Genomic DNA, 43,032 nt, shown 5'->3' on the forward strand with positions numbered 1-43,032 from the left:
ACAGAGTCAATCACTTAATTTTCTCTGTTCTTCTCGGCTACTCAGTGAAGTTGCTCACAGCGCCGTGTCGATGGATGCGCATTATAGGGAGCTGCGTCAGAATGGCAAGGGTTTATCTTAAAGTTTTTTCTGACTGCTTGATGTTTGAACATAAAGATTACTTCTAACGCGTTTTTATCGCTTTTGGTAGCTCTGCCAAGCTGTTTAGCACCCAATCAGCGATTGCCTCGCCTTCTGCCGTAACAGGCTTGCCGGTGCGAACTAACACTTTAGTTCCGATATTTGCCGCTAATGCGGCCTGCATATCTTCAATTTTGTCACCAACCATATAAGAAGAAGCCAGATCGATGTTCAATTCACTTTGTGCTTGCAGTAACATGCCCGGTAATGGCTTGCGGCATTCACATGTTTCACGGAACTCCGCTACACTCGCGTCTGGGTGGTGAGGACAGAAGTAGACGCCATCCAAATCAACACCGCGATCAGCCAGCGACCAGTCCATCCATTCGGTTAGACTTAAAAACTGATCTTCAGTAAACATGCCACGGGCAATACCCGATTGGTTGGTCACCAGTACTAGTGCAAAACCCATTTCTTTCAATTCACGACACGCATCTATAACGCCGTCTATAAATTGAAAATTATCGATTTCGTGGACATAACCGTGGTCGACATTAATTGTACCATCACGATCTAAAAATATTGCGGGAACGGGCTGAGTCACTTATTTGCTCCTGAGGGCTGTAAACCCCATTAGTATCGCATGTTTTATTACCGATTGAGAATGGAAGAGAATCAGTGCTGCTGGTTGACTTGGCCGTCTAGACGCCTTAACATCCAACCTATACTTTGGTTCTGCTGAAGTTTACTTTTTATCTAGCCACGGAAATAACGATAAAATAAGAATAATATGATTAAACTTTCTCACATCAGCAAACTGTTCCAGCAAGGAACACGCACCATAACCGCGCTTTCCGACGTGAGTTTGCACGTCCCTGCCGGGCAAATTTATGGCGTCATCGGTGCCTCTGGTGCCGGTAAAAGCACACTGATTCGGTGCGCCAATATGTTAGAACGCCCTACCAGCGGTCAGGTTCTGGTGGACGGGCAAGATCTGACAACCTTATCTGAACGCGAACTGACGCGTGCTCGTCGTCAGATTGGCATGATTTTCCAGCATTTCAATTTGCTCTCCTCCCGCACAGTGTATGGCAATATCGCGCTGCCACTTGAGCTGGACAATATGTCTCGTGCAGATATAAAGAAGAGAGTGACTGAGCTATTGGATTTGGTTGGTCTGGCCGACAAGCAAGATGCTTACCCAGCGAATCTGTCTGGTGGTCAGAAACAACGCGTGGCAATTGCCCGTGCTTTAGCCAGCAATCCTAAAGTTCTGCTGTGTGATGAAGCCACCAGCGCGTTAGACCCTGCCACAACGCGTTCGATTCTGGAACTGCTTAAAGACATTAATCGTCGTTTGGGGCTGACTATTTTGCTTATCACCCATGAAATGGATGTGGTGAAACGCATTTGTGATCAAGTTGCAGTAATAAGTGAAGGCAAATTGATTGAAAAAGATAGCGTCAGCGAAGTGTTCTCTCATCCGAAAACGCCTCTGGCGCAGCAATTTATTCAATCCACCCTGCATTTGGATATTCCAGAAGATTACGCCAAACGTATGACGCAGGAGCCAACAGCGGATCGCGTTCCACTACTTAAATTAGAGTTCACCGGCCAGTCAGTTGATGCACCGTTAATTTCGCAAGCGGTGCGCCGATTCAATATCGATATTGGTATCCTTAGCTCGCAAATGGATTATGCCGGCGGCGTCAAATTTGGTGTCATGCTGGCAGAATTGCATGGCGACAATCAGGATGGCCTCGCTGCCATCAAGTTCTTGCAAGATCATCATGTAAAAGTAGAGGTTCTGGGTTATGTCTGAGGCAATGATGTGGTTAATGGGCCGCGGCGTCTGGGAAACTCTAATGATGACGTTTGTCTCTGGTTTCTTTGGTTTTGTTTTAGGCTTGCCGGTTGGCGTTTTGCTGTATATCACTCGTCCGGGGCAAATTATTGCCAACAAAAATATTTATCGCACGCTGTCCGGAGTGGTGAATATCTTCCGCTCCATACCTTTTATTATCTTATTGGTATGGATGATTCCATTTACTCGGATGATTGTCGGGACTTCGATTGGTTTACAAGCGGCGATTGTGCCGTTGACTGTCGGCGCAGCACCTTTTATTGCTCGCATGGTAGAAAATGCGCTACTGGAAATCCCCTCGGGTCTGGTTGAAGCCGCGCGTGCGATGGGCGCAACACCGATGCAAATCATCAAAAAGGTATTATTGCCAGAAGCCCTACCGGGTTTAGTCAATGCCGCCACGATTACACTAATTACCCTGGTAGGCTATTCCGCTATGGGGGGGGCAGTAGGTGCCGGCGGCCTCGGCCAGATCGGTTATCAGTATGGTTACATCGGCTATAACGCCACAGTAATGAATACAGTATTAGTATTATTAGTCGTCCTGGTTTACCTGATTCAGTTGAGTGGCGATCGGATCGTAAAAGCCGTTACCCACAAATAGTATTAACATATAGATTACCCAAAGAAATTGAGGTAGCAGGCCGGCAGTAAACGAATGAATCCTGATGAGTTTACGCAAGTAAATGATTCAGGTGAGTAAACGTAGCTAATAAGCCTGCTGCCCCAAGTACGAAGGGTATAGCGACTGCCTCACACAGCGGCGCATCTTAACGAATGTTTATAGAGGAAGAGATATGTCTTTAAAATTCAAATCTATCGCGGCAGTCAGTGCATTGATTGGTACCTTGGCTCTGGTGGGTTGCGGCCCGGCGGAAAAAGATCCAAACCACATTAAAGTCGGCGTAATTGTCGGCGCTGAACAGCAAGTTGCTGAAGTCGCTCAGAAAGTGGCAAAAGATAAATATGGTCTTGATGTTGAGCTGGTCACGTTCAATGACTATGTGTTACCGAATGAAGCACTGAGTAAAGGTGATATTGATCTGAATGCTTTCCAACATAAACCTTATCTGGATCAGCAAATTAAAGATCGCGGCTACAAACTGGTTTCTGTTGGTAACTCATTCGTTTACCCAATTGCGGGTTACTCTAAAAAAATCAAATCATTGGAAGAGCTACAGCCAGGTTCTCAGGTAGCACTGCCAAATGACCCGACGAACCTGGGTCGTTCTCTGTTACTGCTGCAAAAAGTAGGTTTGATTAAACTGAAAGACGGTGTTGGCCTGCTGCCAACCGTACTGGATGTAGTTGAGAATCCTAAAAATCTGAAACTGGTTGAGCTGGAAGCACCTCAGTTACCACGCTCTTTGGATGACCAACAAATCGCGCTGGCGATTATCAACACCACTTACGCTAGCCAAATCGGTCTGACACCGGCTAAAGATGGCCTGTTTGTTGAAGATAAAGATTCACCTTACGTTAATCTGATCGTGGCCCGTGAAGATAATAAAGATGCAGAGAATGTGAAGAAATTCGTTCAGGCTTATCAATCTGATGAAGTTTACGACGCAGCAAACAAAGCCTTCAACGGTGGTGCAGTTAAAGGTTGGTAATGGTTTATCAACTATTTTGCGGAACACAGCGTTAGCTAAATTCAGTGTTTGCTAAATATATTGCAAGACGGGCTAAAGCCCGTCTTGTTATTTGCATAATAGATTGCTTCAATAGCGCCTCTTAAATAAAAAAGGCTGAGGAATTTCTATGCGTGCGTTACCTCTGTGTCTGTTAGCCATTTCGCTAACTGGATGTTCCATGCTTCAATCAAAGCCATCCACCACAGATAGTCCTGTTAAACAACCGACTGCGGTTGTCAAAACCAGCCCTACGCCAGCGCCACGTCCGGCACCGGTAAAGCTTTATAAAAGCGCTGAAGAGTTAGTTGGCAAGCCTTTCCGCGATTTAGGCGAGGTGTCAGGTGAGTCCTGCCAGACAACCATGCAGGATTCTCCACCGAGCATTTCAACGGCCCGCAAACGAATGCAGATTCGCGCCTCTTATATGAAGGCTAATGCGGTCTTGCTACATCAATGTGAAATCCAAAGTGGTGTTCCCGGCTGCTATCAACAAGCCGTGTGCCAAGGCTCTGCATTGAACGTTTCATCAAAATGAGTGTTTTCTCCTTTAATCAGATTGGGGTTATCCGCTCACCTTATAAAGAGAAGTTTGCGGTACCACGCCAACCCGGCCTGATTGAAGATGGCGGCGGTGAATTGCAGTTCATCCCTCCCTATAACCAGCCCGAAGCCGTACGCGGTTTATCTGACTTCAGTCATGTATGGGTGATATTTATTTTCCATCAGACGATGGAGGGGGGCTGGCGTCCGACGGTGCGGCCACCCCGCTTAGGTGGCAATACCCGGATGGGCGTTTTTGCTACCCGTTCTACTTTTCGCCCGAACCCTATTGGGATGTCCTTGATTGAATTAAAAGGTGTGCGCAGTCAGGGGGGGGAAGTGATTCTGGAGTTGGGGAGTCTGGATCTGGTTGATGGAACCCCGGTGATTGATATCAAACCCTACTTGCCCTTCGCTGAGAGCCGGCCTCAGGCACGAGCGGGTTTTGCTCAATCAGTACCGGATGCCGACATGCAGGTCTGTTTTTCGAGTCGTGCAGAACAACAGTTAGCAGACCAGCAGCAGCGTTATCCACAATTACGGCGTTTCATCAGTCAGGTTCTGGCGCAAGATCCACGTCCTGCCTACCGCAAAGGTGACCACGAAAGCCGAGAGTATGCTGTTCTATTGCTGGAATTTAACGTGTGCTGGCGAGTGATGGGAAGCCAAACAGAAGTGTTATCACTCGACCCACACTAAATTTTACCCTGCTCTCTTTTGACAACCGGTACTCACTGGTAAACTAAACCACTTTTTACTTTTTTGGCTGCCTCTATTTGTTGCAGCGCTAATGGAACCAAAACATCATGCGTACTAGCCAATATCTGCTCTCCACTCAGAAGGAGACACCTGCCGATGCTGAAGTGATCAGCCACCAACTGATGCTTCGTGCCGGGATGATCCGCAAACTGGCTTCAGGTCTTTATACCTGGTTGCCGACCGGGGTTCGGGTGTTGAAAAAAGTCGAAAACATCGTGCGCGAAGAGATGAATAACGCCGGTGCAATCGAAGTTTCGATGCCGGTGGTACAACCGGCTGATTTGTGGCAAGAGAGTGGCCGCTGGGAGCAGTATGGCCCTGAGCTGTTGCGTTTTGTCGATCGTGGCGAGCGCCCTTTTGTACTTGGCCCAACTCATGAAGAAGTCATTACTGACCTGATTCGCGGTGAGATCAACTCTTACAAACAGTTACCGCTGAATTTCTTCCAAATCCAGACCAAATTCCGTGATGAAGTTCGTCCACGCTTTGGCGTGATGCGTGCCCGTGAGTTCCTAATGAAAGATGCTTACTCTTTCCACACTACTCAGGAATCGTTGCAGGAAACTTACGATGCGATGTATACCGCTTACAGTAAAATTTTTGCGCGTATGGATCTGAATTTCCGTGCGGTGCTGGCAGATACAGGCTCAATTGGTGGCAGTGCATCCCACGAATTCCAGGTGCTGGCTGAAAGCGGTGAAGACGATATCGTGTTCTCAACCGAGTCAGACTATGCCGCTAACATCGAGTTTGCTGAAGCACTCGCACCTTCTGAACCACGCACCGGTGCGACAGAAGAACTGCGTATTATTGATACGCCAAATGCAAAAACCATCGCTGAATTGGTTGAGCAGTTCAAACTGCCGATTGAGAAAACTGTGAAAACCTTATTGGTTCATGCTCACGAAGAGAGTGGCCATAAGTTGGTTGCGTTGCTGGTGCGCGGTGATCACGAACTGAATGAAATCAAAGCAGAGAAACTGCCACAAGTTGCGAAGCCACTGACTTTCGCCACGGAAGAAGAGATCCGCGCAGTTATTGGCGCAGGGCCAGGCTCATTAGGCCCAGTTAATTTACAGTTGCCTGTCGTGGCTGATCGCAGTGTTGTGGTGATGAGCGATTTCGGTGCTGGCGCAAATATTGATGATAAACATTACTTTGGCATCAACTGGGAGCGTGATTTGCCGTTACCCCAAGTGGCTGACCTGCGTAATGTCGTGGAAGGCGATATCAGCCCAGATGGTAAAGGCACGCTGCAAATCAAACGCGGTATCGAAGTGGGTCATATCTTCCAGTTAGGTACTAAATACTCGGAAGCGATGAAAGCCACAGTTCAGGGCGAAGATGGCCGTAATCAGGTCATGACGATGGGCTGCTACGGTATCGGGGTTTCCCGCGTGGTCGCTGCGGCCATTGAACAGAATTATGATGAGCGCGGTATTATTTGGCCGGATGCGATTGCACCATTCCAGGTTGCCATTCTGCCGATGAATATGCACAAATCTTTCCGTGTCAAAGAGCTGGCGGAAGAGTTGTATGCCACCCTGCGCTCACACGGTATTGATGTGATTCTTGACGATCGTAAAGAGCGCCCAGGGGTGATGTTTGCCGACATGGAGCTGATTGGCGTGCCACACAATATCGTCATTGGTGACCGCAATCTTGATAGTGAAGAAGTGGAATACAAAAACCGTCGCATCGGTGAGAAGCAGATGATTAAAACCAGTGAAATTATTGAGTTCCTACTGAGCCAAATCAAACGCTAATTAGCGGTGAATTGAATCACCACAAAACCGCTGGCGAGTGAATAGCTACCAGCGGTTTTTTATTGCCGTCACAATCGCCGTTATTTACTGTCGCAGCTCTTGTTCGCATTAAACTGAATATCACCTGCCGGAATCAGCGTCTTATCGGACTGCCCTTCTTCCATTGATGGCCGAATATCAAAATGACCATTGAGCGTCAGGAATACCGGCTCACCGACATTTTTACGCGCGTTTAAATACCCCCTTTCCAAGGCGATATTGTTTTCAACCGGGAAAGTTTTACCGGTTGCACAATCGGTAAATACTGCTGCATCAGCAAAATACTTATACATACCACTTAACGGCATCGGTGTTTGGGGTAATGGCTGATTACTCGGCGTAAGCTGGTAATTGAGGGTAGATTTAATCGGCAGCCCTTGTTGATCAAGCATCACCAAATTTTTACCGACCGGCAGGAAATAACGTTTCTCGCCCTGGCCGTTGGTTAACACTAATTTATCCGCCGTACGCGTCCACTGACCATATTCGGCAAAGGCTTTATCGCCTTCTTGGTTGTCAGCTGAATGCACAACGCCCCGATAAATTTCTTTCAAGACAAATGTTCCATCACTATCAAGGAACAGTGAAGTATCTAAACCACTGCAATCGGCACAGGGCAACACCCCTTGATAACTTTGCTGCATAGGTTGTAAAGCCTGTTCAACCGGCTGATAGCGATTATTACACCCAAGTAATGACAGCGTACCTACTGCCAAAAACAGCGTTATCGTTAATTTTCTCACAGTTATTCTCCCATACTGTGTGCGACATATAAGGAACGAAGACGCCTGAGCCGCAATACAATGAGGCTCAAGACAGCTATCGGCATCATTCCTGATGAATTTTTCCACGCAACGCTTTGGTCGCGCCTTTACGAACTTTACTCTCGACTCGCCTTATTTTTGAGCCTTTGGTTGGTTTGGTCGCCCGACGAGCCTTTTCCACTACCATTGCCTGACGGATTAATGCCACCAGCCGCGCTAAAGCTGCCTCGCGATTCATATCCTGACTGCGGTATTCTTGCGCTTTAATGATAACGACACCATCGGCAGTTACCAAATGGCTATTTAATAACAACAACCTCTCTTTATAGTACTCTGGCAGGCTTGAGGCCTTAATGTCAAAGCGCAGATGAATAGCTGTTGAGGTTTTATTGACGTGCTGGCCTCCCGCCCCCTGCGCCCGGATCGCGGTCAGCTCAATCTCGCTGTCGGGTAGACTGACACTATTCGATATAATCAGCACACTTATTGCCCATTATTTTGCCATTCGGCAAAACTAATTTCCAGATTATTCTGGGCATCTGATAACCAGATAGTCCCCTCTTGCAGCGTCGCCTGTAGTGACATATTACGGTGAGAAAGTGCTGCCAACTTAGCCATCTGGTCATCATCAAGGAAACGCACCCGCAGGTTACGGTGCCCGGATAATTTACCCTGAACTTGTGGCCACCACACTTTAGCGGCACGTTCGCTGTAAGCATATAACACGACCTGCTGTGACTGATTACAGGCTTTGCGCAGACGCTTCTCTTCCGGCAGCCCCAATTCAACCCACAATTCAATGCCATTATGGTCATTATGCCGCCAAATTTCCGGCTCATCGTCAGCGCTCAAACCTTTAGTAAACTGCAAACGCTCGTCAGCATGGCAAATCCATGCCAGTAAACGCAGCATCATACGTTGGTCAGTTTCAGACGGGTGTTGTGCGATAGTCAGGTTAATATCCTGAAAAAAATTACGATCCATATCTGCAATATTAACCGCAGCTTTATGGATGGTTGCTTTTAGTGCCATGTGTGACCTCTTAATTATCTGGTGGACAGTGTACTTGATTACGTCAGTCAACAGCCAGCGCGGTATAAAGAGGATTATTCGTGACATCAATACTAAAAAGAAAGCTTTGTTCTGTCTCTAATATCTCTATCACTCCTGTGCTATAGTCCTTATAAGTTCAGAGTTTATCTTCGTAGGTTGACAGTGTGTCGCTTCCGCTGAGAATCTACTGGGTTAAACTTTTCCAGGAGGATTACTGTGCAGCAATACTGTGAATTAGTACGCCGTTTTTATGCACAAATTGCGAGTGGTGACCAGGGCTACGTGTCAGATGCACTGGGTTGTGTATTGAAAACATTGGACGAAGTTGCGGCTAACGACGCACTCCCGTCCTCCGTTAGGGAACAGGCGGCCTTTGCCGCCGCTAACTTATTGGTGAGCGATTATGTCGATGAGTGAAGAGTATCAACCCATCAATTGTGATGACTACGATAATCTAGAGCTCGCCTGCCAACATCACCTGATACTGACGTTGAAGTTGAGAGGCGGTGAGATAGTAGAAGGGAAGGCCAGTGATCTGCTGCTAAGAAAAAAGGTCGAGTACCTGATTGTCGAACAAGAAGGGGCAGTACGCGAGTTGCGTCTGGACCATATCGCCAGCTTCAGTCACCCCGAGATTGGGACTGTCGTGGTGAGTGCATCATAGTTTCTATATCCATGATATTGACGACGGGCCGCTGAAAAGTGGCCCGTTCTGCATTGACTCGTCTGACTTCTCGCAGCCGTCGTGTTTAAGGTTTTAAACTCGCATAGTAAGCTGCCAAATCTGAAAAATCCTCATCAGACAAATTAGAAACATATGCCCGCATCACTTCAGCCTGCCCACCAGTGCGCCCCCCTTTCTTATACGCTGCCAATGCCTGTTCCAGATACATAGCATTTTGCCCAGCCAGATTAGGATACATCGGTACCGAAACCTTGCCTTCAGCACCATGACAAGCCACACAACTGGCGGATTTAATCCGCCCGGCCTCAATGTCATTTTTTGCCAATACCGAAAAGCTACACAAACTTAATGCCACCAGACTCACGACAAGTTTCATTATTGCTCCTCAAAATAGACCGTTTTATTTATTGTTATTTTATTATTCCGATTTGGCCCAATTAAGATGCCAACACGGTTCACCTTCTTTAGCCTGGCCTGCCTGAGCCACAAATACCCCAGCAGCAGCAATCAATTGTTCGTCAAAATAGAGCAGCGGAATACGTTCCCGTTGCCACGGCGGTACCCCCAACTCTTGCCATATCTTTTTGCTTTGACGTGAATGGTGCCGCCCGACAATATTGATCTCACCCTGTAAGCCGAAACGGATGCTGATAACCTCACCGACCGCCGCCGCCCTGACGGTTTGCCCGCCATCAGCAACAAAGCTCAGTACTCCCAGGTTAGCCGGTAAAACTAACGGCTGCGGCAACACATCGGTAGCCTTAACTACCTCCCAAGGCAGATGCGGGGTTTTTATCTCCGTCAAAGGAGATAATAGAAATAAATATTGCCGAAAGCGACGAACCTGATACGCCCCAAGCATCAGTTGCGGCTCGGCATCTTGCCGCGCCATTGCGACTTCCAACCATAAACGTTGCAACTGATTCTGTGACGGCATTGACGCCCCCAGCCCCGCCAGCCAACGACGTAATAAGGCAGCCCGTTTCACCTCTGATGCCAACAATAACCCCTCAATAGAGAGTGAGCCATCAGGACGTTGCAGTTGTTGCAGATTATCGGCCAGTAACTCATCCAACAGTTGTTCCTGCTCGGCACATAGCCCCGCACTGCGCGCTGTGGATTGAGCAAAATGAGGCCAGCGCTGATAAAGCAAAGGTAAGACTCTTAAACGCAGAAAGTTGCGATCAAAACGATCGTCTTGATTGCTGTCATCCTCAATCCACGATAACTGTTGCGCACAGGCGTAGTTTTCTAACATCTCGCGGGAAAAAGCCAGCAATGGCCGCAACAATTGGCTGTGAGCAAATGGCAAGCTGGCCGCCATGCCAGATAGCCCCGCCGGGCCGCTGCCCCGTTTGAGAGCCAGCAGGAAGGTTTCACATTGGTCATCTAAATGTTGAGCGGTGAGTAACACCTCGTCTGCTGCCATATGAGAGGAGAATGCCTGATAACGCGCGGTTCTGGCGGCCGCCTCTACGCCATTTTGTCGCGAGTCAATTTTCACCCGCACCACCTCAAGCGGAACTTGCCATTGTTCACACTGCCGCTGGCAATGCTTTACCCAACTGTCTGCCAATGGGTTTAATCCATGATGAATATGAATCGCGCGTACTTTTAGCTCCGGAATCAGCAGCTCACGTAAACAAACCAACAAATGCAGCAATACGCTCGAATCCAACCCACCGCTGAATCCCACCAATACATGGCGATGATCGCCCAATTGCGCGAATAGCGGGTTAAGTAACACATTAGGCATAAGGGCGGCTGAGTTCATGTCATTCCAACGTCATTTCGTATAGCTCCAGAGGTAAACCATCTGGGTCAGTAAAGAAAGTAAAACGTGATTGGGTATAGGGATCAATGCGAACCGCTTCGCAAATCACACCGTCAGCCGCCAGTTTTTTGACTGCCAGCTCGATATCATCAACCTGGAAAGCCAGATGGCGCAGGCCACAAGCCTCAGGGCGGCTAGGCCGTCCTGCTGGGGAAGGGAAGGAAAATAGCTCAACCGTATATTGCCCGTTTAAAGCTAAATCTGCTTTCCACGAGTCTCGCGCTTCGCGGTAAACCTCACTCATCAGCGTGAACCCCAGCACCTCGCAGTAAAATCTTTTGCTGACCTGATAATCTGAGCCAATGATCGCAATATGATGAATCTGACGTATTGCTAGCATGTGTTACTCCAATTTAATCATTAGTCTTCAGCACATTGACCCAATAACGGCCATCATCGTCGCGTTTGGCACCATGAATATCCGTTTCAAATCCAGGGTAATGCGCGCCGATGGCACACAGCATCAGCAGGAAATCCAATACCGCACGGCTCTCTTTGCTGATCATTTCCCCCGGCATCACCAGCGGAACGCCCGGTGGATAAGGCAGGATCATGTTAGCAACCACTTTACCTATCAAGTCACTCATTTCACAGGCTACTATGTTACCGCGGATCTGTTGTTGGAACATATCGTATGGCGTCAGTTTCATCTCTGGCAGCACGTCAAAAGACTGGCGCATTAAACGTGGTAAATCATGTTGACGGATCAATTTATGGATACTGGCGGCCAAGTCCTGAATACGCATATGACGATAGAAATCAGGATCTTCTGCAAACAGGTCTGGCAGCATGTTTTTAACCCGCAAATTAAGATCATAAGCACGCTTGAACTCCATCAGGCCACGTAATAAGCTCATTGCCTTGGTTTTATCAATACCAATACTGAATAAAAACAGCAAATTATACGGGCCGGTCTTTTCCACCACCACACCGCGTTCATCCAAAAATTTAGCCACCAATGCTGCGGGAATGCCTTCTTCTTCAAGCTCCCCCTGGCGGCTCATACCCGGTGTCAGGATAGTCACTTTGATCGGGTCCAGATACATATGATCAGCATCCGCATCACTGAAACCATGCCACTCTTGCCCTGGCTGTAGCGGCCAGCAAACTATTTCATCAATATTATCCGGCTGCCAGACATCAAAGAACCAATTATCACTTTCCGAGCGTAAACGCCGCACCTCGTTGCGAAAATGCATTGCCCGCTCAATTGAGCGCATAATCATCCGCCTGCCCGGTTGACCACGCATCATGGCTGCGGCCGTTTCCATCGACGCAACAATAGCGTAATTCGGTGAAGTGGTGGTGTGCATCATATAAGCTTCATTAAAAGTGCCTTCATTGTAGTCACCTTTAATATGAATCATTGATGCCTGAGAGAATGCGGCCAGTAATTTATGCGTCGATTGCGTTTCATAGAATACTTTTCCTGCCATCCGCTCACCACTCATACCACTTTTCCCCTCATAGATTTCATGAAAGTTCGTGTAGGGCACCCAAGCAGAATCAAAGTGAATGGAGGGAACATCCAACGTCTGCTTAATATAATCAGTATTATAGAGTAACCCGTCATAGGTCGAATTGGTTATCACCGCATGTACCGGCCAGTGCGCATTTGGGGTCTGAGCCACTTTCTCGCTGATACTTTCGTGGGTAAATTCACGCTGGGGAATGCCGCCTAAAATACCGTAAGCATTACGGGCTGGGCACAAATAAATAGGAATAATATTGGTCATCATCAATAGATGAGTCAGCGACTTATGGCAATTACGGTCAATCAGCACGGTGCTACCGGAAGGTGCGGAATACATCCCGACGATTTTATTTGCCGTTGATGTCCCGTTAGTCACCATATAGCTCTGTTCCGCATTAAATGTCCGAGCGATATATTCTTCAGCGTCCAGATGCGGCCCACTGTGATCTAATAATGAACCGAGTTCAGTGACTGAAATCGAAACATCAGCCTTGAGGGTATTAGCACCAAAGAAGTCATAGAATAAACTGCCCACCGGGCTTTTTTGAAATGCAGTCCCCGCCATATGGCCAGGGGTACAGAATGTGTATTTCCCTTCTTTGACATAATTAAATAATGCCTTGGTTAAAGGCGGCGTAATGCTATCCAAATATTCAGCGGTATATTGTTCAATATGCTGTGCAATATCTTCTGCCGCACTCAATGCATATTCAAAGAAATAAAGCGCCATGCGCATTTCATGCAGGCTGACATCCAGTGAGGAAGTGGTATTGATAAATGAATAAATCGGGAGATATTCATTTAGCTCATTGATTTCAGCACAAAGATCAGCACTGTACTGATCCCAATCGAAAATCACACCAATAATCCGCGCATTATGTTCGATCAACTTGAGCAGATCGCCGCGATCCTGAGGATAGACCAACTGAAAACCTCTGGTCAGCAGGGCATCATTTAGCTCACGAATGGGTTCATCTTTATAGTAAACCCCCATCGGCCCCATGATAGCGATGATGTTCATCTGTAATCCTCATATTGTTCATCAATTATCTATAACAACATGAAAATTAAATTTTTGCCAAAAATATTATGAAGTTAGATATTATTATTCGCGGCTTATAAACAAAAAATCCGACCCATAATATAAGGATCGGATTTCAATATCTTACTGAATCGCCCGGTAATACGGGCATGATTAATCAGCAATAACCATAAGTCATCAGACGCTGATAACGACGATTTAATAACTCTTCATTATTAAATACATCCAGATCAGTGAGGTCAGCCAGCAATTGAGCTTTCAGTGAAGCCGAAATTGCCGTGTAATCACGGTGTGCGCCACCGAGAGGCTCAGGGATAACCGAGTCGATCATCTTCAATTCTTTCAGACGATGAGCCGTAATGCCCATTGCTTCTGCGGCTAATGGTGCTTTATCGGCACTTTTCCACAAAATTGAGGCACAACCCTCTGGAGAGATAACGGAATAGGTGCTGTATTGCAGCATATTCACTTTATCGCCCACACCAATGGCCAATGCGCCGCCAGAGCCGCCTTCACCAATAACGGTACAAATAATGGGTACATTCAGACGCGACATTTCACGCAGGTTACGTGCAATCGCCTCAGACTGACCACGTTCTTCCGCGCCGACCCCCGGATACGCTCCTGGCGTATCAATGAAAGTGATGATTGGCAGCTTAAAGCGCTCAGCCATCTCCATCAGACGTAATGCCTTGCGGTAACCTTCCGGCGCAGGCATCCCAAAGTTACGACGGATCTTCTCTTTGGTTTCGCGGCCTTTCTGATGACCAATAATCATCACCGGGCGACCATCCAGACGAGCAATACCGCCAACGATGGCTTTATCGTCAGCATAAGCACGGTCGCCTGCCAGCTCTTCGAAATCAGTAAAGATATTAGCGATATAATCCAGGGTATAAGGACGACGAGGATGGCGTGCCAGTTGGGCAATCTGCCATGCGCCGAGGTCTGAAAAAATCTTCCGCGTCAGCTCAACACTTTTCTCACGCAGACGCTGGACCTCTTCATCCAGATTAATATCTAATTTTTCGTCTTGACGGCTGACTGCGGTCAGCGAGTCAATTTTCGCTTCCAGCTCTGCAATCGGCTGTTCAAAATCAAGAAAATTCAGACTCATAACATTCCTATTTTAGTCAAATTCCAGTTCTACCTGCTCATTACCTACCAACGTTCGCAAATCTATCAATAAGCGATCGGTGGGCGTCACGCGCCATGTGGCTCCAAACCGCAGCCGGGCGCGAGCATCTTCCCGTTGGTAATAAAGGTGCACTGGGATCGTCCCCGCTCGATGGGGTTCCAACGACTGACGGAGACGGTTCAAAAGCTGGTCATCAATTTGCCTGTCGGTCAGCGATATAGCAAGCCCACGGGCATATTTTTCACGAGCTTCACTGATGTCCATTAACTCACGGGCGGTCATTTTAAGTCCACCACTAAAGTCATCAAAGCTGACCTGCCCGGTGGCTATCAGGATACGGTCTTTTTCCAATAAATGCTGATATTTTTCCAACGCATCGGTAAATAGCATCACCTCCAGACGGCCAGAACGGTCATCCAGCGTACAAATGCCAATACGATTACCACGTTTTGTTACCATAACCCTTGCAGCGATGACCAGCCCCACCGCAGTGGTCATTTTGCCCCGATCCGTCGGATGCATATCTTTTAAACGCAGCCCGCCGGCATAACGTTCTATTTCCTTCAGATATTGGGTAATCGGATGACCGGTCAGATACAGCCCCAGCGTCTCCCGCTCACCGTCTAAAACTATCTGCTCTTGCCACAGCGGCACATTAGCATAAGATTGCTCAACCTGCTCAGGTGCATCCGCTAATACGCCAAACATATCTGCCTGACCAATGGCTTCGGCCTTAGCATGTTGATCCGCTGCTTTCAGCGCTTCGCCCAGCGAGCTCATCAAGGCAGCTCGGTGCGGCCCTAAGCGGTCAAAGGCACCTGACATGACCAGTTTTTCTAAGATTCGCCGATTCAGTTTTTTGGTATCAACGCGAGCGCATAAATCAAATAACTCTTTGAAGTAGCCGCCCTCTTTACGCGCGTCCAGCATGGCCTCGATCGGCGCTTCACCGACGCCCTTAATTGCGCCGATGCCGTAAACAATTTCACCCTCATCGTTTACATGGAAATGATACAAGCCGCTGTTGATGTCTGGCGGCAGTATTTTCAGCCCCATACGCCAACACTCATCCACCAAGCCAACCACTTTATCGGTGTTATCCATATCCGCAGTCATAACCGCTGCCATAAATTCAGCTGGATAATGGGCTTTTAACCATAGCGTTTGGTAGGAAACCAGAGCGTAAGCGGCGGAGTGAGATTTGTTAAAGCCATAACCGGCGAACTTTTCCACCAGATCAAAGATCTTAATCGCCAGTTCACCGTCAATCCCCTGCTCTTTCGCCCCATCTTCAAATACCGAGCGCTGTTTAGCCATTTCAGCCGGGTTTTTCTTACCCATTGCACGACGCAACATATCTGCGCCACCGAGTGAGTAACCCGACAGAACCTGCGCAATCTGCATCACCTGTTCTTGGTACAAGATGATGCCATAGGTTGGCTCCAGCACCGGTTTTAGGCATTCATGCTGCCATTCAATATCTGGGTAAGAGATTGCTTCGCGACCATGTTTACGGTCAATAAAGTTATCTACCATCCCAGATTGCAGTGGGCCGGGGCGGAATAATGCCACCAGTGCTATCATATCCTCGAAACAGTCCGGCTTCAGGCGTTTGATTAAATCCTTCATGCCCCTGGATTCAAGCTGGAATACCGCCGTCGTTTCCGAACGTTGCAGCATATCGAAGCTTTTCTTATCTTCCAGCGGAATGGAAGCAATATCAATCGGTTCCAGACCGGTTTTGGCACGCCGAGCGTTGATCATCTCCAGCGCCCAGTTGATGATGGTTAAGGTGCGCAAGCCAAGGAAGTCAAACTTCACCAGGCCGGCATATTCCACATCATTTTTATCGAACTGAGTAACCGGGTTTTTACCTTCAGCATCGCAATAGAGCGGTGCAAAATCGGTAATTTTGGTCGGTGCAATAACCACCCCACCGGCGTGTTTACCGGCGTTACGTGTGACACCTTCCAGCTTACGCGCCATGTCGATAAGCGCCCTGACCTCTTCATCTGCCTCATAAATTTCAGGCAGTTGTGGTTCCGCAGCGAATGCTTTCTCTAGCGTCATACCCGGATCTGGCGGGACTAACTTTGAGATACGGTCGACGAAACCATAAGGATGGCCCAAGACTCGGCCCACATCGCGGATAACCGCTTTGGCGGCCATGGTACCAAAGGTAATTATCTGGGAAACGGCGTCGCGGCCATACATTTCGGCCACATGTTCTATCACCAGATCGCGTTTCTCCATGCAGAAGTCAACGTCGAAGTCCGGCATTGATACACGTTCGGGGTTGAGAAAACGTTCGAACAGCAGGTCAAATTCCAGTGGATCGAGGTCGGTAATTTTCAGCGCATAAGCCACCAGAGAACCTGCACCTGACCCGCGCCCCGGCCCGACCGGCACGCCGTTATCTTTTGACCATTGGATAAATTCCATTACAATCAAGAAGTAACCAGGAAAACCCATCTGATTAATGACTTTTAGTTCAATTTCCAGACGTTCATCATATTCAGGGCGTTTTTGTGCTCGCTCTTCAGGATCAGGGAAGAGCAACTCCATACGCTCTTCCAGACCTTGCTTCGATTTCTCAACCAGAAAATCTTCCGTACTCATATCGCCAGTCGGGAACTGTGGTAAGAAGTATTCCCCAAGGCGAATGGTCACGTTACAACGTTTGGCGATTTCAACGCTGTTGAACAGCGCTTCAGGAATGTCCGCGAATAGCTCGCACATCTGCTCCTCATCGCGCATAAACTGCTGAGGGCTATAGTTTTTAGGCCGTTTAGGATCGACCAATGTAAAACCGTCATGAATAGCAACGCGGATCTCATGAGCGTCAAAGTCAGATTCATCGATAAAACGCACATCATTGGTGGCTACAACCGGCAATCCACGTTCCGTCGCCAATGCGACTGCGGCATGAAGATAGTTCTCTTCGTCTGGCCGACCGGTACGGATTAACTCCAAATAGTAGCTGTCAGGGAAATGCTCTTGATAAAAGTCAAGGCACAGATCAACCTGCGCCTGATTGCCACGCAACATAAACTTGCCAACATCCCCCATCCGGCCACCGGAGAGCAGAATAAGCCCTTCTTTATGCTTAATAAGCCAGTCGCGATCAATGATCGGGCCAGCAGCGCCATAACCACGTTGATAAGCTTCGGAGATAAGTAAGGTGAGATTTTGGTAACCGTCATTATTGCGGGCCAATACGGTGAGGTGAGCCAACTCATCACCCAGAATTTCACTTTGCACATAGAAATCTGCGCCAATGATGGGTTTAATCCCTGCACTGTGGGCGCTACCGTAGAATTTTACCAGACCACACAAGTTGGTAAAGTCGGTAATGGCCAGAGCGGGCATACCTAATGCAGCAGCTCTCTTCACCAAGGGCCCAATCTTGGCTAATCCATCGATCATGGAGTAATCGCTGTGAACACGCAGGTGGACAAAACGAGGTTCGGCCATATCCAGATACCAGAAATTAGTGGATTGAATCATATCCTAAGCAACTTATTGCCAAGGAGTCATACCCATATATTATGGATGTTGCTTGGTGATTTACACCAGACCCAGCACACGCTTGACCGGGCCAAAGCTACGCCGATGATGTTCGGTGGCCCCTAAAGCCGCGAGTCTTTCCAGATGAAAGGCGGTTGGGTAACCTTTGTGCTGTGCGAAACCATATCCAGGAAAACTCAGATCCAGTTCGGTCATTTCGCGGTCTCGCGTCACTTTAGCCAAAATAGAGGCGGCACTGATCTCTGCGACACGGCTGTCTCCTTTGACTACTGCCAATGATGGCATAGCCAGTTTTGGGCAACGGTTGCCATCAATCAGCACATAATCAGGTGCAATATGTAGCCCTGCAACGGCTCTTTGCATTGCCAGCATTGTCGCGTGCAAAATATTCAGTTGATCAATTTCTTCAGGCTCAGCACGGCCCAGGCGCCATGAGAGAGCCTTGTCGGTAATTTCATCATAAAGAGATAAACGGCGCTTTTCACTTAGCTTTTTTGAGTCAGCTAAACCGACAATTGGCCGTTTAGGGTCGAGAATGACCGCCGCAGTGACAACCGCCCCGACTAAAGGGCCACGACCCACTTCATCCACACCCGCAATCAGATTAGCCTGTGGATATATAAAGATATCGTTCATCACCCTGCCAACTCCAATACGGCCTGCGCTGCCTGTTCATCTGCACCACAGCGGATGCTCTGATGTAAAATCAGGAAACGCGCTTTTAACTCCTCAACGGCATCGCCACCTTGTAATAAGGGTAAAAGTGCATCAGCCAATTTTTGCGGCTGACACTCTTGCTGCAACAGTTCGGTGACTAACTCTTCGCCAGCCAACAAATTAGGCAACGAGACGTAAGGGGTTTTGACCAGCCGCTCGGCCAACCAGAATGTGAAGGGCTTCATGCGGTAACCAACCACCATCGGACACTTGGCCAACATACATTCTAGCGCGGCAGTGCCGGAAGCCAGCAAAGTGGCATCGCTGGCAATCATCGCCACACGAGCCTGGCCATTCAACAAATGTACCGATAAGCCTGGGGCAACCTCAGCCTTAATGCGTTCGAATTGATCGCGCCGCTTATCATTGACCAGAGGAACCAACACCTCCAACTCAGGTAAATGCTGCCTCAGGATGACGGCTGTGCGCAGAAAATCGGCACTGAGCATTTCCACTTCTGAGTGACGGCTACCCGGCAATAACGCTAAACAAGGTGCATGTGGCGCTATTCCAAGCTCTGCTCTTGCAGCCTGCTTATCCGGCGTCAGCGGCATGGCATCTGCCATTGTGTGACCGATAAAGCGACATGGAACATTAAAACGATCGTAAAACGCTTTTTCAAAAGGAAGAAAAGCCAATACCATATCGGTTGCTTTACCAATTTTAAAAACACGCTTTTGTCGCCAGGCCCAAACGGATGGGCTGACATAATGGATGGTTCGGATGCCACGCTGCTTCAAGCGCCCTTCAAGGGTGATATTGAAATCTGGCGCATCGATACCGACGAAAACATCTGGTGAGAGTTCGCTAAAGCGTTGAGTCAGATCTTTTCGGATCTTTAATAAGCGAGGCAGGCGTTCTAATACTTCTACAACCCCCATCACTGCTAACTCTTCCATCTCATACCAGGCTTCACATCCCTCGGCTTGCATCAGAGGCCCGGCAACCCCAACAAAGCGGGCATCCGGAACCTGAGCTTTCAGCGCACGCATCAATCCTGCACCTAAGATATCGCCGGAGGTTTCCCCGGCGACCAAACCGATGGTTAAGCGACGCCCGCTATTCGACGGGCGATCAACAACTAATGGGCTATTTTGCATAGGTTAGCGAATAATACCGCGGGTAGAACGGGCAAAGAAATCACTGAATGCTTTCACTGCCGGAGACTGTTCCGCCAGCTCAGCAATTTCTGGTTTCACTTCATCCAACGTCCGGCCACTGCGATACAACAACTTATATGCATTACGGATAGCATGGAGAGATTCTTTATCGAAACCGCGACGTTTTAACCCTTCAATATTGATACCAAATGGTGTTGCATGGTTGCCCTGGGCAATAACATAAGGCGGCACATCCTGAGCAACGCCAGAACACCCCCCCACCATCACATGCGCACCAATCACACAGAATTGATGGATAGCAGTCATTCCGCCAATAATGGCAAAATCGTCAATTTCTACATGACCACCCAGAGTTGCATTGTTTGCAAGAATACAACGGTCACCAATGATACAGTCATGGGCGATGTGGGCATTAATCATCAGCAAATTATCGCTGCCTACTTTAGTCAATCCACCACCTTGTACAGTGCCACGGTGGATAGAGACACTTTCACGGATGCGGTTGCGGTCACCAATCTCAACGCGAGTAGGTTCGCCAGCATATTTCAGATCCTGATTTGCTTCACCAATAGAGGCAAACTGGTAAATCTGATTGTCACAGCCGATTTTGGTTATACCATTAACAACGACATGGGATTTTAGTTCCGTGCCTGCGCCAATTTCCACCTGAGATCCTACAAAGCAGAAGGGGCCAATACGAACACCGGCACCAATAATGGCACCTTCTTCGACGATAGAACTTGGATGGATAATGGCGGTTTTGTCAATCACGTATCAGGACTCCTTGCTACGAGCACACATCATAGTCGCTTCACAAACAATTTTACCATCGACAGTAGCTACACCTTTAAAACGGGTCAGTCCACGGCGTGTTTTTTCGAAAGTCACTTCCATAATCATCTGATCGCCAGGTACTACTGGGCGCTTAAAACGGGCTTCATCAATACCGGCAAAATAATAAAGCTCACCTGGTTCAAGTTTACCCACGCTTTTAAACGCCAGAATACCGGTAGCCTGCGCCATCGCTTCTAAAATCAGTACGCCTGGGAAAATAGGCTTACCGGGGAAATGGCCTTGGAAAAATGGCTCGTTAAACGTGACATTCTTCACTGCACGCAGAAATTTTCCTTCCTCGAAATCAAGGACACGATCTACCAGCAAGAACGGAAAACGGTGCGGGAGTAGATCCAAAATCTCTGCAATGCCCAGAGTATGAGTGTTAGTAGTCAAAATACTCTTCCTGTCTAAAAAATAATGCTATCAACAACACGGCCTGCACTGCCCCAAAAGGGAGGCATTAGGCAGGCCGCAAATTAAGAACTCTGTATATCCGTCGAACCTGAAGTGACAGCAGTTTAGCTGCGCATATACACCGAATCACTTGCCTGAGTATGTTCATCAGGATGATGAGATTCAGTAGAAGCTCACCCTGCGGGCCAGCGCAAGTGCTGCTCAAAATGGTTTACAACCAATTTGTCATCCATTTGGTGCCTCCCTGCAAACTCCAATTTCTTTGAGTATCTACTTTTGGCATCAACTGCCAATAAGCTTGATTATTTGATCAGAGTGTCGGGCTTGAGTGGCTATTCTTTATCGATTTTACGCTCTACAGCTTTTAAGCGTTTATTAATTCCATCAATATTCATCACTAAAGCCGCTGTCTTGCGCCATACTTTATTGGGTTGTAATGGAATGCCGGAGGAGTATAACCCAGGTTCAGTGATTGGCCGCATCACCATTCCCATTCCGGTGATTGTGACTTTGTCACAGATCTCCATATGACCATTGATCACGCTGGCACCACCAATCATGCAATAGCGACCAACTTTGAGGCTACCGGCCATGATAACACCACCTGCAACTGCGGTATTGTCGCCAATAACAACGTTATGTGCAATCTGACATTGGTTGTCGATGATGACACCATTGCCAATAATCGTATTATCCAGCGCGCCACGGTCAATCGTGGTACAGGCGCCAATCTCAACACGGTCACCAATATGCACCGAGCCGAGCTGTGGAATTTTTATCCAGTTGCCGCGATCATTTGCATAACCAAAACCATCTGCACCAATGACCGTACCGGATTGAATCAGGCAATTCTTCCCGATAATAACGTCATGATAAACGGAGACATTGGCCCACAAACGGCTACCATCACCAATGTGAGTATTTTTACCAATAAAGCAACCCGCCCCGATAATCGTATTATCACCCAGTACGACACCGGACTCTATCACTGCATTTGCACCAATAGAAACTCGTTCCCCCAGTGTTGCCTGTGGGGAGATCACCGCACTCGGCGCGATATCCTGAGCCGGCTGAGGAGTGGTGTCCATTATCTGCGCCATGCGCGCATAGGTTAAATAAGGGTTTTTAACCACTAAAGCCGCAGATTTACAAAAAGGTAAATCTGCCTCAGTTAACACTACAGCACCTGCATTGCAGGTTGCGAGTTGTTCCTGATAGCGGCTATTTGACAAAAACGTGATTTGCGAAGGCTCGGCAGAATGCATAGAAGCGATGCCGGTGATGACAAGTGAGCCATCACCGAACACCAGTGCATCCAACTGCTGGGCTAAATCAGCCAGTCGAATTGAAAGCATGTTTTATTTAACCTGTTTCAGCACATCAGCAGTAATATCTTTAGAAGAATCAGCGTATGCAACCGCATTCGCGTCAATTACTACGTCATAACCGCCTTTGCTAGCAACAGATTTAACAGCATCCTGGATACGGCTCAGGATTTTGTTACGCTCTTCCATCTGGCGACGGCGATTATCTTGCTCAAAAGCCTGGGCTTTAGTAGAGAAAGTTTCGCGCTGCTTCATTACTTCGCCTTCCAGCTTGGTACGATCGCTAGCCTTCATGGTAGAACCGTCACGTTGCAGCTTCTGCATTTTAGTCTGCAGATCGCGCTCCATTCCTTGCAGTTCGGTTGCACGGCCTTTGAATTCATTCTCCAGCTGCTTAGCCACGGTTTCACGCGCAGGTAATTGTTGGAAGATGCTGGAAACATTAACAATAGCAATCTTGTCAGCGGCTTGAACGCTGGCAGAAGCTGCCAATGCTAAACCAAGACCTGCGGCACACAACCACTTTTTCACTATAAACTCCTCACCATTACCTGTTTGTGTCAGAGACACCTTGAAGTGCACTTGATACTGAATCTTACCGGATGTAGCGCTAACCTGCGCCAACGCACATCAGGCTCTTTCAGTATCAGTGCTGTCTTTAAAATTCAGTACTGCTTTACCAATCAATTACCAAGTCTTACCAATGTTAAACTGGAATTGCTCTGACTTATCACCTTCATAATCTTTAACCGGTTTAGCATATGAGAACACAAGTGGACCCAATGGAGACATCCATTGCAGTGATACACCGGCAGAGACACGAATATTGCTCGCCTTACTGTAATCAGGAATACCTGCAGCCTGTGTTGCTGCCGTATTTTCCCAATTAGTATCCCATACTGTACCGGAGTCAATGAAGAATGAGGTACGTACTGAGTTTGCGTATTTCTCACTGATAAACGGTGTCGGTGTTATCAATTCCAGACTGGCCACCGCCATCGCATTACCACCAACGGCGTCTGTAGAATTATAGACACTTCCGTTAGCATTGTAGTATGCCGCTTTAGGGCCGATGTTATTAGAGCGGAAACCACGCACAGAACTTGAACCACCAGCATAGAAGTTCTCGTAGAATGGCATCTCTTTAGAGCCGATGCCACCACCGTAGCCTAAGCGTCCACGCCCCAAGAGCACCCATGTCTTATCTTGATCTAACGGCTGATAAGATGAGGTATCAAAAGTCACTTTATAGAACTCGTTATCCGAGCCTGGTACCGTTACTTTACCATTGACCGAGGATTTCGTGCCCGACGTCGGGAAGAAACCACGATCCAGGTTGTTATATGTCCAACCCAGGTTCAAGGTAAAATCATCAGCAGTGAAGCTAGCACGGTCGGTTAAGTTAGGATTTTCCCCAACTGAATTAAGGTAGCGCCACATGGCAACCTGCGGCTGCATATCAGACAGATCGTTATGGACGTAACCGAGGCCCACACGCAATGAGTTATTCTCATTGATTGGGAAACCTAAAGTACCGTCAAGACCATAGCTACTGTTGGTATAGCCCGATAGATCCGCGTTATCCGCTTTAAAATCATTATAGAAGATGCGACCGCCCAGACTCACACCATCAACGGTGAAGTAAGGGTCAGTTAAAGTAAATTCAGCATAGGTCTGGTAGTCATTCTTCGTACCGTTGATACCCACTGTATTACCGGTACCGAGCCAGTTATCTTGCTGAACACCCACCTGGAAACTCACGCCACTTTCAGTACCGTAACCGATACCAAAGTTTAAGCTACCGGTGTTTCGTTCCTTAACTTTATAAGTCACGTCTACCTGATCAGCCGTCCCCGGAACGCGTTGCGTTTCAACATCAACGGTTTCGAAATAGCCTAAGCGGTTCAAACGTTCTTTACCCGCTTCAACCTGATCATTACCCAACCATGCGCCTTCCATCTGACGCATTTCACGACGCAATACCGAGTCTTTACTGGTATCGTTACCTTCAAAACGAACATTTCGAACGTAGAAACGGTTACCTGCATCTACGTTAATATGTAAGCTAACGGTTTTATCCGCGTCATTGATTTCTGGCTGAGATACCACACGCGGATAAGCATAACCATAGCGACCCAACAACTTCTTGATGTCATCTTCCATGCGTGTGACTTTACTGCCGTTAAACAATTCACCCGGCTCAATCTTCGTCAGCTTTTCGGCTTCTGATTGATGGCCTGCAAGATTACCGCTCACAATCACGCTATTAAGCTTGTATTGGTTGCCTTCGGTAATATTGATGGTGATATAGATGCCTTTCTTATCTGGCGTCAGACTCACCTGAGTAGAATCGATGTTAAATCGTGCATAACCGCGATCCAGATAGAAGCTGCGCAAGGTTTCAAGGTCGCCTGCCAGTTTCTGCTTCTGATATTTACGATCACCCACCACGTTCCACCACGGCACTTCATCACGCAGTTGGAAGCGAGAGATGAGTTCATCAGTAGTGAAGCTGTGGTTACCGACAATGTTAATCTGCTGAATTTTTGCAGACATACCTTCGGTAAAGACCAGTTTGAGATCAACACGGTTACGTGGCAGTGGCGTAACGACAGCTTTCACTGAAGCGCTGTATTTACCCACACTGTAGTAGAAGTCTTCGAGTCCTTTTTCAATGCTGGATATAGTGGTTCGGTCCAGGGCCTCGCCAACCCGGACGCCAGAGGCTTCCAGATTCTGCTTGAGCATGTCATCTTTCACCGCTTTGTTACCAGAGAAAGTGATGCTAGCAATCGTTGGGCGTTCTTTGACTTGAACAATCAGCGTATTACCATCGCGCAGGACACGAACGTCCTCGAAGTTGCCTGTAGCAAACAACGCACGGATAGTTTTACCGATGTCTTCATCACTGACGGTATCGCCTACGCGAACCGGCATATTAAGTAACGCCGCACCGACGGCGACCCGTTGCAGGCCTTCGAAATGAATATCTTTCACTACGAACCCGTCTGCACCGTATACGGTGGCGCTGCCAAACAGCAGCGACGCTATGAGCAACTTTTTCATCGCCATCGTTGTTATGCGTTCTTCCTAACCTATCCCCTGCCGTTAAAGGCGGGAGAAATCATTGAAAAGTGCAAGCCCCATTAATAGCACCAGCAAAACCGAGCCGATGCGATAACTGAAGTCCTGTACTCGCTCAGAAACCGGCCCACCCTTCAGCTTTTCTATCGCCAGGAAGAGCAGATGTCCACCATCTAATACCGGTAATGGGAACAAGTTGATAATGCCCAAGTTGACGCTAATTAACGCCAAAAACATAAGGTAATACACCAACCCGTACTCAGCTGAAACCCCAGCGCCTTGTGCAATAGATATCGGGCCACTCAGGTTATTCAGTTTTACATCGCCAGTAATCAGTTTACCCAACATGTTTACCGTCAACCGCATCAACTGCCAGGTTTTATCCCCAGCTTGGTAGAGTGCCGTAAACGGACCATATTGGCGAATCGTTTTATACTCATCCGGAAGCGGTATAACTTTCGGAACTACACCCGCAAAACCTTCACTGCGGTTTTCTCCAACCGATTTTGTATCTGGTATCAGGGTCAAAGACAAGGGGGTACCTCCCCTTTCGATATCTAAAACCAACGGCTTACCGGGGTTATCACGTACTTGCAAAACAAATGTCTGCCAACGATCTAATAACTGACCGCCAACTTTAACTACCCTATCCCCTGCTTGTAAACCCGCCTTTTCTGCCGCTGACCCTGGCTGGACTTCTGCCAAGACAGATTCAATTTGCGGGCCGCGTGGGATAATACCTAGTGCGACCACCGGATCTTGTTTGTCAGGCTCAAATTGCCACTGACGCAAATCCAAGGTTTTTTCTACCACATTAGCAGAACCAAATGGAGCAACGCCAACTTGCGTTTGCTTATCACCAATCTTACCGACTAGTGCCAAACGAACAGAATCCCAGTCAGGCGTTTCGATACCATCGACAGACTTAAGTTCCATTCCAGGAGAAATATTGGCTTGTGCAGCAATGGATTGTGGCGAAATATCACCCACAACCGGACGCACACTTGGCACGCCGATGATAAATACCAGCCAGTAAGCAACAATAGCAAAAAGGAAGTTGGCAATAGGGCCCGCGCTGACGATTGCCGCACGTTGTAAAATGGTTTTATTGTTAAAAGATTGATGACGTAGTTCCGGAGCAACCGCTTCTACGCGCTCATCCAACATTTTAACATAGCCGCCCAGTGGGATAAGGGCGATAACATACTCGGTTCCCTGACGATCTGTGCGACGCCATAACGCTTTGCCAAAACCAATGGAAAAGCGTTCAACACGGACACCACAGCGCCGCGCCACCCAAAAGTGGCCGAACTCATGCACTGTAATTAAGATCCCCAGTGCGACAATAAACGCGGCCAGGCTCCAGAGTATGCTCATCATATTTCCCTAAACTCCCCGTCAGTGACGGATTAAAACACTAACAGCATTAAGCAGGCAAATACCGGCACAGCTGCGGTCAGGCTATCGATACGATCCAGTATCCCACCATGACCAGGAATCAAATGACCACTGTCTTTGATTCCCGCTTCACGTTTAAACATACTTTCGGTCAAATCGCCGAGTACCGAGGCCAATGCAGCGACCACGGAACAGATTAACAGTTTTTCTGGGATGATATCCAACGGTGCGTATCGACCAAACAACCATGATATCAGAGCTGACGTCAGTAAACCGCCAATTAATCCTTCCCATGTTTTACCGGGTGAGACTTTAGGCGCTAACTTATGCTTACCGAACAACTTGCCAAACATATAAGCGCCGGAATCAGCTCCCCACACCAGCAGCATCACATACAACAGCCACCAGGCACCGATATTGTGATTATGCTCATAGCCATACTGACGTAGAGCAACCATTCCCCAGAAGAACGGGATAATAGTCAGAATGCCGAAAATGAGGCGCAGCAGACGTGAATCACGCCAAAAAGCAGCAGAGCTTGGGTAAGTCAACACCAGCAGCAATGCGGCAATCCACCACCCCATAGAGAGCCAAAGCGGGCCACTCACTTGCAAAAGATGAGCTGAATGTTGGTACGCAGGCAAACTAAGCAGCATCAGGACAAGTAAAAAGCCACAGAGTACTGCGAGCCAAATACGCTGAGAGCGACTGGCAAAGCCGGCTAATTGCCCCCATTCCCAGGCTGCAAGCATACAAACAACCAGAGTAACAATAGCAAAACCCACCGGCGGAAGCAGGAAGAGTGCACCAATGACAACCGGAATCAAAATCAAAGCAGTTATGAGACGATACTTCAGCAAAAGTTCCCCCTAGGATGCAGGTGCATCGATAGGTGTTGTTCCCCCGAAGCGACGCTCGCGTTGTGCAAATGCATTCAGCGCACCTTCAAAGACATGTTCATCAAAATCAGGCCAGAGTACATCAGTAAAGTAAAGTTCAGCATAGGCAATTTGCCACAACAAAAAATTACTGATGCGATGTTCACCACCGGTTCTGATCACTAAATCCACCTCAGATTGCTCATGCAGGCAGATATGCGAGTTTAGCGATTCTTCACTGATATCTGTGGGTTGCAATTCCCCTCGCTGCACTTGAGCAGCTAACTGGCGCATTCCCTGAATAATATCCCAACGACCACCATAATTAGCAGCAATGTTGAGCCTCAGACCGTCATTGTTTGCAGTTAATGCTTCTGAGCGGCGTATCCGCTCCTGCAAACGCTCACTAAAGCGGCTGATATCACCAATGACCGATAAACGAACATTATGTTTATGCAGGCTTTTTACTTCACTGTCCAGTGCGCGAACAAAAAGCTCCATCAGTGCAGTGACTTCCTGAGCAGGGCGATTCCAGTTTTCACTACTGAAAGCATAAAGCGTGAGTGCATCCAAATGATGAGTAGCGGCAAAACTGACCGCACGACGAACCGACTTCACTCCCGCTTTATGACCGAAAACCCTTAATTTACCCCGATTCTTAGCCCAACGCCCATTGCCATCCATAATAATAGCAACATGGCGTGGATTCAGGGGGGACAAGTTAGCCCTATCTTCATTTAAAGACGACATAATGCGAACTCATTTCCTCAAGAAATCAATTGTTCATCCCGAACATTAGGCAGCATACGCACAAAAAAGCCGTGTACCCAGTCACGGCTTCTTAAGCGACAGCCAAAATAGACGGTTAAAATACCTATTGGGCCACTAATCAACAGTCTATCAGTCCATTGACGGTGCAGACTATACCATCTCAGCCCTAACCTCACAAATTCCCACAACGGCCAATGTAGATTAACGACTCAGTTTTGCGATGACCTGAGCCGCCACATCACGGGCTTTGCGGTCAATCACCAGAACCTCTTCAACACTAATTGGCTCTTGTAATGCCAATTGCTCAACCACTGTACAGTTAACCGCTACAATATCAGTGAAACGAATGTGCGAATTCAGGAATGCCATCACCGATACTTCATTCGCCGCATTGAGCGCGGTGGTTGCAGCCTGCCCGGCATGGCTGGCATCTATTGCCAGTTTTAGGCACGGATAACGTTGATAATCCGGCTCAGAAAAAGTCAGCTCGCGTATCTTGCAGAAATCCAATGGCGCGACACCAGAGTTAACTCGCGTCGGATAAGCCATCGCATGGGCAATTGGCGTGCGCATATCGGGGGTTCCCATCTGCGCCAATACGCTGCCATCATGATAGCGTACCATTGAGTGGATCACCGATTGAGGATGTAAAATAACCTCAACTTGCTCGGCACTGGCATTAAATAACCAGCGGGCTTCGATATACTCCAACCCTTTATTCATCATGGTTGCTGAATCGACTGAGATTTTACGCCCCATCGACCAATTAGGGTGAGCACAAGCCTGATCCGGTGTTACATCCGCAAATTGTGCGAGTGAGATTTCACGCAGTGGGCCACCAGAGCCAGTCAGAATAATGCGTGAAACACCGTTTTCGTGTAATGAAGAATAGCCCAGTTGCCGCTGAACTTTTTCAGGTAAACTCTGAAAAATCGCATTATGCTCACTGTCGATAGGCAGTAATTGCGCATGGCTGCGGGCAACTTCATCCATAAAGAGTTTGCCACAGGTAATCAGTGACTCTTTATTGGCCAGCAAGACCTGCTTACCGGCGCGAATAGCTGCCAGTGTCGAGGGCAAACCGGCGACGCCGACAATGGCGGCCATCACCTGATCAACGCCATCTAAAGCGGCTAATTCGCAAGCGGCTTTAACGCCAGAATAGACTTCCGTCTTTGAACCCTTATCTGCTAATACCAGGCGCAGCGCTTTAGCCGAGTCCTCATCAGACATCGCCGCATAACGGGGGGTAAATTCAAGACATTGCTGCGCCATCTGTGCGACATTGCGGCCCGCAACCAATGCAGTAATTTTGAATAATTCAGGATTAGCGCGGACAACTGCCAGAGTGCTGTTGCCAATAGAACCAGTAGAGCCAAGAATAGTCAGTTGCTTCATGAGGGTGCTCTGAATAACTGTTTTTATGATAGGTGAGGCATCAAACCACCCGCCTGACAGACGGTACTTTAAATAACCTCATACCCAATTTTATGGCGTATTGCTGCCGATAAAGCATTGACCGAATAAAGCATTGGTCTGATAAGCATTGATGCAATAAAAACACGAACCCCGTCAAGTCATTGATTTTAAATTGACATTAGCCAAATCCAAACCACTAACCTAACCAAAAACAAAGCGCCGCCTAAGCGACGCCCTGTTACTGCAAGCGAGGATTAGAAACTCATCAACTCAGCTTCTTTCGCAGCCAGTGCCGCATCCACTTTTTTGATAAAAGCGTCGGTCAGTTTCTGCACGTCGTCCTGAGAACGGCGATCTTCATCTTCACTGATTTCTTTGTCTTTCAGCAAAGCTTTCACTTTTTCGTTAGCATCACGGCGCACGTTACGAATCGAAACACGGCCCTGCTCTGCTTCTGCGCGCACAACTTTGATTAAGTCTTTACGACGCTCTTCGGTCAATGCTGGCAGTGGAACACGAATGACAGTACCGGCAGAAGAAGGGTTCAGGCCCAAATCTGAAGTCATGATCGCTTTCTCAACAGCAGCGCTCAGGCTACGGTCAAACACGGTCAACGCCAGAGTGCGTGAATCTTCAACAACAATGTTCGCCAGCTGGCGCAATGGCGTTGCAGTGCCGTAATATTCAACCTGAATACCATCAAGAATACTTGGAGAAGCACGACCGGTACGAATCTTACTGATATGATTCTGGAAGGCTTCAAGGCATTTTTCCATGCGCACTTCGGTATCTTTTCTAATTTCGTTAATCACGTTGTAAACCCTTGGAAACTGGTTACTTGGCAGGCCATAGCTGAGTATAGCCGGTGAATATACAAACCAACATTTGCTGGTTAAAGGGGCACATCTGAAATCCACATGCCCCTGACAATACGGGCTGCCGCTTATTTAGCTGTTGGTATCACTTCTTTAGTGATTAATGTGCCTTCGTTCTCACCCATCACCACGCGACGCAGTGCGCCGGGTTTATTCATGTTGAAGACACGAATAGGCAAATTGTGATCACGGGCCAAAGTGAAGGCCGCCAGATCCATCACTTTCAGTTCACGTTCTAAAACATCCTGATAGGTTAACTGTTCGTACAGTGTCGCGTCAGGATTTTTTACCGGATCTGCAGAATAAACCCCATCAACTTTCGTGGCTTTCAGCACCACATCAGCTTCAATTTCGATACCGCGCAAGCAAGCAGCGGAATCGGTGGTGAAGAAGGGGTTACCCGTACCCGCAGCAAAAATCACTACACGGTTGTGGCGCAGCAGGCTGATAGCTTCGGCCCAACTGTAATTATCACACACACCATTAAGTGGAATAGCAGACATCAGGCGGGCGTTCACATAGGCACGGTGCAGTGCATCTCGCATTGCCAGGCCGTTCATCACGGTCGCCAGCATTCCCATGTGGTCGCCCACAACACGGTTCATCCCAGCCTGTGCCAAACCGGCACCGCGGAATAAGTTACCACCGCCAATGACCACACCGACCTGAATGCCCAATTCGACCAGCTCTTTCACTTCCTGAGCCATGCGATCCAAAACGCTTGCGTCGATACCAAAACCTTCTGCGCCTTGCAGGGCTTCGCCACTAAGCTTGAGCAGGATACGCTGATATACGGGTTTTGCATTGGTTGCCATGGTGTTCTGTCCTAAGCAGCAGTAATAATTTGGAGACTTGACCGTCAGAGAGTCAACATGGCATTGCACATTGAAAACTGCACGGACTAAGTTTACACCCTAAATAATTCGAGTGGCAGGAAGGCGACAACGGAGCGAATCCTCAGGGCTTACATCAGTAAGTGACTGAGATGAACTCAGGCAGTCAACGCACCTGTAACTTGAAATATAACGGGTATTGAGTGAATAAAATGGAACCGCCTGCTGGCGGCCCCATTTTTAGCATTAAGACTGTTTGCTCATTGCTGCAACTTCAGCAGCAAAGTCAGTCTCAACTTTCTCAATGCCTTCGCCCACTTCAAAGCGGATGAAGTTTACTACGTTAGCGTTGTTTTCTTTCAACAGATCGCCAACAGTTTTGCTTGGGTCCATCACGAAGTTCTGGCCGGTCAGAGAAACTTCGCCGGTGAACTTACGCATACGGCCTTCAACCATCTTCTCGGCAATTTCACGCGGTTTGCCGGATTCGATAGCGATGTCCAACTGGATTTGGTGCTCACGCGCAACAACCTCAGCAGGAACGTCGTCTGGCTTAACGTATTCAGGCTTGCTTGCAGCGATGTGCATAGCAATGTGCTTAACCAGCTCTTCGTCAGCGCCAGTTGCCGCAACCATAACGCCGATACGTGCGCCATGCAGATAAGTCCCCAGAACATCGCCTTCCAGCACTGCGATACGGCGAATGTTGATGTTCTCACCGATTTTAGCAACCAGGTTTGCGCGTTGTTCTTCGAACTTAGCTTTCAGAACGTCGATATCGGTAATTTTGTCAACCAGAGCTGCGTTGATCACTTCTTCGCCGAATGCTTTGAAGCCAGCATCTTTAGCAACGAAATCAGTTTCGCAGTTCAGTTCCAAAATCACACCGAATTTGCCGTCGGCTGAAACTTTAGCCAGGATGATGCCTTCAGCAGCGATACGGCCTGCTTTCTTGGCCGCTTTAGCCTGACCCGATTTACGCATATTGTCGATGGCAAGCTCGATGTCGCCGTTAGCTTCAACCAACGCCTTTTTACATTCCATCATGCCTGCGGCAGTACGCTCACGCAGTTCTTTTACCAAAGCAGCGGTAATAGCAACCATTTCAATTTCCTCGGTTCTCTTGTGAAAACAAGATCTCACATTAGATACGCAAAGGGGGCCTATAAAAGGCCCCCTAACCAACATATTTCAATACCTGGTTAATAAGGGCTCACGACGAGCCTGACTTATTATTCAGCTTCTACGAAGCTTTCTTCCGCTTGAACGGCCAAGTCTTGAGAACGACCTTCACGGACGGCGGTAGCAACAGCATTCAGATACAGTTTTACTGCACGGATTGCGTCATCGTTACCAGGGATGATGAAGTCAACGCCATCTGGATCGGAGTTAGTATCAACGATAGAGAATACCGGGATACCCAGGTTGTTAGCTTCTTTGATAGCGATGTGTTCGTGATCAGCATCAACAACAAACAGTGCGTCAGGTAAACCGCCCATGTCTTTGATACCGCCCAGGCTATTTTCCAGCTTGGTCAGTTCACGAGTACGCATCAGCGCTTCTTTTTTGGTCAGCTTGTCAAAGGTGCCGTCTTGAGACTGGATTTCCAAATCTTTCAAACGTTTGATGGACTGACGAACGGTTTTCCAGTTAGTCAGCATCCCACCCAACCAGCGATGGTTCACGAAGAACTGGTCGCTGTTGTGGGCAGCTTCTTTTACCGCTTCGCTTGCTGCGCGTTTAGTACCAACAAACAGGATCTTACCTTTACGGGAAGAGATCTTAGTCAACTCAGCCAGAGCTTGGTTGAACATTGGTACAGTTTTTTCCAGGTTGATGATGTGAACTTTATTACGTGAGCCGAAGATGAAAGGCTTCATTTTCGGGTTCCAGTAACGGGTCTGGTGACCAAAGTGAACACCGGCCTGGAGCATGTCGCGCATGGAAACAGTTGCCATGATTAAAACCTCTATAGTATCAGTTGGGGTTATGCCTCCACGTGTCCCATAACGCCGACCCCATAAGCAATTGATAATCATCAAAAACTTTAGGGCACCCCGGCGTATGTGTCGACACGTGTGTGTTATTTACACATATGAGTGCGATTGTATTACTCAGCTAAATCACTACCTGCCACCAGGACTTGACCTGAAACTTTGACCTGAAACACAGTGCGGTTCGCCGGCGCGCTTTATACCATAAACAGCAACGACACACCAACTTTTGTTGCATTTAGTGGCGTTGCTGCAAAGGAAAGTTTGGCAGCAAATTGCAGGGCTGATACCATTAGCGACAGATTTTTTATTTATACCCGTCATACTGCAACTCGAATTATTTAGGGTATATGATATTTATTTACCTGCTTATTCATATCACGGCGGCTGGTCAGTACTCACAGCCCCTACGGACACTTTTGCATGGCAATCTCAATCAAAACACCTGAAGATATTCAAAAAATGCGCGTTGCTGGCCGTCTGGCTGCTGAAGTGCTGGAAATCATCGAACCACACGTAAAACCGGGTGTGACTACCGGTGAACTGGATCGTATCTGTCACGATCATATCACTAATCACCAGCAAGCCATCTCCGCCTGCCTGGGCTATCACGGTTTTCCGAAATCAGTCTGTATCTCGGTAAATGAGGTTATCTGCCACGGTATTCCAAGTGATGAGAAAGTCCTGAAAGAGGGTGATATCGTCAATATCGACGTTACTGTGATTAAAGAGGGTTTCCACGGCGATACCTCAAAAATGTTTATCGTCGGCAAGCCAACCATTTTGGGTGAGCGTCTGTGCCGCGTCACTCAAGAGAGCCTGTATCTGGCAATCAATATGGTGAAACCGGGTATCCGTCTGCGCACACTGGGCAAGGCTATCCAGCAATTTGTTGAAGCTGAGAACTTCTCTGTGGTACGTGAATACTGCGGTCACGGCATTGGCGAAGGTTTCCATGAAGAGCCACAAGTGCTGCATTACGATGCCGATGACAATGGCGTCATTCTGCAACCGGGTATGGCGTTCACTATTGAACCAATGGTAAATGCAGGCGATTACCGCATCCGTACCATGAAAGACGGTTGGACCGTAAAAACTAAAGATCGCAGCTTGTCGGCGCAGTATGAGCATACTATTGTGGTAACTGATAACGGCTGCGAAATAATGACGTTGCGCAAGGATGACACCCTCCCCAACATCATAACGCACGAGTAATAATCGCAAGCCGGCAACCGCCGGCTTTTTTATGGGCTGCGTCTTCTCATCAGGTCTACATTAATCGGACTGTTTATCAACGGGGAATATATGTCTGACAACCACACCGATCACTCTCTGTCACCCAAACTCACCCCTGTTATTCCTGAGCAGCCCGCACCTCCCTGTACCTATCTTGATAGTGAACTTGATTGCCCACAACTTAAGCAAAAGCTCGAAGCCTTTCAGCACTGGCTGGCTCAAGCCTTCAACGGTGGCATCAGTGCCGAGACACTGATTGCGGCACGCAGCGATTTTATCGATCGCCTGTTGCAACGGCTGTGGACATTCTCAGGCTTTGATGAGGTGCCGGAAACCGCGCTGGTTGCCGTCGGGGTTATGGCCGCGGTGAACTACACCCCCTGTCTGACATTGATGTTCTGGTGCTGAGTAAGCAACGCCTGAGTGAGGAGCACGCCCAGCGGATTGGTCAGTTGATTACCTTGCTATGGGACTTAAAACTGGAAGTCGGTCACAGTGTACGTACGTTAGAAGAGTGCTTACTGGAAGGGCTGGCTGACCTCAGCGTTGCCACCAATATGATCGAATCACGGCTGATTTGTGGCGATGTAGCTTTATTCTTACAAATGCAGAAACACATTTTTAGCGACAGTTTCTGGCCATCACCTCTCTTTTTCCATGCCAAAATCGCCGAACAACAAGAACGCCATAAACGCTATCACGGCACCAGTTATAATCTGGAGCCGGATATCAAAAGCAGCCCCGGAGGGTTACGCGATATCCATACTTTATTGTGGGTTGCGCGCCGCCATTTTGGTGCCACCTCGTTGAGTGAGATGGTTGATTTCGGTTTTCTAACTAAAGCCGAACGTGACGAACTAATTGAAAGCCAAAGTTTTTTGTGGCGAATACGCTTTGCCTTGCATTTGGTATTGACGCGTTATGATAATCGTCTGCTCTTTGATCGCCAACTGAGTGTGGCCCAGCTTTTGCAATATCAGGGTGAGGGCAATGAACCGGTCGAACGTATGATGAAAGATTTTTATCGTATGACGCGTCGGGTCAGTGAATTGAATAATATGCTGTTGCAGCTATTTGATGAAGCCATATTGGCGCTGGAGACTAACGAGAAACCGCGCCCGCTGGACGACGAGTTTCAATTGCGCGGCGATTTAATAGATTTACGTGATGAAAACCTGTTTGTTCAGCATCCTGAAGCCATTATGCGTATGTTTTATCTGATGGTGCGCAATCAGGACATCAAAGGCATCTATTCCACCACAGTGCGGCGCTTGCGTCATGCTCGCAGGCATCTGAAAACACCTTTATGCCACATTCCTGAAGCCCGTAAGCTATTTATGGCCATTTTGCGCCATCCGGGAGCAGTTTCCCGGGCGTTGTTGCCAATGCACCGTCACAGCGTGTTGTGGGCTTATATGCCGCAATGGGGCAGCATTGTCGGCCAGATGCAATTTGACCTGTTTCATGCCTATACCGTCGATGAACACACCATTAGGGTGTTACTGAAACTCGAAAGTTTTGCCGATGAAACCACCCGCCCACGTCACCCTCTTTGTGTCGAACTTTATCCACGCCTGCCTCAACCTGAATTATTGCTGCTGGCAGCACTGTTTCACGATATCGCCAAAGGGCGCGGTGGCGACCATTCCATCCTTGGCGCACAGGATGTATTGGCGTTTGCCGAGCAGCATGGACTTAACTCCCGCGAAGCCCAGCTTGTTGCCTGGCTGGTGCGTTGCCACTTATTGATGTCAGTGACAGCTCAGCGTCGTGATATTCAGGACCCGGCGGTGATTCAGCAATTTTCCGCCGAAGTACAAAGTGAAACCCGCTTGCGCTATTTAGTCAGCCTGACGGTAGCCGATATCTGCGCCACCAATGAAAATTTGTGGAATAGCTGGAAACAAAGCCTGTTACGCGAACTTTATTTCGCCACAGAGAAACAGTTACGCCGTGGTATGCAAAACAGCCCGGATTTGCGCGAACGCGTGCGTCATCACCGCCTGCAAGCCTTGGCACTGCTGCGGATGGATAATATCGATGAAGAAGCACTGCACCGCATCTGGAGCCGCTGCCGAGCAGATTACTTCCTACGCCACTCGCCAAACCAACTCGCCTGGCACGCCCGTCACTTGTTAGAGCACGACTCAACCCAGCCGCTGGTTTTGGTGAGCCGACAGGCGACCCGTGGCGGCACTGAAATCTTTATCTGGAGCCCTGATCGCCCATCACTGTTTGCCGCAGTTGTCGGTGAATTGGACCGCCGCAATCTGAGTGTTCATGACGCACAAATCTTCACCAACCGCGATGGTATGGCGATGGACACTTTTATCGTGTTAGAACCCGATGGCAGCCCATTGGCGCAAGACCGGCACCCAATCATCCGCCAGGCATTGCAACAAGCCATGACTCAACCTAATTACCAGCCTCCACGCGTCAGGCGGTTATCGCCCAAACTACGGCATTTCAGTGTACCCACCGAAGCCAATTTCTTACCGACGCACAACGAGCGCCGCACCTATCTGGAGCTAATCGCTCTTGACCAACCGGGTTTACTGGCGCGCGTGGGTGAGATATTTGCTGATTTAGGTTTATCACTGCATAGCGCACGTATCACCACTATCGGCGAGCGGGTGGAGGATTTATTTGTGTTAGCGGATAAAGATCGCCGCGCGTTGAGCATTGAAACCCGTCACGAATTAGCACAGCGGTTGACAGATACCCTCAATCCGAACGACAAACTGTGATACAAATATCTTTTTAGTCATTAATTTTCTTACAATCGACCCCCCAAGATCATTGACGTTATTGCTCACACCGCAATGGCTTCAAGTACGAAGGGTATAACATCAGGAAAGAACAGGATGCAGCAACTACAGAACGTTATTGAAACCGCTTTCGAACGCCGTGCAGATATCACTCCGGCGAATGTTGATACCGTCACGCGCGAAGCGATTAACCATGTAATTGATTTACTGGATACCGGTGCGCTGCGGGTTGCCGAAAAAATTGACGGTCAGTGGGTCACTCACCAATGGCTGAAAAAGGCGGTATTGCTCTCTTTTCGCATCAATGACAACCAGGTCATGGAAGGCGCTGAAACCCGTTACTACGATAAAGTGCCGATGAAATTCGCCGGTTACGATGAAGCCCGTTTCCAACGCGAAGGTTTCCGCGTCGTGCCCCCAGCCACGGTGCGCAAAGGGGCATTTATCGCCCGTAATACTGTGCTGATGCCTTCTTATGTGAATATTGGTGCGTTTGTTGATGAAGGCACTATGGTCGATACATGGGCAACTGTGGGTTCTTGCGCGCAAATTGGTAAGAATGTTCACCTGTCTGGCGGCGTCGGCATTGGTGGCGTTCTGGAACCGCTGCAAGCCAACCCAACCATTATCGAAGATAACTGCTTTGTCGGCGCGCGTTCAGAAGTGGTCGAAGGGGTTATCGTCGAAGAAGGCTCAGTTATCTCAATGGGCGTATTTATCGGTCAAAGCACCCGTATTTATGACCGTGAAACTGGCGAAGTCCATTATGGCCGCGTTCCCGCAGGCTCTGTGGTTGTTTCAGGTAACTTGCCATCAAAAGACGGCAGCTACAGCCTGTATTGTGCGGTTATCGTGAAGAAAGTTGATGCGAAAACCCTCGGTAAAGTCGGTATTAATGAGTTATTACGCACCATCGACTAAGATGATAAATAGCGGGCTAATCACCCGCTATTTTTTGCGTTGTGACATTATCGCCTGCAATCACATACTTTGACTAAATTTACCGTCATAATCATAACTTGTGGAATATAAAACTAAAAGGGTGGCGCTATGTACGACAATCTGAAAAGCTTAGGAATCACACAACCAGAAGATGTTGATCGCTATAGCCTGCGTCAGGAGGCCAACAACGACATTCTGAAAATTTATTTCCGCAAAGATAAAGGCGAATTTTTTGCCAAAAGTGTGAAATTCAAATATCCGCGCCAACGCAAAACGGTGGTGGCTGATAATGCCGGTCACGGCTATAAAGAAATCAACGAAATTAATCCCAATCTACGCTATGTCATTGATGAACTGGATCAGCTCTGTAAACGTGATCAAATTGAAGTGGATTTGAAACGTAAAATTCTGGATGACTTACGTCATTTAGAGAGTGTGGTTACCAATAAGATTGCTGAAATTGAATCTGATCTGGAAAAACTGACCAGCGGGCGCTAAATCTAGCTGAATACGTATTGTGGCAGCACACTGCACGCCACAATATGTATTCATCTGAATGAGAAATATCAAAAACAGCCTTACCATTCTAAATAGACTTATAATAATTTATATTTTTTAAATATATGCTTAATCCAATTACTTAACCGCACTTAATAACTTAATTAAGTTTAGTTATTTGAAAAATTAATTATTTATATACTTTTATATTCCTAAGAATAATAAATAATCCATTGACACTGAGTCATATTAAATGATATTACTAATAACGGAAGGCCAGTTAATACTACATATTTTGCAACTATCTATACCTAATACTATAATGGTAGATTAAATTTATATAATTAAACATTTAACATAATCAAAGCATTTATTAACAGCAACTTCCTTAACAGAACAATTCAACACATTGATACTAAAACCGTAATTGATGTTAACAAAGCTAGAGTAAATCAACCTCAGCGTCTAACCGATGATCTCATTGATCAGATTGCTGGCGGTTGGGTCAATGCTTTCTTAAACTGGTCCAGAAGCTTTTAACATCTATGTCTACTATAAGGGGCCACAATTTTGGTGGCCCCTATTGAACTTATCCTATAGCCCAGAAGTTTCAATCTTGAAGGAGTCTGAAGCTATGGACAGCCAATTAAAAACAAACAGTATTAAACATCTTGAAATAATATTAAAAATAAGTGAACGCTGCAATATTAATTGTGACTACTGCTACGTATTCAATAAAGGAAACTCTGACGCTAATGACAACCCAGCCAGAATTTCTGATAATAATATTAATCACTTGATCGGTTTTTTTCAGCGAGCCTGCCTGGAATATGATGTCCCTGAAGGGAATGAGTCTACGAGATATTATCGTGCTTGCTGATCGTCTTTCATTGGGTTCACGCCCAGTTAGGGCTGACTTGGACTCTATCCGTCAGCTAAAGACGCCTTGTATTTTGCACTGGTCATTTAACCATTTTGTGGTATTAAAGAAATTTTCTCGCCACGGGGTTCTCATCCATGACCCTGCAAAAGGCGAGAGACAGATTTCAATAGCTGAGTTATCTCAACAATTTACTGGTTTCGCACTTGAGATTTGGCCGAATAAAAGCTTTCAGCGACGCTCTGAGAAGAAAACCATTCGGCTGCTGGACATGTTCAAAAGCGTTACCGGCTTGTCGCGAGTTTTAACTCAGGTCTTGGTTCTATCATTTTGTATTGAACTTCTTGCTATAGCGGTTCCAATGTCCGCTCAATTCACTATCGATATGGTTTTAATATCTGGCGATATTGATCTGGTTTCATTGATAGTGTGTGGAATTGTTGTCTTATTAATCCTCAGGGCGTTACTCAGTATTGTTCGATCCTGGACTGTTATGTCAGTTAAATACACTCTGAGTATTCAATGGAACTCCGGGCTTTTTAGCCACCTAATCCGCTTACCTGTCTCATATTTCGAAAAGCGTTATATCGGTGATGTTACCTCGCGTTTTAGTTCATTGTCGGCGGTGCAGGACGCTTTTACAGCAGATATGGTCGCATCACTATTAGATGTCGTAGTGGTGTTTGGACTCATCTTTTTGATGTGGGCCTACAATAACTATCTGGCGACAGTCGTTGTCTCAATATCATTTGTCTATGCGATTATAAAATTCCTTCTTTTTCGCACCTACCGATCTGCCAACCTAGAGGCGATTACTCATGAAGCAAAGCAACAGTCACATTTTCTTGAAACAGTACGAGCGATCACATGCATTAAAATCTTTGATTTGGCAGAACGCCGACGATCCGATTGGCTCAATTTGGTTACTGATGAAGCCAATGCAAAAATCTATCTTTTTAAGATCGACCTGATAACACAGACAGTAGGACTATTATTAATCGGGCTGTCTTCTGTAGTCACCTTGTGGCTAGGGGCAAAACTGATAGATGGGGGAACCATTACCACAGGTATGCTATTTGCTTTTTTGATTTACTCAGACATGTATGTCACCAGAACCATACGCGTCGTTGACTCTATTATCAAACTCCGCCTGATCGATATGCATAGCGAACACCTGTCAGAGGTAGCTCTAGCCACGCCCGAACCTAATGAGGGCAGTACAGTTCTAGTCACACCAAATACAATCGCTGGAAGTATTAAAGTCACAAATCTTAGTTATCGTTATGGCGAAGGTGAAACCGCGGTATTAGAGAATATATGCCTGTCTATCAAAGCTGGCGAAAGCCTCGCCATCGTAGGGCCATCAGGCTGTGGTAAATCTACACTGCTTAAAATAATGGGGGGGTTAATACCACAAGAAAGCGGCCTTATTTTATTGGACGGCATAGACATTCGGCAGTTAGGTCTTGGTACCTACCGCAAACATATCGCTTGTGTCTTACAAGAGGATAGACTATTTGCAGGGTCCTTACAGGCTAACATCAGTTCTTTCGATATTCACCCTGATAATGAATGGGTGTTTGAGTGCGCACGTCTTGCTTCGATTCATACGGAAATCGAAGCCATGCCAATGAAATATGAAACAATGGTGGGTGATATGGGCAGTGCCCTGTCAGGTGGGCAACGGCAACGTATTTCTCTGGCTCGCGCCTTGTACAAACGCCCTCGGATACTCTTTCTTGATGAAGCAACTAGTGATCTCGATATCGATAACGAAGCCCGAATTAATGATTCAATACGCGAGTTGAAGGTAACACGAATTTTTGTTGCCCACCGCCCAACCATGATCGCAATGGCGGATAAGGTATTTGATCTCAGCAACAACTCTGAAATGGAAAAGGAAAATTCTCATGTATTTTTTACTGAATAAATGCTTTATTGCATTCGGTCTCTTATCCACTGCAATCGTATTTATTGTCCCTTGTAACGCTCAACAAAAACAGCCTATCACTTCCGAAGCTGTCATGCATATGCCTTTTAAGTTGGATAGTGCTTCTGTACCAATGACCACTGTTGAAATAAACGGTCAACGTCAAACATTTATGATCGATACAGGAGCCTCCTTTGCTTTGTACTTATTCAAAGATGTTATGACACAACTCTCCGGTTTGGTGCTTAATACTGGAAAACAACGCACAACTGATCTGACTGGAAAGGTTTTCCTCAATGACAAATTCCAGATTCCTCGACTTTCGATTAATGGAATGATATTTGAAGATATTAAGGGGATGTCTATTAGTTCTCCTCGGGGAATGCCCCTCACTCCCGACAGCAACCTCCCAAACACGATGATGATTGGTCTAGGTTTATTCAAGGAAAAGGCTGTACTTATTGATTATAAAAATCAGCGTCTATCGGTTGCGGACAACACCCAAGCACTGGGTATCAACATGACCGATGGCTGGATTTCATTACCGCTACAGGTTACACAAGAAGGAATTACAGTCAACGTTTCGCAGAATTCAAAGGAATACAACATGGTTTTGGACACTGGAGCATCAGTGTCAGTTTTCTGGAAAGAGCGACTTAAATCTCCTGCTATTGATATCTCTTGCCGGGCCGTGATGGCAGAAATGGATCATGAAGGCTGCGTATCATCAGAGTTTCGACTGAACGGAATTGGCCCAAAAGATATAAAACTAAATGCGGTACTGTTAGATGGAACATTCCCGCAGATGGATACAGATGGATACAGATGGATTAATCGGTAAGAATTTGTCCACTCCCCCTAAAATGAGACAG

The 43,032-nt window shown here is 47.4% G+C and carries 39 protein-coding genes and 2 pseudogenes; 16 read left to right on the forward strand and 25 right to left on the reverse strand.

What is annotated here, in order from left to right; translation table 11 throughout:
* Positions 1 to 163 precede the first annotated feature (163 nt).
* Positions 164 to 724 carry a D-glycero-beta-D-manno-heptose 1,7-bisphosphate 7-phosphatase gene (gene gmhB / locus YALDO0001_RS14920; RefSeq protein ID WP_004704297.1) on the reverse strand — a complete coding sequence of 187 codons (561 nt, stop codon included), beginning with the start codon at positions 722 to 724 and terminating at the stop codon, positions 164 to 166.
* A 186-nt stretch (positions 725 to 910) separates the two neighbouring features.
* Between gmhB and metN the strand changes: the two genes are divergently transcribed.
* From metN to proS, 6 genes are all read left to right on the forward strand, one after another.
* Positions 911 to 1,942 (forward strand): methionine ABC transporter ATP-binding protein MetN, encoded by a 1,032-nt coding sequence (gene metN, locus YALDO0001_RS14925; RefSeq protein WP_004704300.1) that lies wholly within the window; start codon positions 911 to 913, stop codon positions 1,940 to 1,942.
* Entirely contained in the window at positions 1,935 to 2,588 is a 654-nt protein-coding gene (locus YALDO0001_RS14930; protein ID WP_042546709.1) for a methionine ABC transporter permease MetI, read from the forward strand. The genes metN and YALDO0001_RS14930 overlap by 8 nt, the downstream gene beginning before the upstream one ends.
* A gap of 193 nt (positions 2,589 to 2,781) precedes the next feature.
* A complete protein-coding gene (locus tag YALDO0001_RS14935) occupies positions 2,782 to 3,597 on the forward strand; it encodes a MetQ/NlpA family lipoprotein (protein WP_004704304.1) in 816 nt (271 codons plus the stop codon).
* A 148-nt stretch (positions 3,598 to 3,745) separates the two neighbouring features.
* Positions 3,746 to 4,153: an Rcs stress response system protein RcsF gene (rcsF, locus tag YALDO0001_RS14940; RefSeq protein WP_042840193.1), complete on the forward strand. Its 408-nt coding sequence runs from the start codon at positions 3,746 to 3,748 to the stop codon at positions 4,151 to 4,153.
* Positions 4,150 to 4,857, forward strand: a complete 708-nt coding sequence (gene tsaA, locus YALDO0001_RS14945; RefSeq protein WP_004704306.1) for a tRNA (N6-threonylcarbamoyladenosine(37)-N6)-methyltransferase TrmO — start codon at positions 4,150 to 4,152, stop codon at positions 4,855 to 4,857. Before rcsF ends, tsaA begins: the two co-directional genes overlap by 4 nt.
* A 107-nt stretch (positions 4,858 to 4,964) precedes the next feature.
* Positions 4,965 to 6,683 (forward strand): proline--tRNA ligase, encoded by a 1,719-nt coding sequence (gene proS, locus YALDO0001_RS14950; protein WP_004704307.1) that lies wholly within the window; start codon positions 4,965 to 4,967, stop codon positions 6,681 to 6,683.
* 80 nt (positions 6,684 to 6,763) lie between these two features.
* Here proS and nlpE read toward each other — a convergent pair whose 3' ends face one another.
* The 3 genes from nlpE to YALDO0001_RS14965 form a co-directional block, all read right to left on the reverse strand.
* Positions 6,764 to 7,465: an envelope stress response activation lipoprotein NlpE gene (nlpE, locus tag YALDO0001_RS14955; protein WP_004704310.1), complete on the reverse strand. Its 702-nt coding sequence runs from the start codon at positions 7,463 to 7,465 to the stop codon at positions 6,764 to 6,766.
* Positions 7,466 to 7,550: 85 nt separating this feature from the next.
* Positions 7,551 to 7,967 (reverse strand): alternative ribosome rescue aminoacyl-tRNA hydrolase ArfB, encoded by a 417-nt coding sequence (gene arfB, locus YALDO0001_RS14960; RefSeq protein WP_004704311.1) that lies wholly within the window; start codon positions 7,965 to 7,967, stop codon positions 7,551 to 7,553.
* 2 nt (positions 7,968 to 7,969) lie between these two features.
* On the reverse strand, positions 7,970 to 8,518 hold the full coding sequence (locus tag YALDO0001_RS14965) for a YaeQ family protein (RefSeq protein WP_004704313.1): 549 nt from the start codon (positions 8,516 to 8,518) through the stop codon (positions 7,970 to 7,972).
* Positions 8,519 to 8,755: 237 nt separating this feature from the next.
* Here YALDO0001_RS14965 and YALDO0001_RS14970 point away from each other — a divergent pair, with 237 nt between their 5' ends.
* Both YALDO0001_RS14970 and rof read left to right on the forward strand, forming a co-directional pair.
* The gene (locus tag YALDO0001_RS14970; RefSeq protein ID WP_004704314.1) at positions 8,756 to 8,956 is read left to right on the forward strand and encodes a YaeP family protein; all 201 of its coding nucleotides are present in this window, start codon (positions 8,756 to 8,758) and stop codon (positions 8,954 to 8,956) included.
* A complete protein-coding gene (gene rof, locus YALDO0001_RS14975) occupies positions 8,943 to 9,203 on the forward strand; it encodes a Rho-binding antiterminator (RefSeq protein WP_042546713.1) in 261 nt (86 codons plus the stop codon). The genes YALDO0001_RS14970 and rof overlap by 14 nt, the downstream gene beginning before the upstream one ends.
* 85 nt (positions 9,204 to 9,288) lie before the next feature.
* Here the strand turns inward: rof and YALDO0001_RS14980 are convergent, their stop codons facing one another.
* The 21 genes from YALDO0001_RS14980 to rpsB all read right to left on the reverse strand — a co-directional run bounded on the left by YALDO0001_RS14980 (position 9,289) and on the right by rpsB (position 33,870).
* Entirely contained in the window at positions 9,289 to 9,603 is a 315-nt protein-coding gene (locus YALDO0001_RS14980) for a c-type cytochrome (protein ID WP_042840195.1), read from the reverse strand.
* A 39-nt stretch (positions 9,604 to 9,642) separates the two neighbouring features.
* Complete coding sequence (tilS, locus tag YALDO0001_RS14985; protein ID WP_042840196.1) at positions 9,643 to 10,998, reverse strand: tRNA lysidine(34) synthetase TilS; 1,356 nt, start codon at positions 10,996 to 10,998, stop codon at positions 9,643 to 9,645.
* A 1-nt stretch (position 10,999) separates the two neighbouring features.
* Positions 11,000 to 11,398, reverse strand: a complete 399-nt coding sequence (locus YALDO0001_RS14990; RefSeq protein ID WP_004704321.1) for a VOC family protein — start codon at positions 11,396 to 11,398, stop codon at positions 11,000 to 11,002.
* Between the two features lie 13 nt (positions 11,399 to 11,411).
* Positions 11,412 to 13,553, reverse strand: a complete 2,142-nt coding sequence (locus YALDO0001_RS14995; protein ID WP_004704323.1) for a lysine decarboxylase LdcC — start codon at positions 13,551 to 13,553, stop codon at positions 11,412 to 11,414.
* Positions 13,554 to 13,731: 178 nt separating this feature from the next.
* Positions 13,732 to 14,691: an acetyl-CoA carboxylase carboxyl transferase subunit alpha gene (gene accA / locus YALDO0001_RS15000; protein ID WP_004704326.1), complete on the reverse strand. Its 960-nt coding sequence runs from the start codon at positions 14,689 to 14,691 to the stop codon at positions 13,732 to 13,734.
* Between the two features lie 12 nt (positions 14,692 to 14,703).
* Positions 14,704 to 18,186 (reverse strand): DNA polymerase III subunit alpha, encoded by a 3,483-nt coding sequence (dnaE, locus tag YALDO0001_RS15005; RefSeq protein WP_042840202.1) that lies wholly within the window; start codon positions 18,184 to 18,186, stop codon positions 14,704 to 14,706.
* A gap of 93 nt (positions 18,187 to 18,279) precedes the next feature.
* Positions 18,280 to 18,876, reverse strand: coding sequence for a ribonuclease HII (gene rnhB, locus YALDO0001_RS15010; RefSeq protein ID WP_042840197.1), 597 nt, complete (start codon positions 18,874 to 18,876; stop codon positions 18,280 to 18,282).
* Positions 18,876 to 20,057, reverse strand: a complete 1,182-nt coding sequence (lpxB, locus tag YALDO0001_RS15015; protein WP_004704330.1) for a lipid-A-disaccharide synthase — start codon at positions 20,055 to 20,057, stop codon at positions 18,876 to 18,878. The genes rnhB and lpxB overlap by 1 nt, the downstream gene beginning before the upstream one ends.
* Positions 20,058 to 20,060: 3 nt before the next feature.
* Positions 20,061 to 20,849, reverse strand: coding sequence for an acyl-ACP--UDP-N-acetylglucosamine O-acyltransferase (gene lpxA, locus YALDO0001_RS15020; protein ID WP_004704332.1), 789 nt, complete (start codon positions 20,847 to 20,849; stop codon positions 20,061 to 20,063).
* Positions 20,850 to 20,852: 3 nt separating this feature from the next.
* A complete protein-coding gene (gene fabZ / locus YALDO0001_RS15025) occupies positions 20,853 to 21,308 on the reverse strand; it encodes a 3-hydroxyacyl-ACP dehydratase FabZ (RefSeq protein ID WP_004704335.1) in 456 nt (151 codons plus the stop codon).
* A gap of 353 nt (positions 21,309 to 21,661) precedes the next feature.
* Positions 21,662 to 22,684 (reverse strand): UDP-3-O-(3-hydroxymyristoyl)glucosamine N-acyltransferase, encoded by a 1,023-nt coding sequence (lpxD, locus tag YALDO0001_RS15030; RefSeq protein ID WP_004704337.1) that lies wholly within the window; start codon positions 22,682 to 22,684, stop codon positions 21,662 to 21,664.
* A gap of 3 nt (positions 22,685 to 22,687) precedes the next feature.
* Entirely contained in the window at positions 22,688 to 23,185 is a 498-nt protein-coding gene (gene skp, locus YALDO0001_RS15035) for a molecular chaperone Skp (RefSeq protein WP_042546721.1), read from the reverse strand.
* 156 nt (positions 23,186 to 23,341) lie between these two features.
* Complete coding sequence (bamA, locus tag YALDO0001_RS15040) at positions 23,342 to 25,726, reverse strand: outer membrane protein assembly factor BamA (RefSeq protein WP_004704341.1); 2,385 nt, start codon at positions 25,724 to 25,726, stop codon at positions 23,342 to 23,344.
* A gap of 36 nt (positions 25,727 to 25,762) precedes the next feature.
* Positions 25,763 to 27,118 (reverse strand): sigma E protease regulator RseP, encoded by a 1,356-nt coding sequence (gene rseP, locus YALDO0001_RS15045; RefSeq protein WP_004704343.1) that lies wholly within the window; start codon positions 27,116 to 27,118, stop codon positions 25,763 to 25,765.
* A gap of 29 nt (positions 27,119 to 27,147) precedes the next feature.
* Positions 27,148 to 27,996: a phosphatidate cytidylyltransferase gene (cdsA, locus tag YALDO0001_RS15050; protein WP_042840199.1), complete on the reverse strand. Its 849-nt coding sequence runs from the start codon at positions 27,994 to 27,996 to the stop codon at positions 27,148 to 27,150.
* A 9-nt stretch (positions 27,997 to 28,005) separates the two neighbouring features.
* Positions 28,006 to 28,764: a (2E,6E)-farnesyl-diphosphate-specific ditrans,polycis-undecaprenyl-diphosphate synthase gene (ispU, locus tag YALDO0001_RS15055; protein WP_042840200.1), complete on the reverse strand. Its 759-nt coding sequence runs from the start codon at positions 28,762 to 28,764 to the stop codon at positions 28,006 to 28,008.
* A 222-nt stretch (positions 28,765 to 28,986) separates the two neighbouring features.
* Positions 28,987 to 30,183, reverse strand: coding sequence for a 1-deoxy-D-xylulose-5-phosphate reductoisomerase (gene ispC, locus YALDO0001_RS15060; protein WP_004704352.1), 1,197 nt, complete (start codon positions 30,181 to 30,183; stop codon positions 28,987 to 28,989).
* A 275-nt stretch (positions 30,184 to 30,458) separates the two neighbouring features.
* On the reverse strand, positions 30,459 to 31,016 hold the full coding sequence (frr, locus tag YALDO0001_RS15065) for a ribosome recycling factor (protein WP_004704355.1): 558 nt from the start codon (positions 31,014 to 31,016) through the stop codon (positions 30,459 to 30,461).
* Between the two features lie 131 nt (positions 31,017 to 31,147).
* Positions 31,148 to 31,894, reverse strand: a complete 747-nt coding sequence (gene pyrH, locus YALDO0001_RS15070) for a UMP kinase (protein ID WP_004704356.1) — start codon at positions 31,892 to 31,894, stop codon at positions 31,148 to 31,150.
* A gap of 264 nt (positions 31,895 to 32,158) precedes the next feature.
* The gene (tsf, locus tag YALDO0001_RS15075; protein ID WP_004704359.1) at positions 32,159 to 33,016 is read right to left on the reverse strand and encodes a translation elongation factor Ts; all 858 of its coding nucleotides are present in this window, start codon (positions 33,014 to 33,016) and stop codon (positions 32,159 to 32,161) included.
* Positions 33,017 to 33,144: 128 nt separating this feature from the next.
* Positions 33,145 to 33,870, reverse strand: coding sequence for a 30S ribosomal protein S2 (rpsB, locus tag YALDO0001_RS15080; protein WP_004704361.1), 726 nt, complete (start codon positions 33,868 to 33,870; stop codon positions 33,145 to 33,147).
* Positions 33,871 to 34,329: 459 nt separating this feature from the next.
* Between rpsB and map the strand changes: the two genes are divergently transcribed.
* The 8 genes and pseudogenes from map (at position 34,330) to YALDO0001_RS15110 (ending at position 43,001) form a co-directional block, all read left to right on the forward strand.
* A complete protein-coding gene (map, locus tag YALDO0001_RS15085; RefSeq protein ID WP_004704362.1) occupies positions 34,330 to 35,121 on the forward strand; it encodes a type I methionyl aminopeptidase in 792 nt (263 codons plus the stop codon).
* Positions 35,122 to 35,211: 90 nt separating this feature from the next.
* Positions 35,212 to 37,889, forward strand: a pseudogene (gene glnD, locus YALDO0001_RS15090) (bifunctional uridylyltransferase/uridylyl-removing protein GlnD).
* A 117-nt stretch (positions 37,890 to 38,006) separates the two neighbouring features.
* On the forward strand, positions 38,007 to 38,831 hold the full coding sequence (dapD, locus tag YALDO0001_RS15095) for a 2,3,4,5-tetrahydropyridine-2,6-dicarboxylate N-succinyltransferase (RefSeq protein WP_004704369.1): 825 nt from the start codon (positions 38,007 to 38,009) through the stop codon (positions 38,829 to 38,831).
* 129 nt (positions 38,832 to 38,960) lie between these two features.
* The gene (locus tag YALDO0001_RS15100) at positions 38,961 to 39,350 is read left to right on the forward strand and encodes a DUF3461 family protein (protein WP_004704370.1); all 390 of its coding nucleotides are present in this window, start codon (positions 38,961 to 38,963) and stop codon (positions 39,348 to 39,350) included.
* A 408-nt stretch (positions 39,351 to 39,758) separates the two neighbouring features.
* Positions 39,759 to 39,890 carry a XyeA family cyclophane-containing RiPP triceptide gene (xyeA, locus tag YALDO0001_RS22010; protein ID WP_261370020.1) on the forward strand — a complete coding sequence of 44 codons (132 nt, stop codon included), beginning with the start codon at positions 39,759 to 39,761 and terminating at the stop codon, positions 39,888 to 39,890.
* 94 nt (positions 39,891 to 39,984) lie between these two features.
* Positions 39,985 to 40,188, forward strand: a pseudogene (locus tag YALDO0001_RS22015) (cyclophane-forming radical SAM/SPASM peptide maturase XyeB); the annotation flags it as partial.
* Positions 40,181 to 42,160 (forward strand): peptidase domain-containing ABC transporter, encoded by a 1,980-nt coding sequence (locus tag YALDO0001_RS15105; RefSeq protein WP_004704372.1) that lies wholly within the window; start codon positions 40,181 to 40,183, stop codon positions 42,158 to 42,160. The pseudogene YALDO0001_RS22015 and the gene YALDO0001_RS15105, both read left to right, overlap by 8 nt.
* On the forward strand, positions 42,141 to 43,001 hold the full coding sequence (locus YALDO0001_RS15110; RefSeq protein ID WP_049596246.1) for an aspartyl protease family protein: 861 nt from the start codon (positions 42,141 to 42,143) through the stop codon (positions 42,999 to 43,001). Before YALDO0001_RS15105 ends, YALDO0001_RS15110 begins: the two co-directional genes overlap by 20 nt.
* Positions 43,002 to 43,032 lie beyond the last annotated feature (31 nt).

Source organism: Yersinia aldovae ATCC 35236, assembly GCF_000173735.1.
Taxonomy (GTDB): Bacteria; Pseudomonadota; Gammaproteobacteria; order Enterobacterales; family Enterobacteriaceae; genus Yersinia; species Yersinia aldovae.

Coding starts and splice junctions, on each gene's coding strand:
- metN (WP_004704300.1), top strand. CDS start 911: ATGATTAAACTTTCTCACATCAGCAAACTGTTCCAGCAAGGAACACGC.
- YALDO0001_RS14930 (WP_042546709.1), top strand. CDS start 1,935: ATGTCTGAGGCAATGATGTGGTTAATGGGCCGCGGCGTCTGGGAAACT.
- YALDO0001_RS14935 (WP_004704304.1), top strand. CDS start 2,782: ATGTCTTTAAAATTCAAATCTATCGCGGCAGTCAGTGCATTGATTGGT.
- rcsF (WP_042840193.1), top strand. CDS start 3,746: ATGCGTGCGTTACCTCTGTGTCTGTTAGCCATTTCGCTAACTGGATGT.
- tsaA (WP_004704306.1), top strand. CDS start 4,150: ATGAGTGTTTTCTCCTTTAATCAGATTGGGGTTATCCGCTCACCTTAT.
- proS (WP_004704307.1), top strand. CDS start 4,965: ATGCGTACTAGCCAATATCTGCTCTCCACTCAGAAGGAGACACCTGCC.
- YALDO0001_RS14965 (WP_004704313.1), bottom strand. CDS start 8,518: ATGGCACTAAAAGCAACCATCCATAAAGCTGCGGTTAATATTGCAGAT.
- rof (WP_042546713.1), top strand. CDS start 8,943: ATGTCGATGAGTGAAGAGTATCAACCCATCAATTGTGATGACTACGAT.
- tilS (WP_042840196.1), bottom strand. CDS start 10,998: ATGAACTCAGCCGCCCTTATGCCTAATGTGTTACTTAACCCGCTATTC.
- YALDO0001_RS14990 (WP_004704321.1), bottom strand. CDS start 11,398: ATGCTAGCAATACGTCAGATTCATCATATTGCGATCATTGGCTCAGAT.
- YALDO0001_RS14995 (WP_004704323.1), bottom strand. CDS start 13,553: ATGAACATCATCGCTATCATGGGGCCGATGGGGGTTTACTATAAAGAT.
- accA (WP_004704326.1), bottom strand. CDS start 14,691: ATGAGTCTGAATTTTCTTGATTTTGAACAGCCGATTGCAGAGCTGGAA.
- dnaE (WP_042840202.1), bottom strand. CDS start 18,186: ATGGCCGAACCTCGTTTTGTCCACCTGCGTGTTCACAGCGATTACTCC.
- rnhB (WP_042840197.1), bottom strand. CDS start 18,876: ATGAACGATATCTTTATATATCCACAGGCTAATCTGATTGCGGGTGTG.
- lpxB (WP_004704330.1), bottom strand. CDS start 20,057: ATGCAAAATAGCCCATTAGTTGTTGATCGCCCGTCGAATAGCGGGCGT.
- lpxD (WP_004704337.1), bottom strand. CDS start 22,684: ATGCTTTCAATTCGACTGGCTGATTTAGCCCAGCAGTTGGATGCACTG.
- bamA (WP_004704341.1), bottom strand. CDS start 25,726: ATGGCGATGAAAAAGTTGCTCATAGCGTCGCTGCTGTTTGGCAGCGCC.
- rseP (WP_004704343.1), bottom strand. CDS start 27,118: ATGATGAGCATACTCTGGAGCCTGGCCGCGTTTATTGTCGCACTGGGG.
- ispU (WP_042840200.1), bottom strand. CDS start 28,764: ATGTCGTCTTTAAATGAAGATAGGGCTAACTTGTCCCCCCTGAATCCA.
- ispC (WP_004704352.1), bottom strand. CDS start 30,183: ATGAAGCAACTGACTATTCTTGGCTCTACTGGTTCTATTGGCAACAGC.
- pyrH (WP_004704356.1), bottom strand. CDS start 31,894: ATGGCAACCAATGCAAAACCCGTATATCAGCGTATCCTGCTCAAGCTT.
- tsf (WP_004704359.1), bottom strand. CDS start 33,016: ATGGTTGCTATTACCGCTGCTTTGGTAAAAGAACTGCGTGAGCGTACT.
- rpsB (WP_004704361.1), bottom strand. CDS start 33,870: ATGGCAACTGTTTCCATGCGCGACATGCTCCAGGCCGGTGTTCACTTT.
- map (WP_004704362.1), top strand. CDS start 34,330: ATGGCAATCTCAATCAAAACACCTGAAGATATTCAAAAAATGCGCGTT.
- dapD (WP_004704369.1), top strand. CDS start 38,007: ATGCAGCAACTACAGAACGTTATTGAAACCGCTTTCGAACGCCGTGCA.
- YALDO0001_RS15100 (WP_004704370.1), top strand. CDS start 38,961: ATGTACGACAATCTGAAAAGCTTAGGAATCACACAACCAGAAGATGTT.
- YALDO0001_RS15105 (WP_004704372.1), top strand. CDS start 40,181: ATGATGTCCCTGAAGGGAATGAGTCTACGAGATATTATCGTGCTTGCT.
- YALDO0001_RS15110 (WP_049596246.1), top strand. CDS start 42,141: ATGTATTTTTTACTGAATAAATGCTTTATTGCATTCGGTCTCTTATCC.